Below are 57237 nucleotides of genomic sequence, written 5' to 3'. Positions count from 1 at the left end.
AAGCCTGTTGAGCTTCGGTAGATCGACGACGAGCCCGTCGGGTACATCGAGGTAGCTCAGATCCGTCGCAATCTTCATGTTGCGCACCATCGATCGCCCCACGAACGCGACTTTGCGGCCTTGCGCATGCGCGGCGTCGAGTACCTGCTGGATTCGGTGTACGTGACTGGCGAAGCTCGAGACGATCACGCGTCCCGTTGTTTCGCGGAACACCTTCTCGATGGCCGGGACCAGATCGCGTTCCGAGACCATGAACCCGGGAACCTCGGCATTTGTCGAGTCGACGAGGAGGAGATCGAGCCCTTCCTCACCGAGGCGTGCGAAGCTGCGGAGGTCGGTGATCCGACCGTCGAGCGGGAATTGGTCCATCTTGAAGTCGCCGGTGTGTAGCACCAGCCCGGCGTCGGTACGAATGGCGATGGCCAGACCGTCGGGAATCGAGTGGTTGACGGCAATGAACTCGAGCTCGAACGGGCCTTCCTGGCGCGTTTGCCCTGCCTCGACCTCGATCAGCGTGGTCGAGACCTTGAACTCGTCGAATTTGGCCGCCAGGAAGTGCAGTGTCAGCCGCGACGAGATGACGGGGATGTCGCCACGCTCGCGCAGCAGGTAGGGGACGCCGCCGATGTGGTCCTCGTGTCCGTGGGTGAGGACGATCGCAACGACGTCGTCGAGACGGTCGCGGATGCAACTCCAGTCGGGGAGGATGACGTCGACGCCGGGCTGGTGCTCCTCGGGGAACAGGACGCCGCAGTCGACGATGAGCAGTTTTCCGTCGTACTCGAACACGGTCATGTTCCGGCCGATCTCGCCGAGACCGCCGGTTGCGATCACGCGAAGGTGCCCGGCCTGGAGTGCGGAAGAGGCTCGCTTTCTCGGAGCGGCGGGGGATTTCCGGTTACGTGGTGATCGCGACATGCGTCCAACGCTACGGGGGGTTCTCGTCCCGGTCTCGACCCCGGTCCGAAGATTCGCAAATTCTTCCCCGTCGAGGGTGTGCTGCCCGGTGCTTACCGGCCTCGGCTTCTCGGCCGGTGTCAACCCAGGTCGGAGGGATCGGAGTTCGCTCCGCAGAGGATGATTGCGACCTTTTCGCCAGGTTTCGGTTCGTATCTTTTCGCTCTGATCGCAGCGACCGCAGCCGCAGCCGCATGCTCGACGACGAGGCGCCGCGAATCCCACAGGTGTTGTCGCGCTTCGACGATGGCGTCGTCGTCGACGAGTACGGAGGTGGTGTCCGACGCCGCGGCCGCAGTCAGTGCGAGTGGCGTGACCCGGCGCGCGCCCAGGGAATCTGCGGCAATCGAGTCCACCGGTACGTCGACAGGGAAACCTGCCTCCAGCCCCGCTGCGAAGGCTCGACACTTCTCGGGTTCGACGGCCACCACCCGAACACCTCGTTGCGCCGCGACAGTCGCGATGCCGGCGAACAGTCCGCCTCCACCGACCGAGACCACGACGGTGTCGAACGCGTCGGCGGTCAGCATGTCGAGCAGGAGCGTTCCGGCCCCCGCAGCGATCAGCGGGTTGTCGTAGGCGTGGGAGACCAGAGCGCCGGTGTGCGCGGCGTGGTCCATCGAGGCCTCGAGCGCCTGCGCGTACTCGGTCCCGACGGCTCGAACGTCTGCGCCGAGGGCGATCAGTTTCGCCTTCTTGAACTCGGGCACCGTGGCGGGCACGAACACGGTCGCAGGCACGTGGCACTTCGTCGCCGCCCACGCACAGGCCAACCCTGCGTTTCCTCCCGACGCGATCACGATCCCCGCGTCGGGCATCGTTCCCGCCTGCCGGTGCGCCGTGACGAAGTTGACGGCTCCGCGTGCCTTGAAGGTTCCCGTGTGCTGCATGAACTCGGCCGCGAACAGCAGGTTCGGGGGCTCGGCCGCGATCATCGTGACCGGTCTGACGGTGCCGGCAATACGTGATTGGGCGTCGACGACGTCGTCGTACGTGATCGCAAGAGGCACTCACCCATTGTGGCCCTCTCACGTGGACGTCCGGCGAAGGGGACATCGACTGCCGAAACCATTGCGGAATCACGCGTCATCACTTTAAAGTGATGACGCGCATCATCGGATTGCGTTTCGTGCAGGAGGGGTTCGTCAGCATGCATATTCACACCGTGGTGATCATCGGCAGTGGCTTCGGTGGCCAGTGCGCAGCGAAGGCATTGCTCGATCGAGGCATCGACGACCTCGTCATTCTGGAGAGGCGATCCTTCCTGGGTGGCACGTGGAAGCAGAATCGCTACCCGGGGGCGGCAGTCGACGTGCAGAGTCCGCTGTACTCGATCGCGTCCGAACCGTTCGAGTGGTCGCGTATGTTCGCCGAACGCGAGGAGCTCGAGCGGTACACCGACCACGTTCTCGAATCGAACGGTCTGCCGGCGCGAACGCATGTCGACACCGACGTCCGGAAGATCGAATGGGCGGGAGACCACTGGACCATCTCCACCTCGCGAGGCGACTACGCGGCGAAGTTCGTCGTCAACGCGTCGGGACCACTCAGTACACCCGTCATACCGCCGTTCCCCGGCCGGGAGAAGTTCCAGGGCACCCAGTTCCACACCAACGACTGGCACACCGAATACGACCACGCAGGCAAGCGAGTAGCCATCGTCGGCAGTGGTGCCAGTGCGGCGCAGGTGATTCCCGCGATCCAACCCGATGTGGCGCAGCTGCACGTCTTCCAGCGCACTCCGCACTGGGTGATGCCACGTCACGATCGCGAATTCACGCCGTTGCAGCGCAGGCTGCTGAAGCTGGAACCGATCCGCAGGCTGGTCCGCGCCGGGATCTACTGGAGTCTCGAAACTCGCATCCTCGGCTTCAAGTACTCACGGACGATGTTGAAGGCGGTGGCGCAGCGAACTGCGGTGAAGCACATCGAGTCTCAGGTCCCGGATTCCGAGCTTCGTGCGAAGGTCACCCCGGACTACGTCATCGGGTGCAAGCGGGTTCTGCTGTCCAACACGCTCTATCCCGCGCTGGGGCAGGCGAACGTCACTCTGCACGACAAGAACGACGGCATCTCGGAGATCACCGAAACCGGAATCGTCACCACCACCGGCGAACACGTCGATGTCGATCTGCTGGTGTGGTCCACGGGATACGACGCCACCGACGGCGTCATCTCGTACCCGGTGATCGGACGGGACGGCCGGGCCCTGTCCGACGTCTGGGATCCGTACCCGCGCGCGTACCTCGGGACCACGATTCCTGGCTTCCCCAACCTGTTCGTCGTCACCGGACCGAACACCGGAATCGGGCACACTTCCGCGATCTTCCTCATCGAGGCACAGATGGAGTACATCGTGCGGGCCGTCGACGCCGTAGAGCAGACGGGTGCAACGGCCATCGAGGTCACTGCCGCCGCCGAGCAGGATTACACCGACACCATTCATCGCGAGATGGAAGGCACCGTCTGGAAGGACGGCGGCTGCCACAGCTGGTACCAGTCCAAATCCGGACACGTGGTTGCCATGTTCCCGGGATTCAGCTTCACGTTCCGCCGGTGGGCCAAGCGTTTCCGCCCGCAGGAGCACCACATTCACATGGCACCGACGGTGACCACCACACGGGACGAGGTTTCGGCATGAGCAAGCACACCGGACAGGTAGCGCTGATCACCGGAGCGGCAGGCGGTATCGGTTCCGCCGTGGCGACCGCACTGCATCGACGCGGTGCCTCGATCGTTCTGGTCGACATGGAGTCGACCGATCTCGAGTCGGTGGCGGCGAAGCTGGGCAACCAACGCGTGGCGATCGCGTACGCCGACGTCACCGTGCGGGAGCAGCTCGACGCGGCCGTCGCCGTCGCGATCGACACGTTCGGCAAGCTCGATGTCGTGATGGCCAACGCTGGAATCTCCAGCGGTGCACAAGCATCGACCGTTCGATCGATCGAGGACGGCGTGTTCGAGCGGGTCATCGGCGTCAACCTGATCGGCGTGTGGAACACGGTGCGTGCCGCCCTTCCGCACATCGTCGAGTCCGGGGGCTACGTGCTACTCACCTCGTCTACCTACGCGTACCTCAACGGCCTGGCGAATGCGCCCTATGCGGCGTCGAAGGCGGCGGTCGAACAGCTCGGCCGTGCTCTGCGTACGGAGCTGGCCGGCACGAAAGCGACGGCGGGAGTGCTGTATCCGGGATGGGTCGCGACGCCGATCGCCGAAGTCGCGTTCGGCGGCGACGACGTCGCGACAGCCATGACCGCCCGCGCCTTCCCCACGCCGCTGCTCCGCCCGATCACCCCCGACAAGCTCGCCCGCGTGGCTGTTCGAGGTATCGGACGGCGAGCTCCGCGAATCGCCGTGCCCGGTCGCTGGATTCCGATCTCGATACTGCGCGGCATCGTCAACCCGATCATGGATGCCACGATGGAGCGGGACGCCGAATTGATCCGGCTCACTGCCGAACTGGATGCCCGACGGTCATGAGCACAGTGTCCGAAGCAGCCGGCCGCGCCTACGGCGGTGAGAGCGCGGCCGACCGCGACGACCGCAGGCGGAGGCAGCTGCTGGATGCGGGACTGCGGGTGTTCGGCAGTATCGGGTATCGAGCCGCGACCGTGCGCGGATTGTGCCGCGAGGCCAAGATCGCCGATCGGCACTTCTACCAGTACTTCGACAAGACCGAGGATCTACTGCTCGCGGTGTACGCGGAATGTATTGCACAGCTGACCGACTCGGTGTCCGAGACCATCACGGAGGTGGATTCGGGCAGCGAGATCAGGGCCGTTGCCGAGCAGCTGCTCGAACCGTTCTTTCGGGTGGTCGAGGACCCGCACCTCGCCCGGGTGGTGTGGATGGAGGTGCTCGGGGTCAGCCCTCGCGTGGAGCAGACCTACCTGACGGTGATGCAGCAATTCGGGACGCTGCTGCTCGGTTACCTCCGCACGTTCGCGGGCGATGTACCGTCGGGCCCCGATATGGATGTCGACCTGCTCGCGACCGCCGCCATCGGCGGCATCAGCCACACCGCAATGACGTGGTACCAGAGCGGCTATGCGGCCGAGCGCCGCGTGGTCGTCGCCACCATCGCCACCATGCTCGCCAATATCGTTGCGCCGCTGACTGACACTGAGTCCTAGTATCGACAGACTCAGCCCACCGGCACAGTCTTTTTCAGGAACTCGAGCTGCTCCTCGACGATGATCGGGAACAACGGCTGCACGTACGGGTCGAAGTGACCACCCTCGTGGATGTGCACGGTCACGTCGGAGATCGTGCGCGCGACTTTCTCTGCCACCGCCGCCGGAGTGACGGCGTCCTCGGACATGATCTGCATCAGGACCGGGCATGCGATGTTCGACGCGGTCTTGCCCGGCGAGTACAGCCCGATTCGCAGAAGGACCCGTGCGGCAACGGTTTCCGGGTAGTCCCCGGCCTTCAGTCCGGACTCGGCGAGGAGCAGGTCGCGACCGGGCGCGGCGTCGGGGGTGGACATGACTGCGACATCCCCTGGAGCACCCACTGATTCGACGTAGCGAGGGGAGCGTCCGAGCAGTGCTCGAACCTGGTCGACCACGGCAGATGGAGCAACTCGAACGGTGCGCCGAAGTCCGGTCGCGCGCACGGCTGCGAATCCGTCGACGTGCGGAACCTGTGCGATCACGGCGGCGAAATTCTCTCCCGCACCTGCCCTGGTGAGCACGTGCCCGCCGGCGAAGGAGGTACCCCAACCGACGATGCGGGTGGAGTCGATGCCGTCCAGGGTCCGGGCGTACGCGACGGCGTTGGTCCAATCGACGAGCTGTTTACCGATGTCGAGGAGTTGACGCGGCTGTCCGTCACTGTCGCCGAAATGGCGGTAGTCGAAGACGAGAACCGCGTAGCCGGCACGGGCGAACACCTCGGCGTAGGCATACAGGCGTACTGCGCGCGGGGTGCCGAATCCGTGGGCCATGACCACGGCCGGAGCGTCGACCGACGTGCCGGTCGGTCGATACACCGCGACGGCGCACCGGACTCCCTCCGAATCGAACCATTCGTCGCTACGGCGGTATTCGGGTTGCTGCTCGGCGCTCATACGGTCGTCCTCTTCCGGGTCCTTGATCGGCATTCAAGAAGCTAGCACTGTCTTGATTGCCGATCAAGATACGATGGGTCGATGCCTCGTAACCGTCGACCGGTCGATCGCGCCGAGAAGCGCTCCGAGATCGTGAACGCTGCTCGGACGCTGTTCGTGAACGACGGCTACGAGCACACCCCGATGGGGCGGATCGCCGCCGCTGCCGGAGTGACGACGAATACGATCTACTGGTACTTCGGCGACAAGGACGAACTGCTTGTCGGCGTGCTCAACGACATTCATGCCGACGCACTGAACCGTTTCGCCGCGCTCGCGGGGCTCACAGTGAACGATCGGGTTCTCTGGGTGGTGAACGAGCTCGAGAAGTACCACCGACTGGTCGACACTGTGCACTCCCGTACGTCGACGGCCGCCTGTATCGACAAATGGCACAACGACTTCCATGCCTTGTGGGAGAACTGGATCGCCGCCGAGCTGCGCAGCGAGGAGGTCGGTGACTCCGAGATCGAACCGACGACCCGCATGATCGTCTTCGTCGTCGAAGCCATGCTCACACACCCGCAGGACAAGGCGTCGAAACGGGCGATCATCGATTTGCTGTTTCGCAAGGTCGGCGTCTCGCGTTGACCTACTCGTGGACGGTGGTTCGGTTTCGCCCGAGATTCTTCGACTCGTACAGCGCTCGGTCGGCGCGCGCGAGGGTGACACGGGCGGCTTCGCCGTCCTGCCTGCTGGCCACACCCACCGAAATCGTCAGGTCCTTCGGTAGCTGCGTCCGAACGCGATCGACGGCGTCGCGCAGTTCGGCGGCTGTGCCAGTGATGCACAGCACCGTGAACTCGTCGCCGCCCGAGCGACTGAGCAGATACTGCGGAGGCAGGCAGTTGCGCAACGCGGACGAGACGATCTCGAGTGCGTGATCACCGGCCGCATGACCGTGGTCGTCGTTGATCACCTTGAAGCGATCGATGTCCACCACCGCAATGGCGTCGATCTTTCCGCTCGCCACCGTTCCCGGCCGAGCGTCCAACTCTCGGGTGAGGCGTCGTCGGTTCGCGAGTTGGGTGAGGTGGTCGATCTCGGAGGTCGAGGCCACGCTCTGGACCCAGGCCGCGGAGATCGCGATGGCGACGAGCGCGAGTTGGGCGTTGATCACCAGGGCGGGATGGATATCGCCGACGACGGCACCCAAGTACGCGATGTAGACGGCATTGAGAACCGTCGTGCGCCGGGCGATGCGGTTGGGCAGCACGATGAACGCCGGCGTCACCAGAAGTAGCTGGAGGAAGATTCCGGACATGGCCGGAATCTCCCCGCCCGCCGCGGTGCAGAACAGGGCGATGCTCGTCAGACCCGACAGGTGCATTGCCAGGTAGAGGCGTCGAGAAAGGACCGGCGCGGCCGCGATCATGTAGATGCCGAGGGCACACCACGACACCGCCAACACGAGCAGCACAGTCCCGGCGCGAGGCGATGCGCCGACGACGGTGACGACACCGACCAACCCACTGACGAGGCAGTTGACCCCTGACGTTCGCGCGACCGGCGCGGGGGAATACTGCCAACCGGTGTTCACACGACAAACCTCTCGCACGGATCCCCACGACCCGAAGCGAGCTTAGCCGTTACCAGCGCGGGCAGGTGTTTTCGAAGCTCGAATCGATGCTCTGCATGTATCCGGTGTCGTCGCGGTCGCGGATACCGCAGTCGAGGTACTGCTGATGCAGCGCCGCGAGTGCGTCCTCGTCGATCTCGACGCCCAGGCCGGGACCGGTGGGGACTGCCACCGCGCCGTCGACGAAGTTCAACACTCCTGGAACGACGACGTCCTCGTGCTTCCACGGCCAGTGCGTATCGCAGGCGTAGGTCAGGTTCGGAGTGGCTGCGGCAAGGTGAACCATCGCGGCAAGACTGATGCCGAGGTGGCTGTTCGAGTGCATCGACAGTCCGAGCTCGAAAGTGTCACAGATACCTGCGAGCAACCTCGAGCGCTGCAGGCCACCCCAGTAGTGGTGATCCGACAACACCACCTGCACCGAGTCCTTCACCACGGCCGGCTTCAGATGATCGAACGCGACGACGCACATGTTGGTCGCCAGAGGCATCTTCGCCTCGCACGCGACCTCGGCCATCCCGTCGAGTCCGGGTGTCGGGTCTTCGAGGTATTCCACGATGCCGTCCAGCTCGGCGGCGACTCGGATGGACGTGTCGACAGTCCACGCGGCGTTGGGGTCCAGCCGCAACGGCAGCTCCGGGAACGCCTCCCGGAGCGCCTTGATTCCGGCGATCTCCTCATCGGGTGGAAAGACGCCACCCTTGACCTTGATGGCCTCGAAGCCGTACTCGTCGATCATCTTTCGGGCCTGTCGCACCAGACCGGCCGGGTCGATTGCCTCGCCCCACTCGTCCGGCTGTGCACCGGGATGCGCTGCCCACTTGTAGAACAGATACGCGCTGAACGGAACCGAGTCCCGAACTTTGCCGCCGAGCAGATCCGACACCGGCCGACCGAGCACCTTGCCCTGCACGTCCATGCAGGCGATCTCGAACGGCGAGAACACGCGGTCGGTGGTACTGGCCGTGGTGATCATTCCGGCGACACCGTCACCGCCGGTGATCGACAGTGTTCCCAGCACGGAGTCGATGGCATCTCGAATCTCGTTGAGTGCGAATACGTCCAAGCCGGTAATGGCCTGAGCTGCCGCATCGAGTCGGGCGAGATGAGCGGTGTCGGCGTAGGTCTCACCGAGGCCGACGACGCCGGCCTCGGTGTCCAGCTGAATGATCGCGCGCAGTGCGTAGGGCTGATGCACGCCGACGGTGTTGAGCAAAGGAGGGTCGACAAAGGCGATCGGAGTGATTCGAGCGCCGGTGATCAGGACCGGATCCTGCATCAGTGCACCGCGAGCTCGTCTGCCAGCACGGCCCGGCCGGCGGCAACGATTGCGGTGAGTTCCTCGAGGTGCGGTGCGCTGATGTCCACCAGAGGCGGGCGAACGGGCCCTGCCTCGATGCCCTCCATCGTCACGCCGGCCTTGATGAGGGAGACGGCGTAACCGGGCACCTTGTCGCGCAAGCGCACCAGCGGGTGGAAGAACTCGCGAAGCAGTGCGGCAGTGAGCTTCTCGTTACCACTGTCGAGTGACCGGTAGAACGCCAGCGCCAGTTCGGGTGCGAAGGCGAAGGTCGCAGAGGAGTACAGCGTGACACCGATCGCTCGGTACGCCTGCTGGGAGACCTCGGCGGTGGGCAGGCCGTTGAAGAACTGGAAGGGCTTGCCCGACGGCTCGAGTGCATCGAGCACCGCGCGGACGATACGGCTGACCTGATCGAGATCGCCTGTGCCGTCCTTGAATCCGACGACGGTGGGCAGCTGTGCAACCTCGACGGCCGAGTCCTCGGTGAAGCGGGCATTGCCGCGGTTGTAGACGATCAACGGCAGATCCGACGCGGCGGCAACGGCCTTGGTGTAGTTGACCAGACCGGCCTGCGGCATCGTCACCAGGTACGGAGGCAGCAGCAGGATGCCATCGGCTCCGTTGCTCTTCGCGCTCGCCGCGAACGCCTTTGCCTGGGCGACGGATCCGCCTGCGCCGGCGTACACCGGCACACGGCCTGCGACGACGTCGACTGCCGTGCGCACGATCTTGCCGAACTCCTCGCCTTCGAGAGCATGGAATTCACCGGTGCCGCAGGCGATGAACACTCCACCGGGTCCGGCGTCGACACCCTTCGCGATGTGAGCAGCCAGCAGGTCGTAATCGACCTCACCGGAGGCGGTGAACGGGGTGACGGGGAAGAACAGGACTCCGTCGAGCATGGTGGTCTCCTCGAGAACTAGGTGGGGTGAGTCAGTCTTGGGTGAGCTGGCCGTCGATGCGGCGGAAGATGCCGTCCGGGTTGGCATCGGCAATTGCAGTGGGCAGCAGTGATTTCGGAACGTCCTGGTAAGAAACGGGACGTAGGAAGCGCTCGATGGCGAGAGATCCGACCGAGGTGGTGCGGGAGTTGGAGGTGGCGGGGAAAGGGCCGCCGTGGACCATTGCGTGGCCCACCTCGACGCCCGTCGGCCATCCGTCGAACAGAATGCGGCCGGCCTTGAGCTCGAGAACCGAGAGGAGCTTGCCTGCCTCGGTGTGATCGGACTCGTCGGCGTGAATCGTGGCGGTGAGCTGACCTTCGAGCAGGGCGGCGACGTCGCGAACCTGCTGCGCATCGGTGCATCGAACGATGAGACTCGACGCGCCGAACACCTCGGCCTGTGCTGCCTCGGAGGTCAGGAACGTATCGGCATCGGTATCGAACAATGCTGCGCGGCAGGCGTTCGGGGCATCAGAGTCGGATCCTCGCGCGACCACGGTGACTGCATCGGACAGTGTGGCGACGCCCTCGCCGTAGCTCGTGGCGATGTTCGGGGTGAGCATCGTGGTGGGGGCGGATTCCTGTACCGCCGTCGTTGCTGCTTCGGTGAAGGACTGCAGTCCGGGCCCGTCGACGGCGATGACGAGACCGGGGTTGGTGCAGAACTGGCCCGAGCCCATCGTCAATGATGCGACGAAGGCGCGGCCGAGCTCGGCTCCGCGGGTGGCGAGAGCGCCGTCCATGACGAACACCGGGTTGATGGAACTCATCTCGGCGTACACCGGGATCGGCTCACGCCGACCGGCCGCGGCGGCGACGAGAGCCGTTCCACCCGAACGTGATCCGGTGAAGCCGACTGCCTTGATACGAGGGTCGGTCACCAGAGCGGTGCCGAGTCCACGGCCGGAGCCGAAGAGCAGAGAGAATGTGCCCGAGGGCATTCCGGTGGAGGCGACGGCGTCGGCGATCGCGCGACCGACCAGTTCGGACGTTCCCGGATGGGCATCGTGTGCTTTGACCACAACGGGGCATCCGGCCGCGAGGGCGGAGGCGGTGTCGCCGCCGGCGACGGAAAAGGCGAGTGGGAAGTTGCTGGCTCCGAACACGGCAACCGGGCCCAGCGGAATCTGCCGCTGGCGGATGTCGGCGCGGGGGAGTGGCGTGCGATCGGGCTGGGCCGGATCGATGCGGGCACCGTTCCAACTGCCCTCGCGCAGAACGGAAGCGAACAGGCGGAGCTGCCCGGTGGTACGGCCGACCTCGCCGGTGATGCGGGCCAACGGAAGTCCGGACTCGATGACGGTGCGCTCGATCAGCGTGTCGCCGAGAGCTGCGATGTTGTCGGCGATGGTGTCGAGAAACTGTGCGCGGGTCTCGGAGGAGGTGGCACGGTAATCGGCGAATGCTTCGGCCGCTGCGGCACAGGCTTTCTCGACGTCGGTATCGTCGCCGTGACCGTAGGCGGGTTCGAGGTTCGCGCCGGTGCTGGGGTCGATTCCGTGAATCTGCGTGCCGCCACCGAAGACCGGGACGCCGGCGATGATCATCCGGCCGGTGAGGTGGGTGGACTGTGTCGTCGACGCTGTCATGGGGTGACTCCTAAGGCTGTGGTGCGGTGCGTGCGCTGACGCCAGGGCGTGACCTGGCTCATAGGTCACCACGCTAGAAGGCCGATCGATACATGTCCAAGTCTAAAAAAGTCGTATTTGATTCAGTCTCGGTATCGATCTTGCTGCCAGGCGCGATGAGCACCGACTGCAGTTGCCGATACCTCTACTGCATCGGTCGATGCGTAGATGGTCTTGGACATGCATCGATCCGGAGTCCTACTGTCTCATGTGAGCCCAATCACTGGGTCGATCCATGCCTGTGCCGGTCACACTCGCGCATCGGGTAGCGGGAAACCGCTCGAGCCACAGAACGGAGCGATCGATGTCGATCACTCTCCCGCCGACGCCGGCAGTCGATTCTGCCGTCGCGAAGATATTCCGGCGAGTCGTGCCCTTGTTCATCATCATGCTGATCTGCAATCAGCTGAACCGATCGAACATCGGCTACGCCCGCGAATACCTCGAAGCCGACGTCGGTATCGGAGCTGCGGCATACGGATTCGGAGCAGGCGTGTTCTTCATCGCTTACGCGCTCTTCGAGCTTCCGAGCAACGTGATGATGGAGAAGTTCGGTGCCAAGATCTGGCTGACCCGCATCATGGTCAGTTGGGGCACCATCTCGTTCGCCATGGCCTTCGTCAACGGTCCCGAGATGTTCTACATCCTGCGATTCCTGCTCGGAGCGGCCGAGGCCGGATTCTTCCCGGCGATCATCTTCTACTTCGCCAAGTGGTTGCCCAACAGCCACCGTGGCCGTGCCACCGCGCTGTTCGTCGCAGGGTCCTCGGTGGCCGCGGCGATCTCCGGCCCACTGTCGGGTCCGCTGCTTTCTCTCGACGGACTCTTCGGGGCCCGAGGCTGGCAATACCTGTTCGGCATCGAGGGCCTGCTGTCGGTCGTCGTCGGCATCATCGCCTACTTCCTCATCGACTCGCACGTCAAAGACGCGAAGTGGCTGACCGCCGAGGAGAAGCACGATCTCAACGCTGCCATCGCCGTCGAGGAAGCAGAGAAGGCACGTACCTCCGGCATGGGCGACGGCAGGTCGCGCTGGAAGATGCTGCTCGATCCCAAGCTGCTGCTGTTCATCTGGATCTACTTCGCAATCCAGCTCTCGATCTACGCCAACACTTTCTGGCTCCCGTCCATCGTCCGACGGATCGACGGAACCAACGACATCACCGTCGGCTTGCTCTCGTCGCTGCCATGGATCTGTGCCGTGTTCGCCATGTACTACATGTCCAAGATCGGCGACCGCACCGGAAACCGTCGGCCACTGTTGATCATCGCGTTGCTGACCGCTGCGGTCGGCACACTGTTGGCCGCCGTCGCGACGCCGTGGATCGCGCTGATCTTCCTGTGCATCGCAGCGATGGGATTCAAGAGCGCAAGCCCGCTGTTCTGGTCCTTCCCGCAGTCGACTCTGCATCCGATGGTGCTCGCGGCCGCTATCGCCGTCATCAACTCGGTGGGCAACCTCGGCGGCTTCGTCGCACCGTTCGGCTTCGGATTGATCCAGGAAGCAACGGGTTCGGTGACCTGGGGCCTCTATGCGCTGGCCGGCGCATCTGCTCTCGCCGCGCTGTCCGTTCTGCTCATCAAGAAGCCGCGCGGGGTGGTGGCCGAGACCGAGGGCCGCGACGCGCCCGTCACCCTGACCAAATAGCATTCGATACCACCGGCCGAGAGGGTCCGATCATGAACTCCCAGAACAGCACCCCCGTCGTCACCGAGATGCGCGTCATTCCGATCGCGGGGCACGACGACATGCTGCTCAACCTCAGCGGAGCCCACGCCCCGTACTTCACCCGTAATCTGGTGGTGCTCACCGACTCGGACGGGCGCACCGGCGTCGGCGAAGTGCCGGGCGGAGAGGCGATTCGGCAGACTCTCGAGGACGCTCGTTCGCTCGTCGAGGGTCAGGGTATCGGCCGCTACAACGCTGTGCTGGCCGAGATGCGTCGAGCGTTCGCCGATCGTGATGCCGGGGGACGCGGGGCGCAGACCTTCGATCTGCGGGTCGCGATCCATGCGGTGACCGCAGTGGAATCGGCATTGCTCGATCTGTTGGGTCAACACCTCGGCGTCAGCGTCGCAGCGCTGTTGGGAGAAGGCCAGCAGCGTGAGAAGGTCCAAGCTCTGGGCTATCTGTTCTTCGTGGCCGATCGGAACAAGACCGATCTCGCGTACCGCAGCGCAGCGGACGAGGCAGCCGGAGCCGACGACTGGATGCGCATCAGGCACGAGGAAGCGATGGATCCCGAGTCGATCGTCCGCCTCGCCGAGGCGGCCCAAGCCCGATACGGGTTTCAGGACTTCAAGCTCAAGGGTGGTGCACTGCCCGCGGCCGAGGAGGCTGCCGCGGTGCGCGCGCTGGCCGAGCGATTCCCCGAGGCTCGAATCACGTTGGATCCCAACGGTGGCTGGCTTCTGAAGGATGCGATCGACACCTGCCGTGGCCTGCGTGACGTGCTGGCCTATGCCGAGGACCCCGTCGGACCGGAGGGTGGATTCTCGGGCCGCGAAGTGATGACCGAATTCAAGCGCGCCACCGGATTGCAGACCGCCACGAACATGATCGCCACCGACTGGCGCGAGATGGGCCACACCATCCGATCCGGTGCGGTGGACATCCCACTCGCCGACCCGCACTTCTGGACGATGGCTGGTTCTGTCCGGGTAGCGCAGTTGTGCGATGCGTGGGGTCTGACATGGGGTTCGCACTCCAACAACCACTTCGACGTTTCACTGGCCATGTTCACCCACGTCGCCGCGGCCGCTCCCGGGACGATCACTGCCATCGATACGCACTGGATCTGGCAGGACGGACAGCGAGTGACCAAGGAGCCGTTCACGATCGAGGATGGCTACCTCACCGTGCCCGACAAGCCGGGTCTGGGTGTCGAACTCGACTTCGAGCAGATCGATGCGGCGCACGAGCTGTACCAGAAGGAAGGTCTCGGTGCGCGCGACGACGCCATCGGTATGCAGTATCTGATCGAGGGTTGGACGTTCGACAGCAAGCGGCCGGCTCTGGTCCGATGAGTTCCGGTGCGCCGATGAAGATCGTCGTCGGCGACCGAAACGTGCTGCCCCATCGGGAGCAGTTCGAGGCGGGCCTGCCCGCCGACGCCGAGGTGATCTGGTGCGTGCCGTTCGACGAGGCTCGGGCCATCGCCGAACTCGCCGACGCAGACGTCTACGTCGGTGGCAAGTTCAGTGCGGCCATGGGTGCCGCAGCGCCGAAATTGCGGATGGTGCACGTCGCGGGTGCCGGAACGGACAACGTCGATCGCTCCGGATTGGGTCCCGATGTGCAGGTGTGCAACACCTTTCATCACGAGCAGTCGATCGCCGAGTACGTCGTGGCGGCGACCGTGATGCTGCGCCGCAAGTTTCTGGAGCAGGATCGCGCACTCCGCTCCGGAGTGTTCGCTACTGCCGTCTACGACGCGACCATCGTGCAACCGTTGTCGCTGAGCGGTGCCCGCATCGGATTTGTCGGCTTCGGGCACATCGGCAGGCGAACGTGGCAGCTGTTTCGGGCATACGGCGCCGTGGGTGCTGCGGTCACCGGAAGCGGGCGGGCCCCGGATGAGGGGCTCGAATGGGTTTCGGGAACAGATGATCTGGGATCTCTGGTCGATTTCGCCGACGTCCTGGTGGTTTCCGCACCCCTGAACGAGCGGACGCGCGGCATGATCGGTGCCGAGGAACTGGGCAGGCTCGGTAGCGACGGGGTACTCGTCAACGTCGGTCGTGGGCCATTGGTACAGGAGCAGCCACTGTTCGACGCGTTGTCTCGCAACGAGATTGCCGCGGCCGCGATCGATGTCTGGTACCGCTACCCCGGGCCGGACGGCGTGGGAGAGCCGAGTGTGTTGCCGTTTCGCGATCTCGACAACGTGCTGATGACCCCGCACTCGTCCGGCGTCACGCATCACACGTTCGTGGGCAGGGTTGCCGATATTGCATCCAACATCGATGCACTGGCGGCATCGATCGGCCGATAAATGGTGTTGGACGTGCATTGTTCGTCGAAATAGGCTGTGAAGCAACACAATCGACGATTCGAGGAGTCACAGATGACCATCGGCACTGACGCACCGACCAGCGGACTCTCTGCCCCGGATGCTGCGATCACGGCGCTTGCTCCCGGTGCGGCGACCATCGACCGCATCGTCGAGGTGACACTGTCCTCGATCGTGTTGCCGCTGAAGAATCCGATCAGCGATGCCAAGGTGCTCACCGGTCGGCAGAAGGCGATGACCGAGGTGGTGTTCCTGTTCGCCGAAATCCGCACCGAACAGGGCCATGAGGGAATTGGATTCGGGTACTCCAAGCGGGCGGGCGGGCCGGCCCAATTTGCGCATGCCCAGGAAATCGCTCCCGTACTCATCAGCGAGGACCCGAACGACATCGGCAAGATCTGGACCAAACTGGTGTGGGCCGGAGCCTCGGTGGGTCGCAGTGGTGTTGCGACGCAGGCGATTGCCGCAATCGACATCGCACTGTGGGATCTCAAGGCCAAGCGTGCCGGGTTGCCGCTGGCCAAGCTGATCGGCTCGGCGCGTGATTCGGTGCAGACGTACAACACCTCCGGCGGATTTCTGCACACTCCGATCGAAGAGGTCATGGAGAATGCCGCCATCTCCCTCGCAAACGGAATCGGTGGCATCAAACTGAAGGTGGGTCAGCCGGATTGGCGCACCGACATCGCCCGCGTCACCGCGGTGCGCGAGTTTCTCGGTGACGACGTCCCACTGATGGTCGACGCCAATCAGCAATGGGATCGGCCGACGGCGCAGCGTATGGGCCGCATACTCGAGCAATTCGATCTCGTGTGGATCGAGGAGCCCCTCGATGCCTATGACGCAGAGGGGCATGCGCAGCTCGCTCGCAGCCTCGACACCTCCATCGCGACGGGCGAGATGTTGGCCAGCGTCGGCGAGCACGTCCGCCTCATCGAGACAGGCGCGGTGGACATCCTGCAGCCCGACGCTCCCCGCATCGGCGGAATCACGCAGTTCCTGAAGTTGGCGACTCTGGCCGAGCACCACAATCTGCAGCTCGCCCCGCATTTCGCCATGGAGATCCACCTGCACCTCGCGGCGGTGTATCCACTGCAGACGTGGGTGGAGCACTTCGACTGGCTGGACCCGTTGTTCGACGAGCATCTCGAGACACGAGATGGACGCATGCATCTGTCCGCTCGCCCGGGATTGGGCTTCACGTTGAGCGAGCAGGGGCGTGCGTGGACCGTCGCGAAGGCTGTGGTGCGCTGACCTGGTGCGCTGACCTTGAGCGCTGACGCGCAGGTGAGCGAAAACTCGACCCCCACTACGAGTTTCCGCTCACGTGCCGCGAAGCGGCTCTACCGCACTCCTTCGGCTCGTAGCTCGCGGGCCCAGGCGGCGGCGTGGTCGGTGAGCACCCCGGCGATTCGTTCCAGTTCGCCCGGGTACGAGGCAACTTCTGCGGGCATCGAAACACTGAGCGCATCGGTGGCCGGGATCCGATAGGGCACTACAGTCGCTATGCAGACCACGCCGGCGGTGCCCTGCTCCTGTTCCAGCGACCAACCGCGACGGCGAACCTGCGCGAGTTCGGCGATGAGGGCATCACGATCGACGATGGTGTTCTCGGTGTACCGCTCGAGTTTCTTCGGCAGCAGCTGTGTCACCTCGTCGGTCGTAAGTTCGGCGAGCAATGCCTGACCGAGGGCGGTGACGTGGCACGGCAACTTGCGTCCGACGCGGTGCATGCGCCGCACCTCGAGCTTGGAACCGCGGCTGGCGAGGTAGATGACGCAGTCCTCGTCGCGTCGGGCGAAGTGGACGGTGTGCCGAACGTCCGAGCGCAGCGTCTCCAGTACTGCCGCCGCTCGACCGACGACGGAATCCTTGTCCAGGTAGGACGTGCCGGTGAGCAAGGCATGGGTGCCGATGCCGTACCGCGAGCCGGACTCGTCGGCCTCGATCCAGCGCAGGTCCTTGAGCGTCCTCAGCAAGGCATGCAGACTCGATCGGGGATACCCGCATGCCTCCTGCAGTTCGCCGAGGCTCATGCGCGTGGGGGATGCAGCAAGCGTCTCGAGGATGTGGATCGTGCGCTCCGCGGATTTCACCGGCTGGCTCTCGGACACTGCTGCGGCCGTGACATCGTTCACCATGGAGACAGTGTCCCTCATGATGAACGATGCTTCATACGCGGACACGGATGTCGCCGACGGACACTAGTACTCGGCGATCAGATTGTTCGAGATGTACTCCAGGTCGATGTCCTCACCCAGGCCTGGTCGCGATGGCATCTGCACCATCCCGTTCGCGTCTATCGGATCGACGATGGACTTCAGGTGCGGCGGCACCCAGTCGTAGTCGACCAGTGGATGCAGCAGGCCACGTTCATACCACTGGATGTTCGGAGCGCCGCCCACCAGTGCGAGATTGGGGGCACCGTTGCCGTGGATCTCGCACTCGAGCCCGAAGCCGTCGGCCATGTGCACGGTCTTCAATGCCGGGGTGATTCCGCCGCCGTTCATCGCACCGACGCGCAGGATGTCGCAGGCATCGTCGGCGATCCAGTCCGCTCGCGAACGATGCCGACCGGGAGTGGTCTCCGGGCCGATGACGGGAGTATCGATCTGATCCGCCAACCACTTGTACGAGCGCATCGAGAATTCGTCCATGGGCTCCTCGAACCAGTCGAATTTCAGTGCGTCGAGTTCCCGGCCGAGCTTGAGGGCGTCGGTACGTGAGTACCAGTGATAGCCGTCGAGCATCAACGAGAACCCGGGTCCGACGGCATCTCGCACCGCCGCGCAGGCCTCGATGTCCCGCGTGAGGCTCGGTGCCCCTTCCAGCGGCGGCATCCAGGTGTGTAATTTGATTCCCTGGTAACCCTGATTCTTCAGCGCCACAGCGAAATCCGCGTACTCCTGCGGACTCGACAGGCCACCTTCGATGGTATCGCCGCACATGGTGCTCGCGTAGGCCTTGACCTCGCTGCGCGCTCCGCCCAGCAGCTTCCACACGGGGGTATCGAATCGGTTGCCCGCCAGGTCCCACAGTGCCTGATCGAGGTAGCTGCAGGTGTGTTCGGGGAGCTCGACGGCTCGTGTGCGTTGCCGAATTGCGAATTTGCGGTCCATTTCCTCGCGGTGCAGCGGATCGGTGCCTATGAGGACCGGTCGAAAGTGTTGCTCCACTTGATCTTCACGCAGATAGTTGGTCTTGCCCAGGACGTAACCGCTGACGCCGTCGGAATCTGTGATGCGCAGCAGTGCCTGAGTGGTGGGTATCGACGGTCCGGGGTGTCGATGCCCGTAGGAATCGACGGCGGTGCGAGCCTCGGTCTTGAAGACCTGGACGGCAACCTCGGTGATGACGCTGGACATGGTGATGAGTCCCCTATTTACCCTGTCGGGCATCGTATTTGGCCTTGGAGCGGTTGAGCTTCTCGGCGAAGTCGTCGGCGAAATCCTGGGCGCTGAGCTGCCCGATGAGGACCTTCTGCCACTGACCCAGCATCTGGACCTGCACGATCTTGCCGAAATCGGGCAGATAGTCCGGCGGGGTGACCAACACGGTCTCCGGATCGTCGAGGGCGGCCTGGGCGGCTTGCACGGACGGCATCGCCTCGAAGGCGGGCGCGGAGCGGGCGTCGGCGTTGACCGGGATCTGCCCCACGTTCTCGTTCCAGTAGGCCTGCGACTCCGGAGAGGTCATGAACTCGAGGAACTTCCAGGCCGCTGCCTGGTGCTGGCTGCTCTTGAACACCGTGTACGACGGGAACGGGTCCGTCATCACGGTGCGGACGCCGTTGTCCGCGAGAGGCAGGGCAACGGCCCCGACCTTGTCGCCGAGCGCCTTACGGTGATTGCTCAGTGATCCGAGGTTGTGCTGCATCATCGCCACCGAACCACCACCGAAGCTGGCGACCATCTGGGGGAAACCGTTGTTGACATCGGCGGTAGGTGTGTCGACGTCGTAGAGGGCCGCGAAACGTTCGATGGCTCTGACCATCTCGGGCCGGTTGACGGTGGATTCGCTGCCGTCGAAGAAATTGTCGATGCCGGTGACGGCGAACATGTGTTGCAGCAGTGGATAGATCGAGCCGGCACCGCCTCGGATGGTGAACCCGTATCTTCCGGCGGACTTGTCGGTCAGTTCGTCTGCGGCGTCGTAGAACTCGTCCCAGGTATCGGGTGGCTCGATTCCGGCCTCGTCGAACCAGTCCGCTCGATACCACAGGGTGGCGTTGTTACTGGTGAACGGCAGACCGTACAGGTTCTCGCCGCCGCCGGACTCCATGGCCGATTCGATGATCTTGGGATCGTATTGGTCCTTCTGAGGAGAGGATGCCACGAAGTCGTCGAGTGGGATCACGGCGTTCTGCGCGACGAGGGGCGCGAGATATGCGGTGGAGACGATGCCCAGGTCGGGTGCGGACCCACCCGCGAGAGCCGTCTGATATTTCTGCTGCGCACTGTCGGATGGTAGGCCGACGTACTGAATGTCGATGCCGGGATTGATCTCCTCGAAACGTCGAATCAGTTCCTCGTACAACGGGGTTCGATCCGGCCCGGCATTGTTGTCCCAGAAGGTGAGGGTGCCGCTGTTCGGATCTCCGAGGGCACCGTCGGGCAGGGAGGTTTCGGAACTGCAGGATGCCAGCACGAGCGTGGCTACCGCACCGACGAGGGTGGTGCGTAGCAGGGTGCGTCGATTCATGTCGATTCTCTTTCCGTACGTCATGATCAGCCCTTGACCGCGCCGGCACTGAGGCCCTGGACGAGATACTTCTGGATGACGGCGAACACGGCGACCACCGGCACGGCGGCGATCAGGCCGCCCGCCGCGAGCACGCCGAAGTCGACGTTGTACGAGCCGATCGTGTAGCTCAATCCGACTGGGAGGGTGAACTTGTCCTGGCTACTGATGAACATCAGGCCGAACAGGAAGTTGTTCCAGCTGCCGATGAACGCGAAGGAGCCGACGGCGATCAGGCCGGGCCGCAGCAGCGGCAACATGATGATGCGGAAGGCCTTCAGGCGTGAGCAGCCGTCGACCATGGCTGCTTCCTCCAGTTCCACCGGGATCTGAGAGATGAACCCTGCCATCAGCATTGCCGCCAACGGTAGTTGGAAGACGGTATCGGCGACGATGAGTCCGAAGAGGTTGTTCACCAGTCCCATCTCGCGGAACACCTGGAACAGTGGGATGAGCAGCATCGCACCGGGGACGAACTGGCTGCACAGCAGGGCCATCACCAGGGGGATCTTGGCGCGGAACTTGAAGCGTGCCAACGCATAGCCGGTCGCCAGTGCGACGAAGGTGGTGAGTACCAACGACAGACCGGCGACGATGAGGCTGTTCTTGAAGAAGAAGCTGAAGCCGAGGGTGTTCCAGACGGTGTCGAAATGGTCGAGCGTGATGGGCCAGGGGAGCATCGAATTGGACCCGGCAGGCCGGAACGCGAAGACGATCATCCAGTAGAACGGGACGAGGGTGAACAGCAGGTAGACGGCCAACGGGAGGCCGACGCTGAACACGCGGGGCTTGGTGCGATGCACGCGCACCTTCTCGGAGTGGTCCTGCGGCGGAGTGGTCACGACGGGACGGTCTGCGGTAGTGGTCATGTGCGTCAGGCCTTATCGCTGTTGAATTTGCTGAGGCGCAAGTAGAGGATCGAGCAGAACAGCAGGATGACGAAGGCCACGGTGGTCAGAGCCGAGCCGTATCCGAAGTCCTGCGCGGTGGTTGCGAGCTGAGAGACGTAGAGCGGCAACGTGGTTGTCACGTCGGCCGGTCCGCCTGCGGTGAGGGTGTAGAGGAGATCGACGTTGTTGAACTCCCAGACCCCGCGCAGCAGGGTGGACAGAATGATCACGGCTTTGAGATGCGGCAGCGTCACGAACCGGAAGCGTTGCCAGCGGTTCGCGCCGTCGACGTTCGCAGCCTCGTACAGATCCTTGGGCGCACTCTGCAGTTCGGCGAGAATGAGAATGGCGAAGAACGGAACTCCGCGCCAGAGCTCGGCAACGCTGGTGGCCCAGAACGCGGTGTCCGGATCGGCGATCGGCGCAGCGGTACCGTCGCCGATGCCCATATTGCCCAGCAGTTTGAACAATCCGGTCGACGGGTTGTAGATGAGCAGCCAGATGCCGGTGGTGAGCACGCCGGAGACGGCCCAGGGAGAGAACACCAGGGCACGGGCCAGGCCGCGTCCGCGGAATACCTCGTTGACCAGCAGGGCCAGTCCGAGGCCGAGGATCAGCTGGAACACGACCTGCACGCCCACCCACTTGGCGGTGACGACGAGGCTGTTCCAGAACAGGTCGTCGGCGAACATCAGCTTGAAGTTCTCCAGGCCCGCAAAGCCGTTGTCCCACGGCGTCGTCGGGTTGTAGAACTGCAGGCTGTAGTAGAAGACGCTGCCGACCGGGTAGAAGATGAACACTGCCAGCAGGATGACGACGGGCGCGATCAGGATGTACGGGGCCGAGATGCGGCGCTTGCGTTTCGGTCGAACGGGAGGGACGGCCGCGCTCGGCGCGCGGGTACCCCCCGACCGGGGTGGTGTGGTGGTGACCATGGGGACGCTCCGAAGCGTTCGGGGCCGGATGGAAAGCCGGCGAGCGGGTCTGGCGGGATGTCTTCCGACCCTGAGTGAGCCGGGCCGTGCAAGTTTTGTCTGTTCACATATCTGAACGGTCGTCTTCTATGTGAATTTCTTGGACCAACTATGACGGCAGTCACAAGCGCTGTCAAGCATTCCCGGTCACACGTGCAGGCTCAACCAGCCGGCCGCCGCGTCCTGCATGGTCGTCGTGAATCGATGCGGTTCCGAAAACCATTGTGTGAACAGTGTTTCCGATTCTCCGTAGTCGCGGCGGAGCGCCGCCTCGGCGTCGCGCATACCGGGGAGGCCGAAATGGGAATCCAGCTCAGCGAATTGGACCAACAACGGGGTCGGGGCTGCTGCCCCGGCGATCTCCGGCCAGTCGCACACCGCAGGCAGGCCCGGGGTGATCATCAACCAGGTGGTGTCGTCCGCGTGACCGTTCGCGATATCGGTGAACGTGCTCATCGATGCCGTGATCACCCCTGCCCGTAAGCGATCGCTGCACGCCAGTAGATGTGCGACGCGCACTCCGCCACCGGAGAAGCCGGCAGTGGCGATGCGGTGTGCGTCCACCTCGGGGCACTCCGCTAGTGCCTGCAGCGCGATCAGGTCCTCGCTCAGCACCTGCCCGGCCAATGAACTGCCCTGCAGCGCTGCCACTTTTGCGAGTCCGTGCTCGTGCTCGCGGGCGGCCGCCTCGTATCTCGGCAGCCCGTCCAGCTGGGCACCGGCCCGGCGAGCCCGCTCGGGAAACTGCTCCCACGGCACTCGGCGCGAGCCCCACGGGAACACGTCGTGGACCAGTACCGCGAAACCTGCTGCCACCAGGCCTGCTGCGGGCGAACTGTCGTCGTACCCCTGCTCGCGCAGTGCGGCGATGCCGGGCGCGACGCCGTCGGGGCCGTCGGCCACCTTCTCCTTGCCGTAGAACTTCATCCCGTCGTGACCGTGCATGAGCAGGATCGCGGGCAGTGGAGTCTGTGCGTCCGGGGGCGTCAGCAGCCATGCGGCCGTGTTGTCCCAGTTCAGCTCCACGCCGGAGATGCCATCGCGTGTCCAGGTCCGACCGCGGGTCACGTGCGGACGCGGAGGATCGTCGAATGCCCCCAGGGCTCGCCGGATCTCTGCTCGCCGCGTGAATCGTGGACAGTTGGGCTCGAATTGTGTTCCCATGTGTGAACTCAGTTCTCTCTATCGAACAAATCAGCCATCGAAGGATGATCTTCATGACCGTCGACCGCATCGTCGCGCACGCCTACCCCTGGGACGTCCTGGGCGATCCACATTTCGTCGAACGCGCCAACAGACTCGGGGTGCGCGAGATCTCGCTCGCCGCGACGTACCACTCCACCAGGGCGGCAACCCCGCTGCATCCGCAGCACAAAGTGGTCGACGCCCACCACGCAGCGCTGTATCGACCGGTTCGTCCTGACGCTTGGGCCGGGCACACGATCACTGCGCGGACGGCCGCCTGGGGCGGTGCCGAGGACGCGTTCGGCGAGGCAGCGGGTGTGCTGCGGGAGGCCGGATTCCTGGTGAACGCGTGGATCGTGCTGACACACAGCACAATTCTCGGCCACGCCCATCCCGAGGCGACCGTCGTCAACTGTTTCGGAGATGCCTATCGCTATGCCCTCGCACCGGGGCATCCCGACATCGTGCGGTACAGCGCCACGCTCGCGGCCGAAGCGATCCGCGGCGTCGAGGTACACGGGGTGTCCGTCGAGGCATGCGGGCAGCTGGGCTTCGCTCATGTCGGACCACACGAGAAGACGGACGGCGCGTTCCCGGGCATCGGCGACACGCTGATGTCGATCAGCTGCACACAGCGCGAGCTCGACGCCTGGGCCTCGCGAGGCGTCGACTCGGCCAAGGTGACGCAGAAGCTGCGCGACGGCATCGATGCCCTGTCGGCCGGAACCTTGCCTGCAGGTGCGGCGATCACGGACGTGTTGGCCGCCGACGAGATCGACGCAGTGCTCGCCGTCCGACACGCCGACGCCGATCACCTTCGCGCGGAAGTGCTTGCCGCCGTGCGTGAACAGGCTCCGTCGGCACGCGTGACGCTGCACGGTCACCCGGATCCGTGGAAGACCGGACCGTCGCCTGCGCTGACCGCCTCCGCGCCCGCCGATGTCGATGCGGTGCTCGTGTCGGCCTGGCCGGGAACTGCCGAGACGGTGTCGGTGGTGCAGGCAACCCGCGCGGCAGTCGGCGACGGGGTGGACGTCGGTGCCTACGTATCGGTACTGCCGCCGAAGAGACTCGACGAGGTGGCCGCGCATGTGGCCGCGACCGTCGACGTCGGGGCGAACGAGCTGCACCTCTATCACCTCGGTCTCGTCAATCGACCCCAGCTCGATGCGCTGGGGTCGATCGTCACAACGTATTCGTAAGGTGGACTGCAACAGCCGCTCCACTCGACCGTCCGCGGCGCGGAATCCCCCGCCCGAGGACGTCGAGTGGAGCTGAGGGTGCGTCAGCGCATTCGCTGGCCGAGCGGGTGATCGCAGAATGCGCCGCCGACTCGTTGCAGGATCGGATCGCTGAACGTCCACTCGTGTTCGGCCAGGAACTGCTCGGCGAACTGTTCCGCGTCGTCGCGAGGCAGGTATCCGATCTCCGCGCCCTCGTTGCCGGACCACCACGCGCGCGAGTTCTTCGAGATGCCCCACACGGTGTGAAAACCCTTGGCGCTGTCCGACAGTGACGCCTCGATCAGTCGCGCAGTGTCGGCGGGCGACATCCAAGTGGCCAGTCCGCGGTAGTTGGGCGGCGCGTCGAAGCTCGAACCGATACGCAGATTGATGACGTCGATGCCGAAGCGGTCGTGGTACATCCGGCCCAGGGCTTCGACCGCGGCCTTGCTCCACCCGTAGAAGCCGTCGGGTCGCGGAGCGGCGTCGCCCGGAAGTGGCGAGTCGCCCGCCTCGTCGTGCGTCCAGAATCCGACTGCGTGATTGCTCGACGCCACCACTATCCGAGAAACCCCCTGCGCCACTGCGGCTTCGAAGACTGCCTGAGTGCCGTCGACGTTCACCGACAGAATGTTGGCCCACGAGTCCTCGGTGCTCAATCCCCCGAGGTGAAGGATTGCATCGACACCGTCCACCGCGGCGGCCACGGCGGCGCGATCGGTGACCGATCCCTGTACGAATTCCTCGGTGGCCGAATCGATGTCGGTGATCTCGGCGATATCGAACAGGCGCAGTGTGCGGCCGGGAGCCGCCGCCAGCAGAGGCCTGAGCATCGCACCCATGTTGCCTGCGGCCCCGGTGATGAGCACTCGTGAAACGGTGTCGGTCATTCTTCTCGAACTCCTTCGATAGAAACCTTGTAATGGGCATCACAGTAATACATACTTCTAAACGAAGTCAGCATTCTGGCATCCATTCACATATATGAACCCCACTCGGATCGTCCGGCACGTTCCTGCCGGTGAAGGGACCACCATCATGGCCACCGTTGCATTTCAGGGCGTCACCAAACTGTTTCCCGGCGGCGACAAGGCTGCCGTCGACCAGCTCGATCTCGACATCCAGGACGGTGAATTCCTCGTCCTCGTCGGCCCGTCCGGCTGCGGGAAGTCGACGTCGCTGCGTATGCTCGCCGGTCTCGAAGAAGTCGACAGGGGAGCCATCACCATCGGCGGCAAGGACGTCACCGACCATCAGCCCAAGGATCGCGACATCGCGATGGTCTTCCAGAACTACGCCCTGTACCCACACATGACGGTCGGCGAGAACATGGGATTCGGACTTCGCATCGCCGGCGAGGACAAGGCCGAGATCAAGCGTCGCGTCGAGGACGCTGCCAAGATCCTCGACCTCACCAAGTTTCTCGACCGCAAGCCCAAAGCGCTCTCCGGCGGCCAACGTCAGCGAGTGGCCATGGGCCGCGCCATCGTTCGCAAGCCACAGGTGTTCCTCATGGACGAGCCGCTGTCCAACCTCGACGCCAAACTCCGGGTACAGACCCGCGCGCAGATCTCCGCGCTGCAGCGTCGACTCGCCACGACGACCGTGTACGTCACCCACGATCAGGTCGAGGCCATGACGATGGGCGATCGCGTGGCCGTCCTCAAAGACGGTGTGCTGCAGCAGTGCGACTCGCCCAGGCGCATGTACGAACACCCGAACAACGTGTTCGTCGCCGGCTTCATCGGATCGCCTGCAATGAATCTGCTCGAGCTTCCCCTCGTCGACGGCGGCGTCCGCTTCGGCGGCGAAGTGGTTCCGGTTCCCCGCTCCGCCATCGCCGGAATCGGGGAGAGTTCCGTGACACTCGGCGTGCGGCCCGAGGACCTGCAGATCACCACCGGGGCAGGCCTCGAAGTGACCATCGACGTCGTCGAAGAACTCGGAGCCGACGCCTACGTCTACGGCCAGGCCGATATCAACGGCACGCGTCAGCCCATCGTCGTCCGCGCCGACGGCCGCATCCCACCGGAACGCGGATCGAAGATCACGCTCTCCTACGCCGCTGAGCGCACCCACCTGTTCTCCACGGTGACCGGGGAGCGCTTGGTCGACTGATGGAGCGCTGACGCGCAGGTGAGCGGGAGTGGAGCCTGCGGAATGACCCAGGTGCACGGAAACTCGACCCCTGCTACGAAGTTTCGTGCACGTGCCGCGAAGCGGCTCGTCCCACCGGTACTGTCTGCCGAGTGACAGACGCTCGCCCGGCATCGCGATGGTCCACGGTCTTCCGGCTCACGCCGGTTCGGCTCATGGCGTCGGGATTTGCACTGGCCATCTTGCTCGGTGCAGCGGTGCTGATGCTTCCGACGGCCACCCAGTCCGGGATCGCGTCCGGGTTTCTGCAGGCGTTGTTCACATCGACCTCGGCGGTCAGTTTGACCGGCCTGATCGTGGTGGACACGCCGGTGTACTGGTCGGGTTTCGGGCAGGGGGTGATCCTCGGCCTGATCCAGATCGGCGGATTCGGGATCATGACGATCGCGTCGTTGGTCGGCTTGGTGCTGGCCGATCGAATCGGGTTGCGAAGCAGGCTCAACGCGGCCGCCGAGGTCCGCACATCCGGGCTGGGCGACGTCAGGAGTGTCGTCGTCGGTGTGTTCCGCACCAGCCTGATCATCGAGAGTGTCGTCGCGATCGTCCTGGCGGTGCGCTTCGTCATCGGCTACGACGAGCCACCGGGTCGCGCACTGTGGCTGGGGATCTTCCATGCCGTCTCGGCGTTCAACAACGCCGGATTCGCCCTCTTCAGCGACAACATGATCGGGTTCGCCACCGACCCGTGGATCTGTGTGCCGCTGTTGATCGCGGTTGTGTTGGGAGGCATCGGATTTCCGGTTCTCTTCGAGATCGCCCGTCACCTCCGCGCACGTGCCGGCGGTGTTCGGGCACGCAAGCGATGGTCACTGCACACTCGAATGACGCTGTCGGTCACCGGGGTTCTGTTGATTCTCGGACCGACGGTGGTGTTGCTCTTCGAGTGGTCGAGGACCCTGGGCGGATTCGGCTTCTGGGACAAGATGCTCGTCGCGACGTTCCAGGGCGTGATGCCTCGCACCGCAGGATTCAACAGCGTCGACTATGCGGATGTGGACAACGCGACCCTGCTCGTCACCGACGTCCTGATGTTCATCGGTGGTGGCAGCGGCGGCACGGCGGGTGGCATCAAGGTCACCACGTTCGCCCTACTCCTGTTCGTCATCCTGGCCGAGATCCGCGGTGACCGTGAGGTGTCGGTGTTCGGTCGTCGAATCGACGCGCGTGTGCAACGTCAGGCGCTGACCGTCGCGTTGATCGGCGTCGCGTTGGTCATGCTGCCGGTCGTGGCGCTGTTGGCCGGCACGAATTTCGATCTCGACGTGCTGCTCTTCGAGGTCGTATCGGCGTTCGCGACGGTAGGCCTGTCCACCGGAATCACCGCACAACTACCCGGCTGGGGTCAGGTGGTCCTGATAATCCTGATGTATCTGGGCCGAATCGGTTCCATCACTCTGGTCAGTGCCCTCGCCGCCCGCGACCGCGGACGGCGATACACGCTTCCCACGGAAAGGCCGTTCGTTGGCTAGGAAACCATCCTCCGATGTCGTCGTCGTTCTCGGTCTCGGCCGCTTCGGTAAGTCTCTCGCACTGGAACTGATGGACCAGGGGGTAGAGGTGCTCGGCGTCGACAGCGACGAGGCCGTAGTGCAACGCGTGGCAGACCGTCTGACGCATGCTGTGGTGGCCGATACCACCGACGAGGAGTCTCTTCGGCAATTGTCGGTGCACGAGTACGACCGTGCCGTCGTGGGTATCGGGTCCAATCTCGAAGCGAGCCTGCTCACCGCATCGGCACTGGTGAATCTGTCGATGTCGACCATCTGGGCCAAGGCTCTGAGCAACGCACACGCCAAGATTCTCAGCCAGATCGGCGTCCACCACGTCGTGAGGCCCGAGCACGACATGGGTAAGCGAGTAGCTCACCTGGTACGTGGTCGGATGATGGACTACATCGAGTTCGACGACGGTTACGCCATGGCGAAGACCTCGCCGCCGGCCTCACTGATAGGAAAGACTCTGGGCGAGAGTGGAATCCGCACCAAGCACGGAGTAACCGTCGTCGCGGTCAAGCGTCTGGGTGAAGGGTTCACCTACGCAACAGCGGACACGGTGATCGGTGCGGGCGATACCGTCATCGTATCCGGTCAGGTCCGAGACACCGAGAAATTCAGTGAGTCGACCTGAGCGCCTCCAGGGTTGCGCGCGCACCGTTCTCCTGCAGTGATGTCAGCTGTTTCGTGTATTCGGCAACGAAGCGTGCGTTGTCGATCAGATCCCCGAACACCGCGCGGTTGGCGATGAAGGCCGTCGGATTCTCCCGCTGGCTCTGTGCGATCGGAACGAGTGAATCCTTCAGCTGGTCGACGATGTCGATGGGATCACCGGATTCGTCGACCGCCTCGGCGTAGCGGGCCCAGCTCGCGACGACCGCGGTGGACCGGACGATCTCACCGCCGGTCTCGAGGTTCTTGCGAATGACGGGCAAGAGCCACTTGGGAATTCGATCCGAGGACTCGGCGCACAGTCGCGCTACGGTGTCGCGTATCTCCGGGTTGGAGAACCGCTCGATGAGCGTGTGCTTGTACTCGGTCAGATCGATACCGGGCACGGGCTGCAGTGTGGGCGTTGCCTCCTCGTCCATGTAGGCCAGCAAGAACGCCGCGAACTGCGGATCCTGGCAGACTTCGTGCACCAGTCGGTAACCGCTGAGGTAGCCGAAATATGCGAGGGCCTGATGGCTGGCATTGAGCAGGCGCAGCTTCATCAGCTCGTAGGGAGTGACGTCCTCGACAACCTGCACGCCCACATCCTCCAGGTGTGGACGGCCGAGGGTGAAGTTGTCTTCGAGTACCCACTGCGTGAACGGCTCACCGGCGACAGGCCACTGGTCTTCGATGGCGTATCGCGACGAAAGTTGTTCGATCACTTCCGGTGTCGTCACCGGCGTGATGCGATCCACCATCGAGTTGGGGAACGCGCCTTCCGCCGTGATCCAGTCGGCCAACGTCGGGTCCTTCAGGCGCGCGAACGTTGTGAACGTCGATTGCGCCATGTGGCCGTTGCCCTCGATGTTGTCGCAGGACATGATCGTGAACGGCTTCATGCCACGATCCTTCCGACGCGCCAGTGCTTCGACGACGAGTCCGAAAGTTGTCGACGGCACGGCACCGTCGGCGAGATCCGCGACGATCGCCGGATTCTTCTCGTCGAACTCCCCGGTGGTGGCGGAGAAGTTGTACCCACCTTCGGTGATGGTGAGCGAGACGATCTTCACCGCCTCGGATGCCATCTTCTCGATGACGGACTCGGGATCCTCGGGGGCGAACAGATACTCGACGATCGACCCGATGACGCGAGTTTCCCAGGTGCCGTCGGCGTGCTTGAGGGCGAGGGTGTAGAGGCAGTCCTGCTGGTCCATAACCTCTTTCATCTTCTTGTCGTGCGGCAGTACACCCACACCGCAGATCCCCCAGTCCGACGCCTCGCCGCGCTCGAGCAAACGGTCGACATACATCGCCTGGTGGGCGCGGTGAAAGCCACCGACGCCGAAGTGCACGATCCCCGTGGTGACTGCGGCTCGGTCGTAGGTCGGTACCTCGACGTCGGTGTGGATTTCTGCCAGAGTGCTCGCCCGAAGCTTCATGCGTTCTTTCCTTCTCCTCGAAAACCAGGTATCACAACAGCTTTGATGCTTCCGGCCAGCTTGTCCGCGTTCAAGGCATCTTCGACGCCGTCGAGTCCGAACCGCGCCGTCACCATAGCGTCGAGATCCACCATGCCCGACGCCACCAGGTCGCGTGCGATGGGCCACGTGTTGGCGTATCTGAAGACTCCGGTGAGCACCAACTCCCGGTTCTGAATGACCGAGATCGGCAGGGGGTAGTCGGATCCGCCCATGCCGACGAGCACGACGGTGCCGGCCGGCCGGACCGCATGGATGCCGTCGAACACCGCCCGCGCCGCACCGGAGGCGTCGATGAAGGCATCGACCGACAACGCACGCACGTCCTCGGTGGTGGGGTCGAGGACTCGTGTTGCGCCGAAAGTTGCGGCGTTGGCGCGGCGGGAGGCATCGAGATCGGTGACGATCACCTCGGTGGCTCCGAAGGCCCTGGCCACCTGTGCTGTGACGATCCCGACGGGGCCTGCGCCCGCGATGAGCACGCTCGAACCGGCCGAGATTTTCGCCTTCTGTACCGATGCGATGCCGACCGACAGCGGCTCGAAGAGAGCTGCGGCCTCGTCGGAGATGCTGTCCGGAACGGCGTGCGCGAACGTCGATTGGATCAGCACGTATTCCGCCAGTGCGCCGTCGATGGGCGGGGTCGCGAAGAATTCCATGGCCGGGCACAGGTTGTATCGGCCGGCGCGGGATTGGGCGCTGGTGGGATCCGGTCGTTGCGGCTCGATGGACACGCGCTGCCCGACGCGGGTGTCGGGGATGTCGGACCCCACGGCCACGATCACGCCCGCAGCCTCGTGTCCGAGCACGAGGGGGCCGTCGACCACGTAGTCGCCGATGCGTCCCTCCCGGTAGTAGTGCGCATCGGATCCGCACACCCCCACGGCCGTGACCTGCACGAGGACCTCATCGGGCGCGGGTGTGGGGACGGGCCGTTCTTCGAGTCGGATCTCGTGCACGCCGGTGAGCACGCTGGCCTGCATGGACTGTGGCACGGATCGCTGATCGCGAGGGGGTGTTGTGTAGATCACACCTTAATGTTAGCTTAATGAGCAGATGAACACGAGCTGAGCATTTGCTCACTGGTTAGGGAGGCGTCATGGACGGATCGGAGCCCAATGGGGCAAAGTCCACGCGGTCCGGAGAAGATCTCCGGCTGGCTCTGCGCGCCGCCACCATGTACCACCTCGAAGGTGCGACGCAGGCCGAGATCGCCGTGAAGCTGGGTGTCTCGCGCCCGACCGCAGGACGGTTGGTCGCACGGGCCCGTTCCCAAGGGCTCGTGACGATCGAGATCAACGTGCCCGACGATTTGCAGGGCACCGTGCACGCGGACGTCGAGCGTGAGCTCGAGGCGCAGTACGGACTCACCGAGGTACTGGTCGTCTCGGACGTCATCGACGGAACGGACGCCGGCTACGGGTCTCTCGGCCGTGCGGCAGCGACGTTGCTCTCCCGTCGACTCAAGGATCAGGACGTTCTCGGTTTCACCTGGGGTCCCGAAACGGTGGCCGTCGCGAGTTCGCTCAAGACCAGGTCCACCAAATGTGCTGCGGTGGTGCAACTCGACGGTTCCATCACCTCGGCCGACTATCAGACCGGTGTCGAGTACACACTCGGGCGGTGCGCTGCCTATCTGCAGGCGACGCCCATCCGGCTCAATGCTCCGTTGTACGCCGACCAGGCGACAGTGGTTGCGCTGGAGCAGGATTCCGTGATCTCTCGCGCCCTCAAAGCCGGGGCCGATGCCGACGTGATGATGTACGGCATCGGTCCCGTTTCCACCTCCACCACGTTGTTCGAGGGCAGCTTCATCGACCTCGAGGTTCTCGACGAAGTGCGCCGCCTCGGCGCGGTGGGCGAGATCGGCGGGCGGTTCTACGACGCCGACGGTCAGGACACCGGAGGATCGCTCCCCGGCCGAACCGTGTCGGTGGGGCTCGACGCCATCAGGGCGTGTGACCGGGCTGTGCTCGTCACCGGTGGACAACGTAAACACGAGGCGCTGCTCGGTGCTCTGCGCGGCGGACTGGCCTCGATCCTGGTGACCGACATCGAAAGTGCACGTTGGCTCGTTGCGCAAGCTCCTGCAACGGCAACCTCCAATGGAAGGGTATTTCAGTGAGGGTTTTACCGAAAGTGGCTGTCGCGGCCTCGCTCGCGACAACCTTGGTGCTGTCCGGATGTGCCGGAGCCGGCTCGTTCGGTGGTGACGGTGATGGCAAGACGATCACCGTTGCGATCGTCTCGAATTCACAGATGTCCGATGCCATTTCCCTTGCTCCGGAGTTCGAGGCGGAGAACCCGGGCATCAATCTGAAGTTCGTGTCGCTGTCCGAGAACGAGGCGCGGGCGAAGATCACCGCCTCGGTGGCCACCGGCGGTGGTGAGTTCGATGTGGTGATGATCAGCAACTTCGAGACCCCGCAGTGGGCGGAGAACGGGTGGCTGACCAATCTGTCCGAGTATGCCGACGCCACACCGGGTTACGACGAGGACGACTTCATTCCCACACTGAAGGAATCACTGTCCTACGAGGGCAGCATGTACTCGGTGCCGTTCTACGGTGAGTCGTCGTTCCTGATGTATCGCAAGGACCTGATGGAGGCCGCCGGCATCACGATGCCCGAGGAGCCCACCTGGCAGCAGGTCGCCGATGCTGCAGCGAAGCTCGACAGTCCCGATGTGTCGGGCATCTGCCTGCGCGGAAAGCCCGGTTGGGGTGAGGTTCTGGCACCACTCGACACCGTCATCAACGCCTTCGGTGGACGGTGGTTCGACGAGAACTGGAACGCCCAGCTCAACAGCCCAGAGGTGGAGCAGGCCGTTCAGTTCTACGTCGACCTGGTCCGTGAGCACGGGCAAGCCGGTGCAGCGACAAGTGGTTTCAGCGAGTGTGGAACGCAGCTCTCGCAGGGAAACACCGCGATGTGGTACGACGCAACGTCCGCGGTGTCGGTGTTGGAGGATCCCACCTCGAGCAACGTCGTCGGCAAGATCGGCTACGCCAAGGCGCCGTCGGCAGCCAAGGGCGACAACGGGTGGCTGTACTCCTGGGCACTCGGTATCCCGAAGACATCCGAGAATCCGGACGACGCCTGGAAGTTCGTCTCGTGGATGACCAGCAAGGAGTACCTGAACAAGGTGGGCAACGAGTTGGGTTGGGAACGGGTACCACCCGGTAGCCGCCTGTCCACCTACGAGATCCCCGAGTACGAGGAAGCATCCGCGGCTTACGGCCAGGTCACCCTGGATTCGATCAACGGTGCCGACCCGAACAACCCCACGGTGGATCCGGTGCCGTACACCGGTGTGCAGTTCCTGACCATCCCCGAGTTCCAGGACCTGGGAACCCGTGTCAGCCAACAGATCAGCGCCGCAGTGGCAGGACGAATCAGCGTCCACGATGCGCTCGAACAAGCGCAGCAGTACGCCGAAGTGGTCGGCAAGACGTACCAGGAGGGCCAGGGATGACCACCACCGAAACACGATCGGCGCAAGCCGATTCCGAGGAATTCGTACCGAGACCCAGGACGATCTCGAAGGCGGAAGGGTGGCGTCGCCGCGGCCCGCTGCTGCCGGCCATGGTGTTCGCCATCCTGGTCACCCAGGTTCCGTTCCTGTTCACGCTGTACTACTCGACGCAGTCGTGGAACCTCGTTCGACCGGGTTCGCAGAAGTTCAACTGGCTCAACAACTACGTGGCGGTCTTCCAGGACAGTCAGTTCCGTGAGGTCGCCCTCAACACGGTGATCATGATCGTCGGAACCGTCATCATCTCGGTGGTTCTCGGGTTGTTCCTGGCTCTGCTGCTGGACCGGAAGTTCATCGGCCGCAGTCTGATCCGCACGCTGCTGATCACGCCGTTCCTGATCACCCCCGTTGCCGGCGCGTTGATCTGGAAGACCACGATGTTCGATCCGGTCTTCGGCCTGATCAACTTCGTCCTGAGCCCGTTCGGAGTTGATCAGATCGACTGGGTCTCGCGTTACCCATTGCCCGCCGTCATGGCGAACCTGATCTGGCAGTGGACCCCGTTCATGATGTTGCTCATCCTCGCCGGCCTGCAGTCCATGCCCAAGGACATCGCCGAGGCGGCACGGGTCGACGGTGCGGGCCCGGTCAAGCTCTTCCGTGAGCTCACCCTCCCGCATCTGCGCCGATTCATCGAGCTCGGTGCGGTTCTCGGAGCCATCTATCTCGTCAACACCTTCGACGCCGTCTACATGATGACCTCGGGTGGACCGGGTGTCGCCAGCGCGAACCTGCCGTTCTACATCTATCAGCGTGCGTTCCTCGGCTTCGACATCGGGCAGGCCGCCGCCATGGGTGTCGTCACCGTCGTGGCCACCATCATCGTCAGCACCCTGGCGCTGAGACTGATCTTCAAGAGCTTCAGCGGAACCGAGGAGGCTGCGTGATGAGCACCGCAACTGTAGACAAGAAGTCGACCGACGCCGCGCCGATCAAGCGCAAGAGCAAGTGGGGACCGGGCTCGATCTGGTCCTTCGTGGCCTGGGTCGCGGGTATCGCGTTCTTCTTCCCGGTGCTGTGGATGGTCCTCACCGGCTTCAAGCAGGAGGCCGACGCCTACTCCGATCCGCCCAAGCTGTTCTTCACGCCGACCCTGGATCAGTACCGCGGCGTGCTCGAGAGCGGCATCGGCACCACCTTGCTGAACTCGGCGTTCGCGACGGTCGTCTCGACGATCTTCGTTCTGCTGCTGGGTGTTCCGGCTGCCTTCGCACTGTCACTGCGACCGGTCAAGAAGACGAAGGACGTGCTGTTCTTCTTCATCTCCACCAAGATGCTCCCGGTCGTCGCGGCGATCGTCCCGCTGTACGTCATCGTCGGCGACATCGGAATGTTGGACAACATCTGGACCTTGGTCGTGCTGTACACCGCGATGAATCTTCCCATCGCCGTGTGGATGATGCGCTCGTTCTTCCTCGAGGTGCCGAGCGAACTGCTCGAGGCCGCGAGTATGGACGGGGCATCGCTGTGGACCTCGGTGCGCGAGGTGATCCTTCCGCTCGTCTCGCCCGGTATCGCGGCGACGTCGCTCATCTGCGTCATCTTCTCGTGGAACGAGTTCTTCTTCGCGGTCAACCTCACTGCCGTTCAGGCCCAGACGATTCCGGTGTACCTCGTCGGATTCATCACCGGCCAGGGCCTGTACTGGGCCCAGCTTTCCGCTGCTGCGACGTTCGCAGCACTTCCCGTCGTCCTTGCCGGATGGTTCGCGCAGAACAAGCTCGTGCGCGGTCTGTCCTTCGGCGCAATCAAGTAGGAGAAAGTCTCATGGCTGCAATCACGTACAAGAAGGCATCCTGCGTCTACGAAGGTGCCGACAAGCTCGCCGTCGATTCACTCGACCTCGACATCCAGGACGGCGAATTCGTCGTTCTGGTCGGGCCTTCCGGCTCCGGCAAGTCCACCGCTCTGCGCATGCTCGCCGGCCTCGAGGAGATCGACGGTGGTGCCATCGAGATCGGTGGCAAGAACATGGTGGGTGTGCCGTCGAAGGACCGCGACATCGCGATGGTGTTCCAGAACTACGCCCTGTACCCCAACAAGACCGTCGGGGAGAACATGGGCTTCGCCCTCAAGATGCGCGGTGTCTCTCTCGAGGAGCGCACGAAGAAGGTGGCCGAGGCCGCGAAGATCCTCGACCTCACCGAATACTTGGACCGCAAGCCCGGAAAGCTCTCGGGTGGTCAGCGTCAGCGAGTTGCCATGGGGCGCGCAATTGTTCGTGAGCCGCAGGTGTTCTGCATGGACGAGCCGCTGTCCAATCTCGACGCAAAACTGCGAGTCCAGACGCGTACGCAGATCGCGGCGTTGCAGCGCCGGCTCGGCACCACGACCGTCTACGTCACCCACGACCAGGTCGAGGCCATGACGATGGGTGATCGTGTTGCCGTGTTGCGCGGCGGCAAACTGCAGCAGTTCGCCTCTCCCACAGACCTGTACGACAACCCCGTCAACGCATTCGTCGCCGGCTTCATCGGTTCGCCGGCGATGAACCTGATGACGGTGCCCATCGGCTCGGGTGGCGTGCAGATCGGTAGCTTCCTGCTTCCCCTCGAACGCGACGAGCTCACCAAACTCGCGAGCCTGGGTCTCGACAACGTCACCGTCGGGCTACGCCCGGAGCAGCTCGGCATCGTGCACGGCGGCGGTGAAGGCTTCGAGGGCAAGGTGGATCTGATCGAGGAACTCGGCAGTGAGTCCTACCTCTACGCGCACCTGGACGACCCGAAGGTCAAGGGTCTCGACGGGGGACCCGTGTCGCTGGTCGCCCGTTCGGCAGTGCGCGCACCGGCCAAGATCGGCGAAAGCATCGGCCTGACGCGACTCGACGGTGCGATCCACCTGTTCCACCCGGAAACAGGGGAGCGCATCTAGCGCGGTTGGTACGCGGCTTTTCTGGACAGGATCAGTGCCGTCAGAAGCGCTGCGCCCCAGAGCAAGAAGATGCCGTCGAAAAACAGGTGGCCGTATTTGACGCTTCGGTTCTCGTCCGAGGCGATCAGGCCGATCACCGCACCGACGAACGATGCTCCGCCCCAGAGAATCAGCAGTACAGAGCCGGGCCAGGATATGCCGAGGATCAATGACGGCACCCAGGTCCGGTTCTGTGCGGCCAGGCGGGGCCGGTTCATGTACGCGAGGGCCGGAAGAATTGCCGCTGCGAGTTTGACGAGTGCAAGCACCAGCAGTGCCGTTCGTGCCGATGTCGGTTCCGAGTCGACCCACTCCGTCGCGAAGGCTCCCACCGTGTCGAGCATCCATCGGCCACCTGCAGCCCAATAGGCGGAAAACGCGGCGTGGACTATCCCCAGTGCACATGCGATAGCGAAGTATCTGATGGTCACGGTGATCGAGGCTAGCCGAGTTGCCACCCCCGTTCAGGGGTAGCGAGGGATTGTTCATCTCCCTTACCGTGGCGGTGATGGGCATCACAGGCGCAGGAGGAAACATGGCCGAATCGGCGTACACGGCATTCAGGAACGCTCGCGATCTACTGCTCGACGCGTACGGCGACTACGACCGAGCCGTCGAAACTTTCGAGTGGCCATCGTTCGGCGATACCTTCAACTGGGCGATCGACTGGTTCGACGCGATCGCCCGCGGCAACGACGGCACCGCGCTGTGGATCGTCGAGGAGGACGGCAGCGAGGCCAAGTACAGCTTCGACGACATCGCGCGGCGCTCGGACCAGGTTGCCCGGTGGCTCGAGCAGCAGGGGATCGGTCGCGGCGATTCGGTGATCCTGATGCTGGGCAACCAGGTCGAACTCTGGGAGTCGATGCTCGCGGTGATGAAGCTGGGTGCGGTGCTGATGCCGACCACCACGGCCATCGGCTCCAGCGATCTGACCGATCGGGTGGTGCGCGGCAATGCCCGCGCCGTGATCGTGAACCCCTCGGACACCGGCAAATTCGACGACGTTCCCGGTGACTACCTGCGCATCGCGACCTCCGCACACGAAGGCTGGCTCGATTACGCCGATGCTCGATCCGCGGAGGCGCGGCCGTTCGAGTCCGTCACTGCACCCGACGACCGCCTGTTGATGTACTTCACCTCCGGCACCACCAGCAAGCCCAAGCTCGTCGAACACACTCAGATCTCCTATCCCGTCGGACATCTGAGCACCATGTACTTCCTCGGGCTTCGTCCGGGCGACGTGCACCTGAACATCAGCTCGCCCGGTTGGGCCAAACATGCGTGGAGTTGCTTCTTCGCGCCGTGGATCGCCGAGGCGACCATCTTCATCTACAACTACGGCAAGTTCGACGCGTCGGCATTGCTCGAGCAGATCCGACGCGTCGAAGTGACGACCTTCTGTGCGCCACCGACCGTGTGGCGCATGCTCATTCAAGCTGACCTCACCGGCGGTGGGGGTTCACTCCGTGAGGCAATCGGTGCCGGTGAGCCACTCAATCCGGAGGTGATCTCCACGGTGCAGCGGGAGTGGGGCCTGAACATTCGCGACGGATTCGGGCAGACGGAAACCACTGCGCTGGTGGCCAATACACCCGGCGCGATGCTCAAGTCCGGTTCCATGGGCCGGCCATTGCCCGGAGTGCCGGTGGTGATCGTCGACCCCACCACCGGTGAACTCGCCGACGAGGGTGAGATCTGCCTCGACCTGGCGCAGAATCCGTTCAACCTGATGACCGGCTACCTCGGGGACCCCGAGCGCAACGCCGCTGTCATGGCCGACGGCTACTACCACACCGGCGACGTGGCATCGCGGGACTCCGAGGGGTACATCACCTACGTCGGCCGCACCGATGACGTCTTCAAGGCCTCCGACTACAAGATCTCCCCGTTCGAGCTCGAAAGCGTTCTCATCGAACACCCCGCAGTGGCCGAGGCTGCAGTGGTGCCCGCTCCCGACGAGACGCGACTGGCCGTCCCCAAGGCGTATGTGGCATTGGCGTCGGGCTGGGAACCCAACGAGGACACGGCATTCGAGATCTTGAAGTATGCCCGGGAGCACCTGGCCCCGTTCCTGCGTGTCCGGCGTATCGAGTTCTTCGAGCTGCCGAAAACCATCTCGGGCAAGATCCGCCGAGTGGAATTGCGTGCCCGCGAGGACGCTGCCGTGGGACCACTGGAGACCGAGTGGCGTGACGACCAGTTTCCCGCGTTGAAGAGGTGATGTGAGCGTCCACTATTTGCTGTGGGAGGCGGAATCCCGTCTCTCGAGGTGAATTGTGGACGCTGACGTCACCTGTCCCAGAACCGTTCGAGGACTCCGAGCACCTCTGCGGACGCGGCCATCGTCGTCGCGTGATCGAATCCGCGGATGACGTGCAATTCGGAGTTCGGAACCAGCGCTGCGGCTGCCCGTGTGTCGTCGAGTCTCGTACCGTCCTGGCTGCCGACGTAGAACAGCGAGGGTTGAGTGAATCGCTGCAGCGCCTCGTCGGGTAGTCCAGGATCGGCATCGCAGGCACGGATGTACGCGGCCAAGGCCTGAGCATCGTTGGCGGAGAACACCGCTCGCGTTCCGGCGTCGATCGGGAACATGCGGTGGCTGGTCCAGACTTCGAGAAATCCGTCCATGCCGCGCTGCTCCAACACATCTGCGCACCCAGGGAAGAAGAGGCGGTCGAACGCGCCTGCCTGAGCGCCGTGACTACCGCCGCCGACGGCCAGTGATCGCACTCGCTCGGGCGCTGCCGCCGTCAACGCCAACCCGGCCCGTGCCCCGAACGAATAGCCGAGGTAGTCGACTGTCTGTGCGCCTACCGCATCGAGTACCGCCGTCAGATCGCCGACGATGTTGCCCATCGCATAGGCGTCGGGAGTATGCGGCTTCTCGCTGCGGCCATGCCCGCGACTGTCGATCAGAATCAATTGCCGACTTCCGCGCAACGCCTTCACATAGCCGAACGTCCGCCAAATCGTGTGCGTCAGAAAACTGCCGTGCACCATCAACAACGGCGGCCCGGACCCCACCACCGTGTATGCGATCCGTGTCCCATCGTCTGCATTCGAGGCGTACTCCACCCCGCGATTGTCTTCCTTCGAGTCCACTCAACGTGACATTGACCCCCGAAAAGGCCACCAAAAGTCACATTGAGACCCTACGGGTGGGCGCTTCTGCGGCGGACTCGGCGATTGGGGTGAGGTCGATCGTGCGGGTCGGGCCGATGGCATCCAGGAACGGCCGATCGTGGCTCGCGATAATCAGCGCACCCTCGAATGTCTCCAAGGCTTCGATGAGGTGTTGCCGGCTGGCGATGTCGAGGTTGTTGGTTGGCTCGTCGAGCATCAGTAGTTTCGGAGCAGGCTCTGCCAGGAGGATTCGCGCCAGTGCAGCCCGCAGTCGTTCTCCACCGGAGAGGGTGGCGACGACGGCATCGGCGTCGGACCCGCGGAACAGGAATCGGGCGAGTTGTCCCCGGATCTGTTCGGCCGTGGCGTGCGGTGCCACGTCGGCGACGTTCTCGGCAACGGTGCGGGATTCGTCGAAGACGTCGAGTCGCTGCGGTAAGTACTTCCACGGCACCACTGCGCCGGCCGCATTCAGAGTGCGCAACAGGGTGGTCTTGCCACTGCCGTTCGGCCCGATCAATGCGATGCGCTCAGGGCCCACGATGTGCACGTCCTCGTGCGTCAGCACCACCTGCCCGGGATGAACTTTGGTTGCCGGGAGGTCGACGCGGATCTCGCGGTCGTCGCGGAGCAGGTCCTCGGCCGCGGACAGGGACGACCGGGCATCGTCGACGCGATCGTTGTGGGTACCGTGGAGCTTTCCGGCCGATTCCTGGGCGGCGCGTTTTCGCGCACCCATGATGATCTTGGGTTCGCGTTTCTGCTCTTCCATCTTCTTGCCGTAGCGCAGACGCCGGTCGAGTTTGATTCGTGTGTCGATCAATTCGCGTTCCTGCTTGCGGACGTCGTTCTTGGCATCACGGACCGTCGCTCGTGCCGCATACTGCTCGGCGTCGACGACCGACCGATAGTGCCGATAGTTGCCGCCGAACATGCGCAGCCGCGAGACTCCGCTGCGCTCGGCCCGCACCTCGGCGACGGAGTCGACCCGCTCGAGCAGTTCCAGGTCGTGGGTGCAGACGATCAGCACACCCGAGTAGCCGTCGACAGCTGTGTACAAGCGTTCTCGCGCAACCCGATCGAGGTTGTTCGTCGGCTCGTCCAGTAGCAGAACATCGGGTTCGCCCAACAACTGCGCGGTGAGAGCCAACAACATGGCTTCGCCGCCCGACAGGGTGCCGACTCGTCGATCGAGGTCATCGATCGAACCGACGATATTGCCGAGTCCGAGCTTGTCCAGCAACGCCAGTGCGCGCTCCTCGATATCCCACGCAGATCCGACGACGGTGAAGTCGTCCTCGGTCGACATCCCGGATTCGATGCGGTGCAATGCTTCTCGGATATGGTCGATGGCCAGCACCGAGTCCACTGGGAGATCGGGATCGAGTGCGACGTCCTGGCGCAGATAGCCGAGTACGCCGGGAATCGAGATCGAACCGTGTTGCGGCGTCAAATCTCCGGCGAGCAACTTCAGCAGTGTCGACTTACCGGCACCATTGGAGCCGATGAGACCTGTTGTGCCGCTGGGAAAGATGGCCGACAAGGCGTCGAACACGGGGTCGCCGTCGGGCCAGGAGAACGTCAGGTTCGAGACAGAAAGGGAGGATGAATGAGGCATGGGCGCTCCAAAGGTGTGCATGCGGACGATCTGCAGGCGTCTAGAACCTTTGGAAGAGCAATGGCCTCTCCGAATCTGTGGGCAACAAGGCAAGGATCACGGTAACCCCGAGCCTGACGTTCGCGCAATCGAATTAGACCGACGGCCCCTTCTTGCGCAGCTCGTCGACCGTCTCCATGGCGCCGCGGAGCTCGTCCAGCCATTCCTGGGTGTGTTCGCCGACCAGCTTCACGGCCCAGGCCAACGCATCCGCGCGGGAGCGAGCGACCCCGGCATCGACGAGGGTGTCGAGGACGCGACGCTCGGGCTGACGCAGGCGCGTCATGACCGGAACGGCGAGATGGGTGAACAGGACGACCTCAGATTCGGTCCGAACTCCCCACGCGACCTTGCGGCCGTATCGCTTCTCGGCCTCGGCTGCGATCTGGATGCGGTCACCACGGGTCGTTTCCCGAAAGCGAGCGATGCGGCCCTCGACGGCGGCGGGTGAACTGTCCTGTTCGGCGGGCAGGGTGCCGACGACGAGGATCTCCTCGCGATCGACCTCGATCGAGGCGTCCCCGTCGAACCAGCTTTCGGGGAGTCTGCCGCCGAACCACTCGGCTGCATCGGTGGCATTCGGGATGTCTGCGTGCTGCCAGCCGCCGGGGCGTCCGAACGAGCGTCCGTTGGGTTTCATGAGGTCTCCTCGATGCGAAGTAATACTGATTACATGATTACTCGCATCTTCGGGATCGCGCCACCATCGGTTCGTCGGTGGCCTGGGGCATGATCGACTCCGTGCGCACAACGACAAGACCGACGACTCTGGCCGCGATCGTGTCCGTACTGGCATTGGTGCTCGCCGCCTGCGGTCAGAGTGGTCCCGATCAGCCGCAGACGGTCGCCGAGCAGTTTGCGGCCGCGGTCAACAGCTCCAACATCGAGCAGGCGGCCGCGCTGACCACCGATCCGGCCGGAGCGACGGCAGCGCTCACCGCGTTGTACGACGGGCTCTCGGGCGGCGGAACGGTGACGGCCACTCCGGATTTCGAGGCTGTCGACGCCAACGAGGATGCCGGCACGTTCACGTTGAACGCCGGCTGGCGTTTCTCGACGACCAGCGACGGCACCGCCGAACCGGACGGTGAACCGAAGGAGTGGAACTACACCACGTCGGCCACTGCAGCCGAGACCCAGCAGGGGTGGAAGATCACCTGGGATCCGGCGATGTTGGTGCCGGGCCTGACGGCCGACTCGTCGGTGCGATTCACTCCGACCGATGCTCTGGTGGCACCTCGTATCTTCGACGGCAACGGCGTCGAGCTGATGTCGCAGCAGGTGGTCACCCTCGTCAACGTCGATGCGACGGCCGATCCCGTAGCTGTCGCGAACCTCGTCGGATCCGTCGTTCCGGGTATCACGGCCGAGTCCGTCGCATCGAGTGTTGCTGCTGCACAGGGTAATTCAGCCACGATAGTCTCCCTCCGCCAGTCGGATATCGACCCCATCGGTGCCCAGCTCGCCACCATCCCCGGAGTCACGCTCGCGCCGCAGACGCGATTGTTGGCCACCGATCGCAACCTCGTCTCGCCGGTGCTCAGTGATCTGACGACGCTGTGGGAGCAGGAGCAGGCCACCAATCGTGGCTGGGCGATCCAAGCGGTCGCAGCCGATGGCACCGTCACCCAGCTCGCCGGACGCGATGCAAGCACCGGCGAGGACATCGCGACCACCGTCGACTCGGCGCTGCAACTCAAAGCCGAGAACGCCCTGGCGTCGTTGCCACAGCAGGCTGCGATCGTCGCGCTTCGGCCGTCGACGGGAAATGTTCTGGCCGTTGCCCAGAATGCCGCCGCGGACGCCGAGGGCCCGATCGCCTTGACCGGCCTGTACCCGCCGGGGTCGACGTTCAAGACGGTCACCACCTCGGCTGCCCTGCAGTCCGGTGCCGTCACCCCCGATACCGTGCTGCCGTGCCCGGCGACCGAGAACATCGAAGGCAGGCAGATCCCGAACGACGACAACTTCGAACTCGGTGACGTGCCGCTGCACACCGCGTTCGCAAAATCGTGCAATACGACGATGGGCCGCCTCGGCGTCGCACTCCCGCCGAACGGTCTGACCGACGCGGCGGCGCAGTACGGCCTCGGCGTCGACTACGTCACCCCTGGCCTGACGACCGTCACCGGCTCGGTGCCGTCGGCCGACACCCCGGCGCAGCGCGTCGAATCTGCCATCGGCCAGGGCCAGGTGACCGCGTCACCGTTCGGGATGGCGCTGGTCGCATCGTCCATCGCCAATAACGGCTTGCTTCCGCCGACGGTCGTCGCAGGTAAGCCCGGCGTGGGCAACATGCAGCCGGCAGCAGTGAACCCGCAGGTCACCGAGCAACTGAAGACGATGATGCGCGAGACCATCACCGGCGGAACGGCCACGGCGCTGAATGACATCCCCGGGTTGCTCGGCAAGACCGGAACCGCCGAATTCGGTGCCAACAACGAAGGCGCTCACGGTTGGTTCGTCGGAATTTCCGGCGATCTTGCGTTCGCGGTCTTCGTGAACAACGCGGGCAGCTCGACGCCGGCCATCGAAGCTGCGGGTCGCTTCCTGAGGTAGACCGGCCAGGACGTATCTCAATCGTGACCGGCTCGTATGAATACCGTGCTTGTTACTCGTGTGACTACAGTGAATATTGTGACTCATGAGTTCTATGAGTCGTGTCCGAGGTGGCCCGCGCAAGGTTCGCGGTCGCTACCTCGTCGCTGTGGCAGCCTCGGCGACATTGACGGTCTCGGCCGCGTTCTGGATGGTCGATCGGCCACCGAGCGAGGCCGAAGTGTTGGTCTCGAAGTTCGTCGATGCGCTGGACAACCGCGATGTCGCGGCCGCCGCCGCGCTCACGACCTACCCGAACGCCGCGACAGCAGCTCTGAACCAGATGTTCGACGGCTTGTCGGCCGACGGCACGTCCACCGGCGATTTCGACCTGACCCAGTACATGGACCTCTCCGACGAGAGCGGCTTCTTCACTCTGGCGTCGGCGTGGAACTTCGGCGAGGGCAAGGATTGGAAGTACAGCGCTCAGGGCTCGACCAAGAAACTCAGCGTCGGCTGGCGCATCGCGTGGGATCCGGCCACCCTGGTGCCCGACCTCACCTCAGGTGGCTCGGTCCGCTACACCCGCACCGACGCCGCGCCGCCGTTGATCTTCGACGCCGCGAACAACGTGCTGATGAGTGAGCGGACCATCAACGCCATCTCCCTCGACCCGGCGCAGACGAGTGATCCGGTTGCGTCTACGACGCAACTCGCCGACATCATCGATGTCGTCGCGCCGCTCATCACCTCCGAATCGATGTTGGCGGAGCTGAATTCGGCCGGCGGTGCGCCGATCACCGCGGTGACTCTGCGCGACGACGACTTCGCCGTTCTCGAGGACGATCTGCGCGCAGTGCCGGGTGTGGTGGTCTCCCCGCAGCCGAAGCTCATCGTCGACGACCGGCGCATCACCTCACCGGTGCTCGATTCTCTGCGCACCGCTTGGCAAGCCGGCCGCGACGCCACCGCGGGCTGGGCCGTGGACACCTACACCGTCGACGGAACCGGCGAGCGACGCGTCGGATTCCAGGGGCCGGGTGGGCCGGATCTGCACTCGACGCTCGATCCGCGCGTGCAACTCGCGGCAGAGAACGCTGTGGTGATGGCGGGGACGTCCGCGTCGATCGTGGCGTTGTCCACCTCGACCGGCGCGATCATCGGTGCGGCACAGAACAGTTACGCCAACGAGCAAGGAGACGTGGCCTTCGGTGGTTCCTACCCGGCCGGCACCGCGTCGGATCTGGTCAAGGCCGTGCAGTCCGATCGTGGTGACGACAGTGGCGAGGATGCAGCCGCGCGGCTCGGCCTGGGAATTCACTACTCCATGCCCGGGCTCGACGCCTACACCGGAACTCCCGCCGGAAGTCGTAGTGCAATCGACGGCATCCGCACCGTGTCCACGGCCTCCGGGGACGAGGCGACCGTGACGCCGTTCGGACTCGCGCAGATGGCAGCCGCGATCTCTCGGGGCAGCGCACCGACCCCGATGATCGTCGCCGGACAGACTGCGGTCGCCGATCGCGAAGCCGAGCCGATCGGAACGGACGCGACAAACCGGTTGCGCGGCATACTTGCCGACTCGTCGAGCAGCAGTGGCCTCGATACGTTCGATGGTGTCCAGGGCTTCGCCGGGGAAAGCGGCGACGATCGCTTCGTCCTCGCCACCAGTGGTGACGTCGCCTTCGCGGTGTACATCGAGGACGCGGACGGTGGAGATCAGGCAGTGCGCATGACGAGTCGGTTGCTGCAGGAGATGGCGAACCCCGTCGAGTAGTCAGGATCGTTAGTCACGGTAGTTTTGTTCGGTGACTGTGCTCGATTTCGGACTACTGGTGGTGGCCGGGTTCTTCGCCGGCCTCATCGGGTTCGTCACCGGGCTTGCTTCGCTCGTCTCCTATCCGGCGCTGCTGGCGGTTGGTTTGCCCGCGGTGTCGGCGAACGTGACGAACACGGTGGCGCTCGTCGCTGCCGGCGTCGGAGCGACGGCGAGTTCCTCGGCCGAGCTGGCCAAGGACGGCAAGCAGCTTGTTCGCTACGCGATCTACTCCGCGCTCGGCGGCACCACTGGCGCGATCCTGTTGCTCAACACGCCTGACGGTTCGTTCGAGGTAGTGGTGCCATTTCTGGTGGCGATGGCGGCCGTTGCACTGCTGCTGCAACCGAGCATCCGAAAGTTGTCCGGAGGCAAACAGTTTCCGACGCTCTACCCCTTGGCGCTGTTCGCCGTCGCGATCTACGGTGGCTACTTCGGTGCCGGAGCCGGCGTCATCTTCCTCGCGCTGGCGCTGATCTGCACGTCGGATACCTTCTGGCGCGCAAGCGTTCTGAAGAGCTTCTTTCTCGGCATCGCCAATCTCATTGCTGCGATCATCTTTTCGTTCTCCGGCCAGGTGCACTGGCTGGCCGCGCTCGCACTCGCGATCGGGTGCTTCGTCGGCGGAGCCTGCGGGCCACCGACGGTCAAGGTGATCTCGCCGATCATTCTGCGCATCGGTGTCGGAATTCTGGGTCTCGGACTCGCCGGATGGCTGGGCTACCAGGCGTTCGGCTGAGTGACTCCTTCGCCGCGGTACGACGATCAGCCGGACGCAGAACGGGTGACCGTCGCGGTGATGCCCCCGTGGGCGAAGCGCAGCAACGCTCGGTGCCGTTCGTCCATGTCGCGCGCATGCATCCGGCCCTCGGTGAGACTGTCGAGTCGGAGATTGTTGGAGTAGGTGTGCATCGCGGCGGCGACCAGATGTAGGTACGCGTCGTGAATTGCCACCTCGTTCGCGTGTGGGAACAGTGCGCGCATCCGGGTCATGAAATCGGTGGCGATGGCGTTGAAGTCGTCGACGATCAGACGACCGATCGGGTTGCCGGAGTTGGAGAGTTGAGCGATGAGCCGAAAGTAGTTGTCCCATCCGGGAGCACCGGCACGGCGACGCATCGGTTCGGTGAACGCCTCGATCAGTGCGCGTAGACGTTCGGGCTTGGTTCCACGCGTCGGTAACGCCGACAGGTAGGCGCGCCGATCGTCGTTGAGAGGGCGGATGCGCCGCGCCAGCACGGCCTGAAAGAGTGCTTCTTTACCGCCGAATTGCTCACTGACCGAAGCCAATCGGGTGTGTGCGCGGTCGGTGATATCGCGGACACCGACACCGAAGTAGCCGCGGTCGGCGAAGAGTTCCTCGGCTGAGTCGAGCAACCGGGTCTGCAGTTCGGCGCGATTGGCGTCCCGTTTCGAGCGAGCAGGCGGGTCTTCGGGGGCGGAGAACGTCACGAATCGAGTATGACGTGGCTGATGCTGCCGATCCCGTCGATGCTGAGTTCGACGGTGGACCCGGGGGTGAGCCAGTGTCCGGTTTCCATCCCGCTGCCGCCGGGCAGGGTGCCGGTGGCGAACAATTCACCGGGCCGGAGTATCTCGCTGCGGGATGCATGCGCCAGGACTTCCCCGATGGTGTGCTGCATCCCGGCGCTCGAGACGGTGGACACTGTGGTGCCGTCGATGGTGACCGTTCCCTGCAAGGAGTCGATGGTGGGCAGGATTTCGTCGGCGGTGACGGCCACCTCCGAGAGCGAGGTCGCGAAGTGTTTGGACTTCTGTGGCCCGAATCCGCTGTCCATCTCGGAGCGCTGGACATCACGGGCACTGAAATCGTTCAGGACGACGAACGCTCCGATGGCGTCGAGAGCTTCGTCCGCGGTGGCGTCGAACAAAGTCCGTGCCAGGACGAAGCCGATCTCGAGTTCGTAGTCCAGTGCTTTCGCATAGGACGGGGTAGCGAGCGCAGTCCCCGAAGGGACGAAGGTGAGCGCATTGGACATGTAGTAGATGGGCTGGGTGTAGAACAGCGGCTTGGGGCGCAGCAGCGGAAAGGGCCGTCGGGTCAGCGCTTCGACGGCGGCAACTGCCCGGCTCTGCTTCGGATGGAAACGCCGGAGCAAGCCCCGACTTGCGTCGAGAACATGTTGTTCGTAGAGCATGAAATCTCGGAACGACGCCGGTTGGAACGGTAATACCAGCGCACTGTGCTCGAGGTGTTCATCGGCGCGGGCCAGTTCCCACTCGGAGTCGAAAACGCTCCCGCCCAGGGCCGACCGGTCGAGTGTCGGCTGCCAGGACTCACCTGTGGTCGAACTCTGCAACTGCAGTCCGTCCGCGGTCCGTATCCGTCGCAGTTTCACCGCACCATTCCTTTCGATGACGGAACGAGTGTTCCGTATAGGGCGGTTCGATTCTAGCCTCGGAACGATCGTTCCGAAAGAGTGGAGGGTCCGAATGCAGGAAGTGGGAGCCCTCACCGCCGCAGTTCGATTCGCCCGTCGTAATACGAGCATCACCAACAGGATCTGACGGAAAGACCACGATGACCGGGGCCAATGTGTTGCAGAAGATGTTCGTCACCGCCTGCGCCATCACGCGCACCACCGATTTTGCGGCGCGCGCGACCGGCGTGGCACCGTTTCTGCCCGCGCTGTTCGCCCTGCGCTACGCCAACATGGGCGGGCTCGACCGCACCGAATTTGCCCACCAGTTGAGTGGCATTCGATCGTTCCGAGATGACCGCTGGTGTGGTTACTGGAACAGCATCGCGTCCAGTCATGCCAACCATGCCACCGGACTGCTCCGCGACCTCGCCGCCGACACCTCCGGAACCGTCCCGGATATCGGCACACCCGCGACCGTCACAGACGGTGAGGCCCTCGCCGATCTCGCCGATCTGATTGCCCCCGCAGCGGCACTGTTTGCCGACCACGGTCCACAACCGAGCTCGAGCGCAATCACCGACCTGGTGACCACCCACGCACCCGCGGTCGATCGACTCCGTGCCACGACAGCCTTCCGGGCACTCGACGCCTGGGTGAAGGCCATGACTTTTTACCAGGTCAGTGCCTTTCCCGGTCACAGTGAGCAGCGTATGCAAGCCTATGGGCGCTCACGAGAGCTGTTCGACGTCCTCATCAGCGCCGTGGCCCCACTGCTGAACCTCACCGTCGAGCTCGTCGAGATCGCAGTCTCCGGCGGGGAAACCGTCGCCGGCTATCTCGTTCTGCCGCCCGGACCGGGACCCCACCCAGTTGTGCTGACCACCAACGGGCTCGAGGGCACCGCCCAGGAACTGGCGATACCGCAGCTGCGATATCGCAACTCGGACATGGCGATGTTCCTGATGGAGATGCCCGGCAGCTACGCGTACACCAAGCCCATGGGCCCGGAGTCCGAAGCGATTTATCACGAGGTCATCGACCGCCTAGTGGCCGACGATCGACTGGACCCCCAGCGGATCGCCATGGTGGGGGTCAGCTTCGGTGGATATTGGACCGCCCGCCTGGCCGCCACCGACCACCGCATCGCCGGTGCCATCGCGTGCGGAGCACCTACGCACCGCTCATTCACCGGTGGGGCGCTGGGGACGCCGCAGATCATTCTCCACGCACTCGCCGAAACACTCGGCGCTCGACATCTACTGGACCTCGAGCGCAAACTGTCCGCTCTGTCCATCCAGGACCGTTACTCCGACATCTCGATGCCGCTGCTGGTGATCAACGGCGACAACGACACCCCTGATGAGCACCCAGGACAGCGTCGACCTCGCCGACACCGCTCCGAACGGCGCAGTGATCCTGTATCCCGACGACGATCACTGCGCTATGGGGCATTACCGTCAGTGGCTCGACGAATCACAACGCTGGCTCACCGAACTCTTTCCCTCCCCGAAGATGTAGCCGAGGGCTTCATCTTGTTCACCTCCCGGGTCGGCTGACGGTCAGATCAGTTGCGCCTCAGTCTCGCGGGGGACACTGCAGCAACCGCCGGTCGACGGCGCGTCGGGTTCGTCGAACAGGCCCGCGCCGCCGCAGACTCCGGTGTCGGGCAACGTCAGCTCCACCTTCCGTGCGCCCTCGTGGTCGCCGGCGAGTTCGGCTGCGATGCTGCGAACCTGCTCGTAGCCGGTCATCGCGAGGAATGTCGGCGCGCGACCGTAACTCTTCATACCCACCAGGTAGAAGCCGGGCTCGGGTTGAGTGAGTTCCTCGACGCCGTGCGGCGACACCGATCCGCACGAATGCATGTTGGGGTCCACCAACTCTGCGACGAACTTGGGTGCCTGCAGGGTGGGATCGAGATCGAGACGGACCTCGGACAGCCACGACAGATCCGGCCGGAACCCAGTGAGCGCGACGATGCGATTCACGTTCTCGATGCGAGCACCGGTGTCGCCCATGAGTGTCAGTCGATCACCCTCCACTGCAACGGTGTCGGTACGGAATCCGGAGACGACGGTGAGGAATCCGTCGTCGACCGCCTTCTTGGCGCGCTGACCGAGTGCGCCGCGGGCGGCGAGTTCGTCCGCTTCCCCGCCGCCGAACACATCGGCGGTGACGCCTCGGCGGACGGCCCAGGTGAGTGTCGTTCCTGGTTCCTCGGCGGCGAGTTCGGCGTAGGTGATGATGGCGGTGAGGGCGGAGTGGCCGCTGCCGGCGATGACGGTGTGCTTGCCCGCGAACTGGGAGCGAATCGCCGGATCGGTCAGATCGGGCACCCGGTAGTCGATCCGATCTGCGGCGGTCTTCTCGCCGATGGCCGGAAGTCCCTCGCTGCCCAGTGGATTTGGCGATCCCCAGGTGCCCGACGCGTCGACGACCGCGCGGGCGAGGACGCGTTCCTCGCTGCCGTCGGAATGCCGGATGTGGACGGACAGCGGTTCGGTGTCGCGGCCGGCGTCGACCACGCGGTCGCGTCCGCGGCGGGCAACGCCGACTACCTCGCAGTCCACGCGAACGGCGTCGCCGAGAACGGCGGCGAGGGGTGCGAGGTACTGCTCCACCCATTCGCGTCCGGTGGCGTAGGTGTCACCGTCCGGCTCGGTCCAGCCGGTGGGCTCGAGCAACCGCGCGGCCGCGGGGTCCACGACCTCGGACCACGGGGAGAACAGTCGAACGTGATTCCACTCGGACACTGCCGATCCAGCGGACGGCCCGCGTTCGAGAACGACCACGGCAGAGCCGGTTTCGGTGAGGTGAGCGGCGGCGGCGAGACCGATGGGCCCTGCGCCGATCACTACTACGGGGTATGTATTCATGGCTGATCCAACTTTCTTCCTCGAATGACGGTGTCCACGGCTGCCCGAGCGGTCCGGCCGACACCGATGAGCGTTGCCGACGCCGGGCCGGTCCAGTCGCCGTAACCGAGAAAAATCACGGTCGGCTCGTCTCGAACATGGTTGCCGTCCAGCACAATTCCCGACCCATCGGCGTGCAGGTGCAATGCCCGGAGGTGACGAAGTGCCGGGCGAAAACCGGTGCACCACACGATCGCGTCCAGCGTTTCGGACGTGTGCCCGTCGGTGACGCCGCCGCAGGTGAGTGCGGTGAACATCGGACGGGCCTGCAGTACTCCACGATCGCGGGCGTCTCGCACCGGCGGGACCATGACGATGTCTCCCAGGCCGGCGACCCCGCCGGAGTCCGCTTCGCCCTCGGCAAGAGCGCGAGCCCGATCGCTGGCGACATCGAACAGCACTCGGCCGTCCACATTGTCGGGTAGAAACCTGGGCTCGCGGTTGGTGAACCATAGGGTCTCGGCGACGGTGGAGATCTCGGCGAGTATCTGAGCAGCCGAGTTGCCTCCGCCGACAAGTCCTACGCGCTTGCCCACGAACGGATCCGGCACCCGGTAGTCGGCGGCATGCAGCTGGGTCCCGCCGAACTCGCGCATTCCGGGGTAGCTCGGCCAGAAGGGCCGAGACCACGTTCCCGTTGCATTGATGACGGCCGCGGCACCGTACGACTCGCTATCGGTGTCGATTCGATAGCCGCCCGCGACTCGATGCACGGACTTCACGTCGACGGGCCGGTGCACCGGCAGTTCGTACTTCTTCTCGTATGCCCGCAGGTAATCCACGACATGCGAAGCCGGAGGAAACCCGGCCGGCCACCGAGGCATCGGCCAACCGGGTAGGCGTGAGTATTCAGCAGGCGAGAACAGGTGCAGCGACGGCCAGTAGTCCTGCCAGGAGCCACCGGCATGCGTCTGGTTGTCAAGAATGACGAAGTCGATTCCGGCTCGCCGCAGGTAGTAGCCGGCGGCCAGTCCCGCCTGACCGCCGCCAATCACCACCACGTCGTACTTCATTCGAGTCAACCCTTGGTGCCGCGCAATCTGGAGGCGAGCTCCTCGACACGAGCGGCAATGTCGTCGCGTACCAGACGCATTCGTTCGATCCCGTCGATACCGCGCTCGGACGGCTCGTCGGTGTTCCAGTTCTCGAAGGTCGGACCGTCCACGGGTTCCACGTGCGCCTCGCTCCCGAGGGTCACTACGAAGTCCATGCGAGACAACAAGTCCGGGTAGATCGGCTTCGGCTGTTCACCGGACAGGTCGACGCCGACCTCGAGGAGGGCCTCGGCCGAGAGTGCATTGACCGTTCCACTCGGCTTCGTTCCCGCCGAGTGAACTTCTACCGAATCGCCGACGGCCTTGCGCATCAGGCCGGCCGCCATCTGAGACTTGCCGCCGTTCTTGACGCACACGAACAGGACGCTGGGGGTGTCGGACATCAGGACTCCTTGGTCACGGTGGTCGCGGACGTACTGGGGGAGAAGCGCTTACGCAGTGCCAGTGAGACGTAGACGAGGCCCACCAGTACCGGCACCTCGATGAGTGGTCCGACGACGCCGGCGAGGGCCTGCCCGGATGTCGCGCCGTAGGTCGCGATGGCGACGGCGATCGCCAACTCGAAGTTGTTGCCTGCAGCGGTGAACGCGAGGGTGGTGGTGCGCTCGTAGCCCAGACCCATCGCGGCACCGAGGGCGTAGCCGCCGCCCCACATCACCGCGAAGTACACCAGCAGTGGCAGCGCAATGCGTACTACGTCGAGCGGCTGCGATGTGATCCGATCACCCTGCAGCGCAAAGAGAATGACAATGGTGAACAGCAGACCGTACAGCGCCCACGGGGCGATCCTGGGGATGAACTTCTCCTCGTACCACGCACGGCCCTTGGCGCGTTCACCGAAGAAGCGCGACGCGAATCCTGCTATCAACGGTATGCCGAGAAAGATGAGTACCGATTTCGCGATCTGCCAGGGCGACGCCTCGATGGTGGTTTGCTCGAGTCCGAGCCAACCGGGAAGGACCGAGAGGTAGAACCACCCGAGAACGGCGAACATGAAAACCTGGAACACCGAGTTGATCGCCACCAGAACCGCGGCGGCTTCCCTGTCGCCGCAGGCGAGGTCGTTCCAGATGATGACCATCGCGATGCATCGAGCCAGACCGACGATGATCAGCCCGGTCCGGTACTCGGGCAGGTCTGGGAGGAAAAGCCAAGCGAGAGCGAACATCAGGGCCGGGCCGAGGATCCAGTTGAGGAGCAGTGAGCCGATCAGCAGTCGCTTGTCGCCGGTGACGGTGTCGAGACGGTCGTAGCGCACCTTGGCCAGTACCGGGTACATCATGATCAGCAGGCCGATGGCGATGGGGAGCGAGACGCCGTCGATCGAGATGGACGACAAGGCGTCGTTCAGCCCGGGGATCATGCGTCCCAGGAGCAGACCCACGACCATGGCCACGCCGATCCACACGGGCAGGAACCGGTCGAGGGTGGAGAGCTTGCCGACTACGGCAGTTTCGGTCGATGTGCTCATGCCATCACCGCTGTCGGGTCGGCCGAACTGAGAACCGACGACAGTTGCTGCAGCGCAGTAGGAACCACCCAGTAGTACACCCAGGTGCCGCGGCGCTCGCAGTCGAGCAGACCTGCCTCGCGTAAGACCTTGAGGTGGTGGGAGATGGTGGGTTGGGAGAGGTCGAATGCGGGGGAGATGTCGCAGACACATGCTTCGCCGCCGGCGTGGCTGGCGACGAGGCTGAGTAGGCGAAGCCGCACGGGATCACCCAGTGCCTTGAACATCCGAGCCAGGTCTCCGGCCCAATCCGCGTTCAGGGGTTCGCGGATCAGCGGCGAGCAGCAGTCACCATCGAGGGACGACCGTTCTTGATTCGACATTCGTCTATATTGACGTTTGTCGAATCAGTCGTCAAGTGAACAGTCGTCGGCCTGTTCGGTAGAGGACGCCGAGCGCGACCACGACGGTTCCGACGATGATGGACGACACCGGCAACGTGGCGATCAGCACCACGCACCCGATGCTGCCGATCACCGGCAGGACACGTGGGTAGCGGCGATGCTGCGCATCCTGGGTATACGCGCTGAGATTGGCCACCAGGTAGTAGAGCAAGACCCCGAACGACGAGAAGCCGATGGCGTCACGCAGATCGACCACCAGGACCAGCACGACGACGATCACGGCGAGCGTGATCTCGGCCCGGTGCGGAACCGAATAGCGCGGATGGACCGCGGTCAGATACGACGGCAGATCGTCATGCCGGGCCATTGCCAGCGACGTGCGTCCGATGCCGGCGATCAGTGCCAGCAAAGCCCCCAGCGCGGCCAGGCCGGCACCGATCCGCATCAGTGGCGACGCCCACGAATGACCCGAAGCGACAACGAGATCGATCAATGGGGCAGACGACGAGGCCAGGAGATCGGGGCCGAGAACCGACAGCAGTGTCAACGCAACCACGGCGTAGACCAGCAATGCGATACCGAGGGCGGACACGATGGCACGCGGAATGGTGCGTTCGGGTCGGACGACCTCCTCGCCGAGCGTGGCGATACGCGCGTACCCCGCAAAGGCGAAGAACAGCAGCCCCGCCGACTGCAGAATTCCGTACCACCCGTTCGCGGCGAACGAGCCGAGTCCGTCGACGGCCGGACCGGACGAGCCGGTCAGGCCCAGGACCACTCCCACGACGAGGACGGTCAGGACGGCAGCCACGAGGATCTTCGTCAGCATGGCCGTGCGGGTGATGCCGAAGTAGTTCACCGCTGTCAATGCGATAATGGCAAGCACCGCAACGAGTTCTGTGTAACCGGCAGGTGCGACGTAGGCCGCGAACACCAGTGCCATCGCCGCCGAACTCGAGGTCTTGCCGATGACGAAGCTCCAGCCGGCCAAGAACCCCGGCCACTCGCCGAGTCGTTCACGACCGTAGATGTACGTGCCACCCGAGGTCGGGTACTGGGCGGCCAGCTGCGCCGAGGATGTTGCGTTGCAGAACGCCACGACCGCGGCGATGGCAAGACCGATCAGCAGGCCCGCACCTGCAACGGCCGCAGCGGGGGCGAACGACGCGAACACTCCGGCCCCGACCATCGAACCGACACCGATGACGATGGCGTCGAACAGCCCGAGTCGACGGGCCAACGGCTGCGTCACGGCCGAAACCGGTTCTCGATCACGGCGACCACTGTAGGAGCTGCGATCGACCCAGCGTAGGTCCTCTCAGCGCAGTTCCTGAAACTCCGACAGCAACGCGAAGGTGGCCTCGCACAATTCGGTCTGCGTCAGCAAGATGCCGATGGTCCCGTCCGGGTCGACGAAGAAGTCGGTGCCCTGCCCGCCGGACCAGCCGTACCTACCGAGGTGACTTCCTTCGGTGACGACCGAGACGCCGAATCCCCACCCCGTTCCCGGCCAGAAGCCAGGGAAGAAACTCTCGTCGGTCTTGATCGACGCGGGCACCTGGTCGTGTGTCATCAGCTCCAGGTGCTCGGTCGACACCGACGTCGGGATCGCGCGAAGGAAGCGGTGAAAATCGGTCACCGTGGACACCAACTCGCCGTGACTCACGTCGACAGGGGGCGGTCCAGCGTAGGGTCCGCCTGCGGCGGGTTCGGTCTCGATCAACGACCCGTCGTCGAACCGGTAGGCCGCCGTCAGGCGATGGCACCGGTCGGTCGGTACCCACAGCCCGGTGTCGGGCATGTCGAGTGGACTGAACAGGTCGTCGCGGAGGTGATCCTGCAGAGACCGGCCGACGATACGGGAGACGAGGATGCCGAGGATCGCGAAGCCGTGGTGGTAGCGCCACCCAGCACCGGGCTGAAAAGCCAGCGGAAGATCCGCCATTCGTGCCAACCACTCGTCCGCGCCGAGCGGAGACGGCGCGGATCCGGCTTCCGTGTCGTTGTCCCTCATCGCCCGGGCCAGCGGGGTGTCTCCCATCTGAATTCCGTACCCACTGGTGTTGGTGAGCAAGTGCCGCAACGTGATCGGTCGGTCCTGAGGAACGGTGTCGTCGAGTGCAGCGTCGGGGCGGGTGAGCACGGGGCGGCCCGCGAGTTCGGGAAGCCAGGGAACGACGTCGTCGTCCAGCGTCAGTCGGCCCTCCTCCACGAGCCGCAGGGCGGCCACGCTGGTGACGATCTTGGTCATCGACTGAATCCGGACGATGGCGTCGACTGCCATCGGTGGACCGCCGACCGCCGATGATCCGACCGCGATGGGTTCCGCATCAGGGCCGCCCAGGAGTGCTACCGCCCCCGGCATCAGTCCGGCGTCGATGTGCCGGGTCAACAGTTCGCGCACGGTTCCGCTCACCGACTCATCGTGTCATCGGAGCCGTCCGGATTCCACCGATCGCTACTTCTTGTTCTGATACACGTCCGGGATGCCGTCGTGGTCGTCGTCGCGTGTCTCTTCGATGTAGAAGTCCCGGTACGCCTTGTTGCGGGTTCGCAGAATGATCGATGCGATGGTGGCCGCAATGATCGAACCGGTCAGCACCCCGACCTTGACGTGATCGTCGCGCTGAGTTCCTTCGCCGAAAGCAAGGTCGCCGATCAGCAGCGACACGGTGAAGCCGATACCCGCGAGCATTGCGACGCCGAAGACGTCGAGCCATTTCAGTCCGGCATCCAGTGTCGCCCTGGTGAAACGGGATACGAGATATGTAGTGCCGAAGATGCCGATGGCCTTGCCGATGACGAGGCCGGCGATGATGCCGATGGCGATCGGATCGGTCAGTGCACTGCGAAGACCGGAGAATCCACCGACTGTCACGCCGGCAGCGCAGAAGGCGAAGAGCGGCACCGCGATTCCCGCGGAGATGGGCCGAATCTTGTGCTCGAAGTGTTCGGCGAGACCGGGGCCCGCTTCCGGGCCGCCGTTGGCCTTGCTCCGGATCACTGGAACGGCGAAGCCGAGCAGAACGCCAGCGACGGTGGCGTGGACGCCGGACTCGTGCATGAGCACCCACGTCACCACGGCCAACGGAATGAGAACCCACCACGAGCGAAC

General features: G+C 64.2%; 52 protein-coding genes (2 of these 52 only partly in view). 22 read left to right on the top strand and 30 right to left on the bottom strand.

The genetic code is table 11. The features are described 5' to 3' along the window. Together BH93_RS25585 and BH93_RS25580 are read right to left on the bottom strand one after the other, a co-directional pair. Positions 1–918 carry the 5' portion of a ribonuclease J gene (locus BH93_RS25585; protein ID WP_052064765.1) on the bottom strand. The gene continues 792 nt to the left of window position 1, outside the view, so 918 of the gene's 1710 nt are visible here — the first part of the coding sequence; it begins with the start codon at positions 916–918; the stop codon falls past the left edge of the window. Positions 919–1037: 119 nt separating this feature from the next. Continuing rightward, entirely contained in the window at positions 1038–1967 is a 930-nt protein-coding gene (locus BH93_RS25580) for a serine/threonine dehydratase (protein ID WP_037171057.1), read from the bottom strand. 92 nt (positions 1968–2059) lie between these two features. Here BH93_RS25580 and BH93_RS25575 point away from each other — a divergent pair, with 92 nt between their 5' ends. The 3 genes from BH93_RS25575 to BH93_RS25565 are packed head-to-tail and all read left to right on the top strand — an operon-like array spanning position 2060 to position 5093. Then, the gene (locus tag BH93_RS25575) at positions 2060–3598 is read left to right on the top strand and encodes a flavin-containing monooxygenase (RefSeq protein WP_242459069.1); all 1539 of its coding nucleotides are present in this window, start codon (positions 2060–2062) and stop codon (positions 3596–3598) included. Then, the gene (locus tag BH93_RS25570) at positions 3595–4440 is read left to right on the top strand and encodes an SDR family NAD(P)-dependent oxidoreductase (RefSeq protein WP_037171058.1); all 846 of its coding nucleotides are present in this window, start codon (positions 3595–3597) and stop codon (positions 4438–4440) included. The genes BH93_RS25575 and BH93_RS25570 overlap by 4 nt, the downstream gene beginning before the upstream one ends. Further along, on the top strand, positions 4437–5093 hold the full coding sequence (locus BH93_RS25565; RefSeq protein WP_052064766.1) for a TetR/AcrR family transcriptional regulator: 657 nt from the start codon (positions 4437–4439) through the stop codon (positions 5091–5093). Before BH93_RS25570 ends, BH93_RS25565 begins: the two co-directional genes overlap by 4 nt. Positions 5094–5104: 11 nt before the next feature. Here the strand turns inward: BH93_RS25565 and BH93_RS25560 are convergent, their stop codons facing one another. After that, positions 5105–6031: an alpha/beta hydrolase gene (locus BH93_RS25560; RefSeq protein WP_037171155.1), complete on the bottom strand. Its 927-nt coding sequence runs from the start codon at positions 6029–6031 to the stop codon at positions 5105–5107. Between the two features lie 81 nt (positions 6032–6112). Here BH93_RS25560 and BH93_RS25555 point away from each other — a divergent pair, with 81 nt between their 5' ends. Then, positions 6113–6661, top strand: coding sequence for a TetR/AcrR family transcriptional regulator (locus BH93_RS25555; RefSeq protein ID WP_037171059.1), 549 nt, complete (start codon positions 6113–6115; stop codon positions 6659–6661). A gap of 1 nt (position 6662) precedes the next feature. On the opposite strand, the gene BH93_RS25550 is transcribed toward BH93_RS25555, so the two are convergent. Genes BH93_RS25550 through BH93_RS25535 form a run of 4 tightly spaced genes read right to left on the bottom strand, consistent with a single transcriptional unit; the run spans position 6663 to position 11484 of the window. Further along, positions 6663–7610 carry a GGDEF domain-containing protein gene (locus BH93_RS25550; RefSeq protein ID WP_052064767.1) on the bottom strand — a complete coding sequence of 316 codons (948 nt, stop codon included), beginning with the start codon at positions 7608–7610 and terminating at the stop codon, positions 6663–6665. 49 nt (positions 7611–7659) lie between these two features. Beyond that, positions 7660–8928, bottom strand: coding sequence for a glucarate dehydratase family protein (locus tag BH93_RS25545; protein ID WP_037171061.1), 1269 nt, complete (start codon positions 8926–8928; stop codon positions 7660–7662). After that, complete coding sequence (locus BH93_RS25540; protein ID WP_037171063.1) at positions 8928–9854, bottom strand: 5-dehydro-4-deoxyglucarate dehydratase; 927 nt, start codon at positions 9852–9854, stop codon at positions 8928–8930. Before BH93_RS25540 ends, BH93_RS25545 begins: the two co-directional genes overlap by 1 nt. A 31-nt stretch (positions 9855–9885) precedes the next feature. Further along, on the bottom strand, positions 9886–11484 hold the full coding sequence (locus tag BH93_RS25535; protein WP_037171064.1) for an aldehyde dehydrogenase (NADP(+)): 1599 nt from the start codon (positions 11482–11484) through the stop codon (positions 9886–9888). A 343-nt stretch (positions 11485–11827) separates the two neighbouring features. On the opposite strand from BH93_RS25535, the gene BH93_RS25530 reads away from it, so the two are divergent. The 4 genes from BH93_RS25530 (at position 11828) to BH93_RS25515 (ending at position 16790) form a co-directional block, all read left to right on the top strand. Next, positions 11828–13171, top strand: coding sequence for an MFS transporter (locus BH93_RS25530; protein ID WP_037171065.1), 1344 nt, complete (start codon positions 11828–11830; stop codon positions 13169–13171). A gap of 32 nt (positions 13172–13203) precedes the next feature. Then, entirely contained in the window at positions 13204–14550 is a 1347-nt protein-coding gene (locus BH93_RS25525) for an enolase C-terminal domain-like protein (RefSeq protein ID WP_037171066.1), read from the top strand. A 14-nt stretch (positions 14551–14564) separates the two neighbouring features. Continuing rightward, positions 14565–15518: a 2-hydroxyacid dehydrogenase gene (locus tag BH93_RS25520; RefSeq protein ID WP_037171157.1), complete on the top strand. Its 954-nt coding sequence runs from the start codon at positions 14565–14567 to the stop codon at positions 15516–15518. Positions 15519–15590: 72 nt separating this feature from the next. Next, positions 15591–16790 carry an L-talarate/galactarate dehydratase gene (locus tag BH93_RS25515; RefSeq protein ID WP_037171158.1) on the top strand — a complete coding sequence of 400 codons (1200 nt, stop codon included), beginning with the start codon at positions 15591–15593 and terminating at the stop codon, positions 16788–16790. An 89-nt stretch (positions 16791–16879) separates the two neighbouring features. Here the strand turns inward: BH93_RS25515 and BH93_RS25510 are convergent, their stop codons facing one another. From BH93_RS25510 to BH93_RS25485, 6 genes are all read right to left on the bottom strand, one after another. Beyond that, a complete protein-coding gene (locus BH93_RS25510; RefSeq protein WP_230594557.1) occupies positions 16880–17695 on the bottom strand; it encodes an IclR family transcriptional regulator in 816 nt (271 codons plus the stop codon). 45 nt (positions 17696–17740) lie between these two features. Continuing rightward, on the bottom strand, positions 17741–18901 hold the full coding sequence (locus BH93_RS25505; RefSeq protein ID WP_037171068.1) for an enolase C-terminal domain-like protein: 1161 nt from the start codon (positions 18899–18901) through the stop codon (positions 17741–17743). A 13-nt stretch (positions 18902–18914) separates the two neighbouring features. Further along, complete coding sequence (locus BH93_RS25500; RefSeq protein WP_037171159.1) at positions 18915–20237, bottom strand: ABC transporter substrate-binding protein; 1323 nt, start codon at positions 20235–20237, stop codon at positions 18915–18917. 26 nt (positions 20238–20263) lie between these two features. Next, positions 20264–21145, bottom strand: coding sequence for a carbohydrate ABC transporter permease (locus BH93_RS25495; protein ID WP_037171070.1), 882 nt, complete (start codon positions 21143–21145; stop codon positions 20264–20266). Between the two features lie 5 nt (positions 21146–21150). Then, positions 21151–22101, bottom strand: a complete 951-nt coding sequence (locus BH93_RS25490; RefSeq protein WP_032377519.1) for a carbohydrate ABC transporter permease — start codon at positions 22099–22101, stop codon at positions 21151–21153. 186 nt (positions 22102–22287) lie between these two features. Next, a complete protein-coding gene (locus BH93_RS25485; RefSeq protein ID WP_037171071.1) occupies positions 22288–23304 on the bottom strand; it encodes a dienelactone hydrolase family protein in 1017 nt (338 codons plus the stop codon). 53 nt (positions 23305–23357) lie between these two features. Here BH93_RS25485 and BH93_RS25480 point away from each other — a divergent pair, with 53 nt between their 5' ends. After that, positions 23358–24527: a hypothetical protein gene (locus tag BH93_RS25480; protein ID WP_242459068.1), complete on the top strand. Its 1170-nt coding sequence runs from the start codon at positions 23358–23360 to the stop codon at positions 24525–24527. 83 nt (positions 24528–24610) lie between these two features. Here BH93_RS25480 and BH93_RS25475 read toward each other — a convergent pair whose 3' ends face one another. Beyond that, on the bottom strand, positions 24611–25438 hold the full coding sequence (locus tag BH93_RS25475; RefSeq protein WP_037171074.1) for an NAD-dependent epimerase/dehydratase family protein: 828 nt from the start codon (positions 25436–25438) through the stop codon (positions 24611–24613). Positions 25439–25586: 148 nt separating this feature from the next. On the opposite strand from BH93_RS25475, the gene BH93_RS25470 reads away from it, so the two are divergent. The 3 genes from BH93_RS25470 to BH93_RS25460 all read left to right on the top strand — a co-directional run bounded on the left by BH93_RS25470 (position 25587) and on the right by BH93_RS25460 (position 28832). After that, positions 25587–26666 carry an ABC transporter ATP-binding protein gene (locus tag BH93_RS25470; RefSeq protein WP_032378355.1) on the top strand — a complete coding sequence of 360 codons (1080 nt, stop codon included), beginning with the start codon at positions 25587–25589 and terminating at the stop codon, positions 26664–26666. Positions 26667–26860: 194 nt separating this feature from the next. Further along, positions 26861–28174: a TrkH family potassium uptake protein gene (locus tag BH93_RS25465; protein ID WP_052064775.1), complete on the top strand. Its 1314-nt coding sequence runs from the start codon at positions 26861–26863 to the stop codon at positions 28172–28174. Continuing rightward, on the top strand, positions 28167–28832 hold the full coding sequence (locus tag BH93_RS25460) for a potassium channel family protein (RefSeq protein WP_032377524.1): 666 nt from the start codon (positions 28167–28169) through the stop codon (positions 28830–28832). Before BH93_RS25465 ends, BH93_RS25460 begins: the two co-directional genes overlap by 8 nt. Here the strand turns inward: BH93_RS25460 and BH93_RS25455 are convergent. Together BH93_RS25455 and BH93_RS25450 are read right to left on the bottom strand one after the other, a co-directional pair. After that, positions 28816–30291, bottom strand: a complete 1476-nt coding sequence (locus tag BH93_RS25455) for a mannitol dehydrogenase family protein (RefSeq protein WP_037171077.1) — start codon at positions 30289–30291, stop codon at positions 28816–28818. The genes BH93_RS25460 and BH93_RS25455 overlap by 17 nt on opposite strands. Beyond that, a complete protein-coding gene (locus BH93_RS25450; protein WP_037171079.1) occupies positions 30288–31313 on the bottom strand; it encodes an NAD(P)-dependent alcohol dehydrogenase in 1026 nt (341 codons plus the stop codon). The genes BH93_RS25455 and BH93_RS25450 overlap by 4 nt, the downstream gene beginning before the upstream one ends. Positions 31314–31429: 116 nt before the next feature. Here BH93_RS25450 and BH93_RS25445 point away from each other — a divergent pair, with 116 nt between their 5' ends. From BH93_RS25445 to BH93_RS25425, 5 genes are read left to right on the top strand one after another with little or no spacing between them, the layout of a single operon-like run. Further along, a complete protein-coding gene (locus BH93_RS25445) occupies positions 31430–32455 on the top strand; it encodes a sugar-binding transcriptional regulator (RefSeq protein ID WP_037171081.1) in 1026 nt (341 codons plus the stop codon). Then, positions 32452–33804 carry an ABC transporter substrate-binding protein gene (locus tag BH93_RS25440; RefSeq protein ID WP_230592636.1) on the top strand — a complete coding sequence of 451 codons (1353 nt, stop codon included), beginning with the start codon at positions 32452–32454 and terminating at the stop codon, positions 33802–33804. Before BH93_RS25445 ends, BH93_RS25440 begins: the two co-directional genes overlap by 4 nt. Further along, positions 33801–34751, top strand: coding sequence for a carbohydrate ABC transporter permease (locus BH93_RS25435; protein ID WP_032405242.1), 951 nt, complete (start codon positions 33801–33803; stop codon positions 34749–34751). Before BH93_RS25440 ends, BH93_RS25435 begins: the two co-directional genes overlap by 4 nt. Then, complete coding sequence (locus BH93_RS25430; protein WP_037171082.1) at positions 34751–35620, top strand: carbohydrate ABC transporter permease; 870 nt, start codon at positions 34751–34753, stop codon at positions 35618–35620. The genes BH93_RS25435 and BH93_RS25430 overlap by 1 nt, the downstream gene beginning before the upstream one ends. Before the next feature lie 11 nt (positions 35621–35631). Further along, on the top strand, positions 35632–36738 hold the full coding sequence (locus BH93_RS25425; protein ID WP_032374789.1) for an ABC transporter ATP-binding protein: 1107 nt from the start codon (positions 35632–35634) through the stop codon (positions 36736–36738). Here BH93_RS25425 and BH93_RS25420 read toward each other — a convergent pair. Further along, the gene (locus BH93_RS25420) at positions 36735–37208 is read right to left on the bottom strand and encodes a DUF3995 domain-containing protein (RefSeq protein WP_197914497.1); all 474 of its coding nucleotides are present in this window, start codon (positions 37206–37208) and stop codon (positions 36735–36737) included. The genes BH93_RS25425 and BH93_RS25420 overlap by 4 nt on opposite strands. Positions 37209–37312: 104 nt before the next feature. On the opposite strand from BH93_RS25420, the gene BH93_RS25415 reads away from it, so the two are divergent. After that, the gene (locus BH93_RS25415; protein WP_037171161.1) at positions 37313–39001 is read left to right on the top strand and encodes an AMP-binding protein; all 1689 of its coding nucleotides are present in this window, start codon (positions 37313–37315) and stop codon (positions 38999–39001) included. A gap of 68 nt (positions 39002–39069) precedes the next feature. Here BH93_RS25415 and BH93_RS25410 read toward each other — a convergent pair whose 3' ends face one another. From BH93_RS25410 to BH93_RS25400, 3 genes are all read right to left on the bottom strand, one after another. Further along, positions 39070–39882: an alpha/beta fold hydrolase gene (locus BH93_RS25410; protein WP_371832078.1), complete on the bottom strand. Its 813-nt coding sequence runs from the start codon at positions 39880–39882 to the stop codon at positions 39070–39072. A 37-nt stretch (positions 39883–39919) separates the two neighbouring features. Next, the gene (locus tag BH93_RS25405; protein WP_037171083.1) at positions 39920–41521 is read right to left on the bottom strand and encodes an ABC-F family ATP-binding cassette domain-containing protein; all 1602 of its coding nucleotides are present in this window, start codon (positions 41519–41521) and stop codon (positions 39920–39922) included. A 133-nt stretch (positions 41522–41654) separates the two neighbouring features. Beyond that, a complete protein-coding gene (locus tag BH93_RS25400) occupies positions 41655–42200 on the bottom strand; it encodes a hypothetical protein (RefSeq protein ID WP_037147341.1) in 546 nt (181 codons plus the stop codon). 89 nt (positions 42201–42289) lie between these two features. Here BH93_RS25400 and BH93_RS25395 point away from each other — a divergent pair, with 89 nt between their 5' ends. The 3 genes from BH93_RS25395 (at position 42290) to BH93_RS25385 (ending at position 46653) form a co-directional block, all read left to right on the top strand. After that, positions 42290–44119 carry a penicillin-binding transpeptidase domain-containing protein gene (locus BH93_RS25395; protein WP_037171084.1) on the top strand — a complete coding sequence of 610 codons (1830 nt, stop codon included), beginning with the start codon at positions 42290–42292 and terminating at the stop codon, positions 44117–44119. Positions 44120–44213: 94 nt separating this feature from the next. Next, complete coding sequence (locus tag BH93_RS25390) at positions 44214–45875, top strand: NTF2-like N-terminal transpeptidase domain-containing protein (RefSeq protein ID WP_197914710.1); 1662 nt, start codon at positions 44214–44216, stop codon at positions 45873–45875. 31 nt (positions 45876–45906) lie between these two features. Then, positions 45907–46653: a sulfite exporter TauE/SafE family protein gene (locus BH93_RS25385; protein WP_037171085.1), complete on the top strand. Its 747-nt coding sequence runs from the start codon at positions 45907–45909 to the stop codon at positions 46651–46653. Between the two features lie 26 nt (positions 46654–46679). Here BH93_RS25385 and BH93_RS25380 read toward each other — a convergent pair whose 3' ends face one another. Both BH93_RS25380 and BH93_RS25375 read right to left on the bottom strand, forming a co-directional pair. Beyond that, complete coding sequence (locus BH93_RS25380; protein WP_037171086.1) at positions 46680–47366, bottom strand: TetR/AcrR family transcriptional regulator; 687 nt, start codon at positions 47364–47366, stop codon at positions 46680–46682. Then, positions 47363–48274, bottom strand: a complete 912-nt coding sequence (locus tag BH93_RS25375) for a fumarylacetoacetate hydrolase family protein (protein ID WP_037171087.1) — start codon at positions 48272–48274, stop codon at positions 47363–47365. The genes BH93_RS25380 and BH93_RS25375 overlap by 4 nt, the downstream gene beginning before the upstream one ends. Positions 48275–48456: 182 nt before the next feature. On the opposite strand from BH93_RS25375, the gene BH93_RS25370 reads away from it, so the two are divergent. After that, positions 48457–49854: an alpha/beta hydrolase family protein gene (locus BH93_RS25370; protein ID WP_037171088.1), complete on the top strand. Its 1398-nt coding sequence runs from the start codon at positions 48457–48459 to the stop codon at positions 49852–49854. A 3-nt stretch (positions 49855–49857) separates the two neighbouring features. On the opposite strand, the gene BH93_RS25365 is transcribed toward BH93_RS25370, so the two are convergent. The 8 genes from BH93_RS25365 to nhaA form a co-directional block, all read right to left on the bottom strand. Then, a complete protein-coding gene (locus tag BH93_RS25365) occupies positions 49858–51174 on the bottom strand; it encodes an FAD-dependent oxidoreductase (RefSeq protein ID WP_037171089.1) in 1317 nt (438 codons plus the stop codon). Further along, on the bottom strand, positions 51171–52226 hold the full coding sequence (locus tag BH93_RS25360; protein WP_037171166.1) for an ArsO family NAD(P)H-dependent flavin-containing monooxygenase: 1056 nt from the start codon (positions 52224–52226) through the stop codon (positions 51171–51173). Before BH93_RS25360 ends, BH93_RS25365 begins: the two co-directional genes overlap by 4 nt. A 5-nt stretch (positions 52227–52231) precedes the next feature. After that, positions 52232–52651 carry an arsenate-mycothiol transferase ArsC gene (locus BH93_RS25355; protein ID WP_037171090.1) on the bottom strand — a complete coding sequence of 140 codons (420 nt, stop codon included), beginning with the start codon at positions 52649–52651 and terminating at the stop codon, positions 52232–52234. Continuing rightward, positions 52651–53739, bottom strand: a complete 1089-nt coding sequence (gene arsB, locus BH93_RS25350; RefSeq protein WP_037171091.1) for an ACR3 family arsenite efflux transporter — start codon at positions 53737–53739, stop codon at positions 52651–52653. The genes BH93_RS25355 and arsB overlap by 1 nt, the downstream gene beginning before the upstream one ends. Then, a complete protein-coding gene (locus BH93_RS25345; protein WP_032405255.1) occupies positions 53736–54101 on the bottom strand; it encodes an ArsR/SmtB family transcription factor in 366 nt (121 codons plus the stop codon). Before BH93_RS25345 ends, arsB begins: the two co-directional genes overlap by 4 nt. Positions 54102–54132: 31 nt before the next feature. Then, entirely contained in the window at positions 54133–55374 is a 1242-nt protein-coding gene (locus tag BH93_RS25340) for an APC family permease (RefSeq protein WP_037171093.1), read from the bottom strand. 66 nt (positions 55375–55440) lie between these two features. Further along, positions 55441–56538 (bottom strand): serine hydrolase domain-containing protein, encoded by a 1098-nt coding sequence (locus tag BH93_RS25335; RefSeq protein WP_037171094.1) that lies wholly within the window; start codon positions 56536–56538, stop codon positions 55441–55443. 42 nt (positions 56539–56580) lie between these two features. Continuing rightward, positions 56581–57237 carry the 3' portion of a Na+/H+ antiporter NhaA gene (gene nhaA, locus BH93_RS25330; protein WP_037171096.1) on the bottom strand. 660 nt of this gene lie beyond the right edge of the window, so only the last 657 of its 1317 coding nucleotides appear in the window; its start codon lies off the right edge, out of view — the gene reads right to left on this strand; its stop codon occupies positions 56581–56583.

Origin of the sequence: Rhodococcoides fascians A25f, from assembly GCF_000760935.2 — a bacterium.
Taxonomy (GTDB): Bacteria; Actinomycetota; Actinomycetes; order Mycobacteriales; family Mycobacteriaceae; genus Rhodococcoides.
This window is presented reverse-complemented; position numbering and strand designations above follow the sequence as displayed.

What these genes read in the sequence shown, in the direction of transcription:
- BH93_RS25575 (WP_242459069.1), top strand. Translation starts at nt 2,060, where the DNA reads ATGACGCGCATCATCGGATTGCGTTTCGTGCAGGAGGGGTTCGTCAGC.
- BH93_RS25570 (WP_037171058.1), top strand. Translation starts at nt 3,595, where the DNA reads ATGAGCAAGCACACCGGACAGGTAGCGCTGATCACCGGAGCGGCAGGC.
- BH93_RS25565 (WP_052064766.1), top strand. Translation starts at nt 4,437, where the DNA reads ATGAGCACAGTGTCCGAAGCAGCCGGCCGCGCCTACGGCGGTGAGAGC.
- BH93_RS25560 (WP_037171155.1), bottom strand. Translation starts at nt 6,031, where the DNA reads ATGAGCGCCGAGCAGCAACCCGAATACCGCCGTAGCGACGAATGGTTC.
- BH93_RS25555 (WP_037171059.1), top strand. Translation starts at nt 6,113, where the DNA reads ATGCCTCGTAACCGTCGACCGGTCGATCGCGCCGAGAAGCGCTCCGAG.
- BH93_RS25545 (WP_037171061.1), bottom strand. Translation starts at nt 8,928, where the DNA reads ATGCAGGATCCGGTCCTGATCACCGGCGCTCGAATCACTCCGATCGCC.
- BH93_RS25540 (WP_037171063.1), bottom strand. Translation starts at nt 9,854, where the DNA reads ATGCTCGACGGAGTCCTGTTCTTCCCCGTCACCCCGTTCACCGCCTCC.
- BH93_RS25535 (WP_037171064.1), bottom strand. Translation starts at nt 11,484, where the DNA reads ATGACAGCGTCGACGACACAGTCCACCCACCTCACCGGCCGGATGATC.
- BH93_RS25530 (WP_037171065.1), top strand. Translation starts at nt 11,828, where the DNA reads ATGTCGATCACTCTCCCGCCGACGCCGGCAGTCGATTCTGCCGTCGCG.
- BH93_RS25525 (WP_037171066.1), top strand. Translation starts at nt 13,204, where the DNA reads ATGAACTCCCAGAACAGCACCCCCGTCGTCACCGAGATGCGCGTCATT.
- BH93_RS25520 (WP_037171157.1), top strand. Translation starts at nt 14,565, where the DNA reads ATGAAGATCGTCGTCGGCGACCGAAACGTGCTGCCCCATCGGGAGCAG.
- BH93_RS25515 (WP_037171158.1), top strand. Translation starts at nt 15,591, where the DNA reads ATGACCATCGGCACTGACGCACCGACCAGCGGACTCTCTGCCCCGGAT.
- BH93_RS25510 (WP_230594557.1), bottom strand. Translation starts at nt 17,695, where the DNA reads ATGAGGGACACTGTCTCCATGGTGAACGATGTCACGGCCGCAGCAGTG.
- BH93_RS25505 (WP_037171068.1), bottom strand. Translation starts at nt 18,901, where the DNA reads ATGTCCAGCGTCATCACCGAGGTTGCCGTCCAGGTCTTCAAGACCGAG.
- BH93_RS25500 (WP_037171159.1), bottom strand. Translation starts at nt 20,237, where the DNA reads ATGAATCGACGCACCCTGCTACGCACCACCCTCGTCGGTGCGGTAGCC.
- BH93_RS25495 (WP_037171070.1), bottom strand. Translation starts at nt 21,145, where the DNA reads ATGACCACTACCGCAGACCGTCCCGTCGTGACCACTCCGCCGCAGGAC.
- BH93_RS25490 (WP_032377519.1), bottom strand. Translation starts at nt 22,101, where the DNA reads ATGGTCACCACCACACCACCCCGGTCGGGGGGTACCCGCGCGCCGAGC.
- BH93_RS25485 (WP_037171071.1), bottom strand. Translation starts at nt 23,304, where the DNA reads ATGGGAACACAATTCGAGCCCAACTGTCCACGATTCACGCGGCGAGCA.
- BH93_RS25480 (WP_242459068.1), top strand. Translation starts at nt 23,358, where the DNA reads ATGACCGTCGACCGCATCGTCGCGCACGCCTACCCCTGGGACGTCCTG.
- BH93_RS25475 (WP_037171074.1), bottom strand. Translation starts at nt 25,438, where the DNA reads ATGACCGACACCGTTTCACGAGTGCTCATCACCGGGGCCGCAGGCAAC.
- BH93_RS25470 (WP_032378355.1), top strand. Translation starts at nt 25,587, where the DNA reads ATGGCCACCGTTGCATTTCAGGGCGTCACCAAACTGTTTCCCGGCGGC.
- BH93_RS25465 (WP_052064775.1), top strand. Translation starts at nt 26,861, where the DNA reads ATGGCGTCGGGATTTGCACTGGCCATCTTGCTCGGTGCAGCGGTGCTG.
- BH93_RS25455 (WP_037171077.1), bottom strand. Translation starts at nt 30,291, where the DNA reads ATGAAGCTTCGGGCGAGCACTCTGGCAGAAATCCACACCGACGTCGAG.
- BH93_RS25450 (WP_037171079.1), bottom strand. Translation starts at nt 31,313, where the DNA reads ATGCAGGCCAGCGTGCTCACCGGCGTGCACGAGATCCGACTCGAAGAA.
- BH93_RS25445 (WP_037171081.1), top strand. Translation starts at nt 31,430, where the DNA reads ATGGACGGATCGGAGCCCAATGGGGCAAAGTCCACGCGGTCCGGAGAA.
- BH93_RS25435 (WP_032405242.1), top strand. Translation starts at nt 33,801, where the DNA reads ATGACCACCACCGAAACACGATCGGCGCAAGCCGATTCCGAGGAATTC.
- BH93_RS25430 (WP_037171082.1), top strand. Translation starts at nt 34,751, where the DNA reads ATGAGCACCGCAACTGTAGACAAGAAGTCGACCGACGCCGCGCCGATC.
- BH93_RS25425 (WP_032374789.1), top strand. Translation starts at nt 35,632, where the DNA reads ATGGCTGCAATCACGTACAAGAAGGCATCCTGCGTCTACGAAGGTGCC.
- BH93_RS25415 (WP_037171161.1), top strand. Translation starts at nt 37,313, where the DNA reads ATGGCCGAATCGGCGTACACGGCATTCAGGAACGCTCGCGATCTACTG.
- BH93_RS25405 (WP_037171083.1), bottom strand. Translation starts at nt 41,521, where the DNA reads ATGCCTCATTCATCCTCCCTTTCTGTCTCGAACCTGACGTTCTCCTGG.
- BH93_RS25400 (WP_037147341.1), bottom strand. Translation starts at nt 42,200, where the DNA reads ATGAAACCCAACGGACGCTCGTTCGGACGCCCCGGCGGCTGGCAGCAC.
- BH93_RS25395 (WP_037171084.1), top strand. Translation starts at nt 42,290, where the DNA reads ATGATCGACTCCGTGCGCACAACGACAAGACCGACGACTCTGGCCGCG.
- BH93_RS25390 (WP_197914710.1), top strand. Translation starts at nt 44,214, where the DNA reads ATGAGTCGTGTCCGAGGTGGCCCGCGCAAGGTTCGCGGTCGCTACCTC.
- BH93_RS25370 (WP_037171088.1), top strand. Translation starts at nt 48,457, where the DNA reads ATGACCGGGGCCAATGTGTTGCAGAAGATGTTCGTCACCGCCTGCGCC.
- BH93_RS25365 (WP_037171089.1), bottom strand. Translation starts at nt 51,174, where the DNA reads ATGAATACATACCCCGTAGTAGTGATCGGCGCAGGGCCCATCGGTCTC.
- BH93_RS25360 (WP_037171166.1), bottom strand. Translation starts at nt 52,226, where the DNA reads ATGAAGTACGACGTGGTGGTGATTGGCGGCGGTCAGGCGGGACTGGCC.
- BH93_RS25355 (WP_037171090.1), bottom strand. Translation starts at nt 52,651, where the DNA reads ATGTCCGACACCCCCAGCGTCCTGTTCGTGTGCGTCAAGAACGGCGGC.
- arsB (WP_037171091.1), bottom strand. Translation starts at nt 53,739, where the DNA reads ATGAGCACATCGACCGAAACTGCCGTAGTCGGCAAGCTCTCCACCCTC.
- BH93_RS25345 (WP_032405255.1), bottom strand. Translation starts at nt 54,101, where the DNA reads ATGTCGAATCAAGAACGGTCGTCCCTCGATGGTGACTGCTGCTCGCCG.